55 protein-coding genes (1 of these 55 running past the window's edge) are annotated in these 57,671 nt (G+C 55.1%); 16 read left to right on the plus strand and 39 right to left on the minus strand.

Translation table 11 applies throughout. The annotated features are described in order from the left end of the window. Both folE and H8K27_RS11575 read left to right on the plus strand, forming a co-directional pair. Nucleotides 1-651 carry the 3' portion of a GTP cyclohydrolase I gene (folE, locus tag H8K27_RS11570; RefSeq protein ID WP_186863331.1) on the plus strand. Its footprint begins 57 nt before the window's first position, so 651 of the gene's 708 nt are visible here — the last part of the coding sequence; its start codon lies off the left edge, out of view; the stop codon is at nucleotides 649-651. Between the two features lie 18 nt (nucleotides 652-669). After that, nucleotides 670-1,095: a BLUF domain-containing protein gene (locus H8K27_RS11575; RefSeq protein WP_186863332.1), complete on the plus strand. Its 426-nt coding sequence runs from the start codon at nucleotides 670-672 to the stop codon at nucleotides 1,093-1,095. 52 nt (nucleotides 1,096-1,147) lie between these two features. Here the strand turns inward: H8K27_RS11575 and H8K27_RS11580 are convergent, their stop codons facing one another. The 5 genes from H8K27_RS11580 to H8K27_RS11600 are packed head-to-tail and all read right to left on the minus strand — an operon-like array spanning nucleotide 1,148 to nucleotide 5,446. Next, complete coding sequence (locus H8K27_RS11580; RefSeq protein WP_186863333.1) at nucleotides 1,148-3,115, minus strand: M48 family metallopeptidase; 1,968 nt, start codon at nucleotides 3,113-3,115, stop codon at nucleotides 1,148-1,150. Between the two features lie 26 nt (nucleotides 3,116-3,141). Continuing rightward, on the minus strand, nucleotides 3,142-3,732 hold the full coding sequence (locus tag H8K27_RS11585) for a LemA family protein (protein WP_186863334.1): 591 nt from the start codon (nucleotides 3,730-3,732) through the stop codon (nucleotides 3,142-3,144). A 53-nt stretch (nucleotides 3,733-3,785) separates the two neighbouring features. Then, a complete protein-coding gene (locus H8K27_RS11590) occupies nucleotides 3,786-4,445 on the minus strand; it encodes a BON domain-containing protein (RefSeq protein WP_408058444.1) in 660 nt (219 codons plus the stop codon). After that, nucleotides 4,438-5,034, minus strand: coding sequence for a phosphoheptose isomerase (locus H8K27_RS11595; protein WP_186863335.1), 597 nt, complete (start codon nucleotides 5,032-5,034; stop codon nucleotides 4,438-4,440). Before H8K27_RS11595 ends, H8K27_RS11590 begins: the two co-directional genes overlap by 8 nt. 25 nt (nucleotides 5,035-5,059) lie before the next feature. Beyond that, nucleotides 5,060-5,446, minus strand: a complete 387-nt coding sequence (locus tag H8K27_RS11600) for a YraN family protein (RefSeq protein ID WP_230419212.1) — start codon at nucleotides 5,444-5,446, stop codon at nucleotides 5,060-5,062. Between the two features lie 40 nt (nucleotides 5,447-5,486). On the opposite strand from H8K27_RS11600, the gene rsmI reads away from it, so the two are divergent. Then, nucleotides 5,487-6,401 (plus strand): 16S rRNA (cytidine(1402)-2'-O)-methyltransferase, encoded by a 915-nt coding sequence (gene rsmI / locus H8K27_RS11605; protein WP_186863336.1) that lies wholly within the window; start codon nucleotides 5,487-5,489, stop codon nucleotides 6,399-6,401. On the opposite strand, the gene H8K27_RS11610 is transcribed toward rsmI, so the two are convergent. From H8K27_RS11610 to H8K27_RS11635, 6 genes are all read right to left on the minus strand, one after another. Then, entirely contained in the window at nucleotides 6,402-7,577 is a 1,176-nt protein-coding gene (locus tag H8K27_RS11610) for a septal ring lytic transglycosylase RlpA family protein (RefSeq protein ID WP_186863337.1), read from the minus strand. Beyond that, nucleotides 7,574-8,686 (minus strand): rod shape-determining protein RodA, encoded by a 1,113-nt coding sequence (rodA, locus tag H8K27_RS11615; RefSeq protein WP_186863338.1) that lies wholly within the window; start codon nucleotides 8,684-8,686, stop codon nucleotides 7,574-7,576. The genes H8K27_RS11610 and rodA overlap by 4 nt, the downstream gene beginning before the upstream one ends. A gap of 2 nt (nucleotides 8,687-8,688) precedes the next feature. After that, nucleotides 8,689-10,674, minus strand: a complete 1,986-nt coding sequence (mrdA, locus tag H8K27_RS11620; RefSeq protein ID WP_186863339.1) for a penicillin-binding protein 2 — start codon at nucleotides 10,672-10,674, stop codon at nucleotides 8,689-8,691. A 78-nt stretch (nucleotides 10,675-10,752) separates the two neighbouring features. Further along, a complete protein-coding gene (gene mreD / locus H8K27_RS11625) occupies nucleotides 10,753-11,271 on the minus strand; it encodes a rod shape-determining protein MreD (RefSeq protein WP_186863340.1) in 519 nt (172 codons plus the stop codon). Then, a complete protein-coding gene (gene mreC / locus H8K27_RS11630) occupies nucleotides 11,268-12,326 on the minus strand; it encodes a rod shape-determining protein MreC (protein ID WP_186863341.1) in 1,059 nt (352 codons plus the stop codon). Before mreC ends, mreD begins: the two co-directional genes overlap by 4 nt. A 155-nt stretch (nucleotides 12,327-12,481) precedes the next feature. Then, complete coding sequence (locus H8K27_RS11635; RefSeq protein WP_176801730.1) at nucleotides 12,482-13,525, minus strand: rod shape-determining protein; 1,044 nt, start codon at nucleotides 13,523-13,525, stop codon at nucleotides 12,482-12,484. 288 nt (nucleotides 13,526-13,813) lie between these two features. Between H8K27_RS11635 and gatC the strand changes: the two genes are divergently transcribed. The 6 genes from gatC (at nucleotide 13,814) to H8K27_RS11665 (ending at nucleotide 18,545) form a co-directional block, all read left to right on the plus strand. Next, nucleotides 13,814-14,116 (plus strand): Asp-tRNA(Asn)/Glu-tRNA(Gln) amidotransferase subunit GatC, encoded by a 303-nt coding sequence (gatC, locus tag H8K27_RS11640; RefSeq protein WP_176801731.1) that lies wholly within the window; start codon nucleotides 13,814-13,816, stop codon nucleotides 14,114-14,116. A gap of 18 nt (nucleotides 14,117-14,134) precedes the next feature. Continuing rightward, a complete protein-coding gene (gatA, locus tag H8K27_RS11645; RefSeq protein ID WP_186863342.1) occupies nucleotides 14,135-15,595 on the plus strand; it encodes an Asp-tRNA(Asn)/Glu-tRNA(Gln) amidotransferase subunit GatA in 1,461 nt (486 codons plus the stop codon). 31 nt (nucleotides 15,596-15,626) lie between these two features. Further along, nucleotides 15,627-17,093: an Asp-tRNA(Asn)/Glu-tRNA(Gln) amidotransferase subunit GatB gene (gatB, locus tag H8K27_RS11650; protein WP_329604392.1), complete on the plus strand. Its 1,467-nt coding sequence runs from the start codon at nucleotides 15,627-15,629 to the stop codon at nucleotides 17,091-17,093. A gap of 12 nt (nucleotides 17,094-17,105) precedes the next feature. Then, a complete protein-coding gene (locus H8K27_RS16625; protein WP_186863344.1) occupies nucleotides 17,106-17,762 on the plus strand; it encodes an acyltransferase in 657 nt (218 codons plus the stop codon). A 105-nt stretch (nucleotides 17,763-17,867) separates the two neighbouring features. Further along, entirely contained in the window at nucleotides 17,868-18,158 is a 291-nt protein-coding gene (locus H8K27_RS11660; RefSeq protein ID WP_186863345.1) for a nucleotidyltransferase family protein, read from the plus strand. A 3-nt stretch (nucleotides 18,159-18,161) separates the two neighbouring features. Continuing rightward, nucleotides 18,162-18,545: a HepT-like ribonuclease domain-containing protein gene (locus tag H8K27_RS11665; protein WP_230419214.1), complete on the plus strand. Its 384-nt coding sequence runs from the start codon at nucleotides 18,162-18,164 to the stop codon at nucleotides 18,543-18,545. 235 nt (nucleotides 18,546-18,780) lie between these two features. Here H8K27_RS11665 and H8K27_RS11670 read toward each other — a convergent pair whose 3' ends face one another. The 14 genes from H8K27_RS11670 to H8K27_RS11735 all read right to left on the minus strand — a co-directional run bounded on the left by H8K27_RS11670 (nucleotide 18,781) and on the right by H8K27_RS11735 (nucleotide 31,800). Next, nucleotides 18,781-20,355 carry a hypothetical protein gene (locus H8K27_RS11670; protein ID WP_186863346.1) on the minus strand — a complete coding sequence of 525 codons (1,575 nt, stop codon included), beginning with the start codon at nucleotides 20,353-20,355 and terminating at the stop codon, nucleotides 18,781-18,783. A 208-nt stretch (nucleotides 20,356-20,563) separates the two neighbouring features. After that, nucleotides 20,564-22,909, minus strand: a complete 2,346-nt coding sequence (locus tag H8K27_RS11675) for a secretin N-terminal domain-containing protein (protein ID WP_186863347.1) — start codon at nucleotides 22,907-22,909, stop codon at nucleotides 20,564-20,566. A 43-nt stretch (nucleotides 22,910-22,952) separates the two neighbouring features. Beyond that, complete coding sequence (locus H8K27_RS11680) at nucleotides 22,953-23,405, minus strand: hypothetical protein (RefSeq protein WP_186863348.1); 453 nt, start codon at nucleotides 23,403-23,405, stop codon at nucleotides 22,953-22,955. Further along, nucleotides 23,405-24,076, minus strand: coding sequence for a hypothetical protein (locus H8K27_RS11685; protein WP_186863349.1), 672 nt, complete (start codon nucleotides 24,074-24,076; stop codon nucleotides 23,405-23,407). The genes H8K27_RS11680 and H8K27_RS11685 overlap by 1 nt, the downstream gene beginning before the upstream one ends. 1 nt (nucleotide 24,077) lies before the next feature. Beyond that, nucleotides 24,078-25,205 (minus strand): hypothetical protein, encoded by a 1,128-nt coding sequence (locus H8K27_RS11690; RefSeq protein WP_186863350.1) that lies wholly within the window; start codon nucleotides 25,203-25,205, stop codon nucleotides 24,078-24,080. Next, the gene (locus H8K27_RS11695) at nucleotides 25,114-26,109 is read right to left on the minus strand and encodes a type II secretion system protein GspK (protein WP_186863351.1); all 996 of its coding nucleotides are present in this window, start codon (nucleotides 26,107-26,109) and stop codon (nucleotides 25,114-25,116) included. The genes H8K27_RS11690 and H8K27_RS11695 overlap by 92 nt, the downstream gene beginning before the upstream one ends. Before the next feature lie 20 nt (nucleotides 26,110-26,129). Next, nucleotides 26,130-26,750 carry a prepilin-type N-terminal cleavage/methylation domain-containing protein gene (locus H8K27_RS11700; RefSeq protein WP_186863352.1) on the minus strand — a complete coding sequence of 207 codons (621 nt, stop codon included), beginning with the start codon at nucleotides 26,748-26,750 and terminating at the stop codon, nucleotides 26,130-26,132. After that, complete coding sequence (locus tag H8K27_RS11705) at nucleotides 26,737-27,180, minus strand: type II secretion system protein (RefSeq protein WP_186863353.1); 444 nt, start codon at nucleotides 27,178-27,180, stop codon at nucleotides 26,737-26,739. The genes H8K27_RS11700 and H8K27_RS11705 overlap by 14 nt, the downstream gene beginning before the upstream one ends. After that, the gene (locus H8K27_RS11710; RefSeq protein WP_186863354.1) at nucleotides 27,170-27,640 is read right to left on the minus strand and encodes a type II secretion system protein; all 471 of its coding nucleotides are present in this window, start codon (nucleotides 27,638-27,640) and stop codon (nucleotides 27,170-27,172) included. Before H8K27_RS11710 ends, H8K27_RS11705 begins: the two co-directional genes overlap by 11 nt. Beyond that, a complete protein-coding gene (gene gspG, locus H8K27_RS11715) occupies nucleotides 27,582-28,040 on the minus strand; it encodes a type II secretion system major pseudopilin GspG (RefSeq protein ID WP_186863355.1) in 459 nt (152 codons plus the stop codon). The genes H8K27_RS11710 and gspG overlap by 59 nt, the downstream gene beginning before the upstream one ends. Before the next feature lie 52 nt (nucleotides 28,041-28,092). Beyond that, nucleotides 28,093-29,295, minus strand: a complete 1,203-nt coding sequence (locus H8K27_RS11720) for a type II secretion system F family protein (RefSeq protein WP_186863356.1) — start codon at nucleotides 29,293-29,295, stop codon at nucleotides 28,093-28,095. Next, nucleotides 29,295-31,016, minus strand: a complete 1,722-nt coding sequence (locus tag H8K27_RS11725) for a GspE/PulE family protein (protein WP_186863357.1) — start codon at nucleotides 31,014-31,016, stop codon at nucleotides 29,295-29,297. The genes H8K27_RS11720 and H8K27_RS11725 overlap by 1 nt, the downstream gene beginning before the upstream one ends. Nucleotides 31,017-31,024: 8 nt before the next feature. Beyond that, nucleotides 31,025-31,333, minus strand: a complete 309-nt coding sequence (locus H8K27_RS11730; protein ID WP_186863358.1) for a thiosulfate oxidation carrier complex protein SoxZ — start codon at nucleotides 31,331-31,333, stop codon at nucleotides 31,025-31,027. 2 nt (nucleotides 31,334-31,335) lie between these two features. After that, entirely contained in the window at nucleotides 31,336-31,800 is a 465-nt protein-coding gene (locus tag H8K27_RS11735) for a thiosulfate oxidation carrier protein SoxY (protein WP_186863359.1), read from the minus strand. Between the two features lie 300 nt (nucleotides 31,801-32,100). Between H8K27_RS11735 and H8K27_RS11740 the strand changes: the two genes are divergently transcribed. From H8K27_RS11740 to H8K27_RS11760, 5 genes are all read left to right on the plus strand, one after another. Then, on the plus strand, nucleotides 32,101-32,943 hold the full coding sequence (locus tag H8K27_RS11740) for an ABC transporter permease (RefSeq protein WP_186863360.1): 843 nt from the start codon (nucleotides 32,101-32,103) through the stop codon (nucleotides 32,941-32,943). Then, complete coding sequence (locus H8K27_RS11745; RefSeq protein ID WP_186863361.1) at nucleotides 32,933-34,171, plus strand: ABC transporter ATP-binding protein; 1,239 nt, start codon at nucleotides 32,933-32,935, stop codon at nucleotides 34,169-34,171. Before H8K27_RS11740 ends, H8K27_RS11745 begins: the two co-directional genes overlap by 11 nt. Beyond that, nucleotides 34,168-37,392, plus strand: a complete 3,225-nt coding sequence (locus tag H8K27_RS11750) for a glycosyltransferase (protein WP_186863362.1) — start codon at nucleotides 34,168-34,170, stop codon at nucleotides 37,390-37,392. Before H8K27_RS11745 ends, H8K27_RS11750 begins: the two co-directional genes overlap by 4 nt. Nucleotides 37,393-37,493: 101 nt before the next feature. Next, nucleotides 37,494-38,600, plus strand: coding sequence for a non-hydrolyzing UDP-N-acetylglucosamine 2-epimerase (gene wecB, locus H8K27_RS11755; protein ID WP_186863363.1), 1,107 nt, complete (start codon nucleotides 37,494-37,496; stop codon nucleotides 38,598-38,600). A gap of 2 nt (nucleotides 38,601-38,602) precedes the next feature. Further along, a complete protein-coding gene (locus tag H8K27_RS11760; protein WP_186863364.1) occupies nucleotides 38,603-39,730 on the plus strand; it encodes a glycosyltransferase family protein in 1,128 nt (375 codons plus the stop codon). A 16-nt stretch (nucleotides 39,731-39,746) separates the two neighbouring features. Here the strand turns inward: H8K27_RS11760 and pyrE are convergent, their stop codons facing one another. Continuing rightward, nucleotides 39,747-40,415 (minus strand): orotate phosphoribosyltransferase, encoded by a 669-nt coding sequence (pyrE, locus tag H8K27_RS11765; protein ID WP_186863466.1) that lies wholly within the window; start codon nucleotides 40,413-40,415, stop codon nucleotides 39,747-39,749. A 338-nt stretch (nucleotides 40,416-40,753) separates the two neighbouring features. Between pyrE and H8K27_RS11770 the strand changes: the two genes are divergently transcribed. Both H8K27_RS11770 and H8K27_RS11775 read left to right on the plus strand, forming a co-directional pair. Beyond that, complete coding sequence (locus tag H8K27_RS11770; RefSeq protein ID WP_186863365.1) at nucleotides 40,754-41,551, plus strand: exodeoxyribonuclease III; 798 nt, start codon at nucleotides 40,754-40,756, stop codon at nucleotides 41,549-41,551. 24 nt (nucleotides 41,552-41,575) lie between these two features. Then, a complete protein-coding gene (locus tag H8K27_RS11775; protein ID WP_186863366.1) occupies nucleotides 41,576-42,751 on the plus strand; it encodes a YbfB/YjiJ family MFS transporter in 1,176 nt (391 codons plus the stop codon). A 4-nt stretch (nucleotides 42,752-42,755) separates the two neighbouring features. Here H8K27_RS11775 and H8K27_RS11780 read toward each other — a convergent pair whose 3' ends face one another. The 13 genes from H8K27_RS11780 to H8K27_RS11840 form a co-directional block, all read right to left on the minus strand. Further along, complete coding sequence (locus H8K27_RS11780) at nucleotides 42,756-44,447, minus strand: bifunctional metallophosphatase/5'-nucleotidase (RefSeq protein ID WP_186863367.1); 1,692 nt, start codon at nucleotides 44,445-44,447, stop codon at nucleotides 42,756-42,758. A gap of 106 nt (nucleotides 44,448-44,553) precedes the next feature. After that, complete coding sequence (locus tag H8K27_RS11785) at nucleotides 44,554-46,935, minus strand: TonB-dependent receptor (RefSeq protein WP_186863368.1); 2,382 nt, start codon at nucleotides 46,933-46,935, stop codon at nucleotides 44,554-44,556. Nucleotides 46,936-47,614: 679 nt separating this feature from the next. Next, complete coding sequence (locus H8K27_RS11790) at nucleotides 47,615-48,508, minus strand: M48 family metallopeptidase (protein ID WP_329604387.1); 894 nt, start codon at nucleotides 48,506-48,508, stop codon at nucleotides 47,615-47,617. A gap of 53 nt (nucleotides 48,509-48,561) precedes the next feature. Beyond that, on the minus strand, nucleotides 48,562-49,170 hold the full coding sequence (metW, locus tag H8K27_RS11795; protein ID WP_186863369.1) for a methionine biosynthesis protein MetW: 609 nt from the start codon (nucleotides 49,168-49,170) through the stop codon (nucleotides 48,562-48,564). Further along, complete coding sequence (metX, locus tag H8K27_RS11800; RefSeq protein WP_186863370.1) at nucleotides 49,167-50,318, minus strand: homoserine O-succinyltransferase MetX; 1,152 nt, start codon at nucleotides 50,316-50,318, stop codon at nucleotides 49,167-49,169. The genes metW and metX overlap by 4 nt, the downstream gene beginning before the upstream one ends. Nucleotides 50,319-50,547: 229 nt before the next feature. After that, complete coding sequence (gene ptsP / locus H8K27_RS11805; protein WP_186863371.1) at nucleotides 50,548-52,314, minus strand: phosphoenolpyruvate--protein phosphotransferase; 1,767 nt, start codon at nucleotides 52,312-52,314, stop codon at nucleotides 50,548-50,550. A gap of 134 nt (nucleotides 52,315-52,448) precedes the next feature. After that, nucleotides 52,449-52,718 carry an HPr family phosphocarrier protein gene (locus tag H8K27_RS11810; RefSeq protein ID WP_186863372.1) on the minus strand — a complete coding sequence of 90 codons (270 nt, stop codon included), beginning with the start codon at nucleotides 52,716-52,718 and terminating at the stop codon, nucleotides 52,449-52,451. Between the two features lie 21 nt (nucleotides 52,719-52,739). Then, nucleotides 52,740-53,147, minus strand: coding sequence for a PTS sugar transporter subunit IIA (locus tag H8K27_RS11815; protein WP_186863373.1), 408 nt, complete (start codon nucleotides 53,145-53,147; stop codon nucleotides 52,740-52,742). An 88-nt stretch (nucleotides 53,148-53,235) separates the two neighbouring features. Next, entirely contained in the window at nucleotides 53,236-54,183 is a 948-nt protein-coding gene (gene gshB / locus H8K27_RS11820) for a glutathione synthase (RefSeq protein ID WP_186863374.1), read from the minus strand. Nucleotides 54,184-54,216: 33 nt separating this feature from the next. Continuing rightward, the gene (gene gshA, locus H8K27_RS11825) at nucleotides 54,217-55,515 is read right to left on the minus strand and encodes a glutamate--cysteine ligase (RefSeq protein ID WP_186863375.1); all 1,299 of its coding nucleotides are present in this window, start codon (nucleotides 55,513-55,515) and stop codon (nucleotides 54,217-54,219) included. A 136-nt stretch (nucleotides 55,516-55,651) separates the two neighbouring features. Continuing rightward, on the minus strand, nucleotides 55,652-55,954 hold the full coding sequence (locus tag H8K27_RS11830) for an antibiotic biosynthesis monooxygenase family protein (RefSeq protein WP_186863376.1): 303 nt from the start codon (nucleotides 55,952-55,954) through the stop codon (nucleotides 55,652-55,654). Nucleotides 55,955-56,056: 102 nt separating this feature from the next. After that, complete coding sequence (locus H8K27_RS11835) at nucleotides 56,057-57,070, minus strand: AI-2E family transporter (RefSeq protein WP_186863377.1); 1,014 nt, start codon at nucleotides 57,068-57,070, stop codon at nucleotides 56,057-56,059. A 21-nt stretch (nucleotides 57,071-57,091) separates the two neighbouring features. Further along, a complete protein-coding gene (locus H8K27_RS11840) occupies nucleotides 57,092-57,481 on the minus strand; it encodes an MAPEG family protein (RefSeq protein ID WP_186863378.1) in 390 nt (129 codons plus the stop codon). Between the last annotated feature and the right edge of the window lie 190 nt (nucleotides 57,482-57,671).

Genomic DNA, 57,671 nt, shown 5'->3' on the forward strand with positions numbered 1-57,671 from the left:
ATTCGTGAGCGGATACAGGCAAGTCATACCCGCTTTCACGCGAACGATAACATTTCCCGCTTCATTGAAGCCGGTGAACTCGACGAACTGCAGGCGGAAGTCGAGGAGAAGTTGCGGGCAGTGCTGCAAAGTCTGGTGATCGATACCGACAGCGACCACAATACCCAGGATACCGGACGGCGCGTCGCCAAGATGTTTATCAATGAAGTATTTGGCGGGCGCTACGTTCCGATGCCGCAGGTCACCGAATTTCCGAATGCCTCGCATCTCAATGAGCTGATGATCATCGGTCCGATCACGGTGCGCAGCGCCTGTTCCCATCATTTGTGCCCGATCATCGGTAAAGTCTGGATCGGCGTCATGCCAAACGAACATTCCAATCTGATCGGCTTGTCCAAATACGCCCGGATTGCCGAATGGATCATGAGCCGGCCGCAGATTCAGGAAGAAGCCGTGGTGCAGCTGGCAGATGCTTTACAGGAAAAAATGCAGCCGGACGGACTCGCGGTCGTCATGGAAGCGGACCATTTCTGCATGCACTGGCGCGGTGTCAAGGATACCGAGGCTAAAATGATCAACAGCGTGATGCATGGCTCCTTTCTGAAAGACCCGAACCTGCGCCGTGAATTTCTATCCCTGATTAAACGTTAACCTGAACAGGAAAACATCATGCTAGTCCGTTTGCTGTATGCCAGTCGCGTCTCCGATGGAAACATGTGCGATACCGTGCAATCCATCATGCAACAATCCCGCCAGCATAACCCGCTGCATGGCATCACCGGCGTGCTGTGCCATACCGATGCGGTTTTCATGCAGGTGCTCGAAGGGGGGCGCAAGGCGGTCAATACGCTGTACAGCCACATCCTGCGCGACCCGCGGCATACGGATGTGATCTTGCTGGATTACGAAGAAATCGGCGAACGCCGCTATGCCGGATGGACAATGGGGCAGGCAAACATGAATAAAATCAACCCGTCCATCCTGTTGAAATATTCACCGCTGCCGGAACTCAATCCCCATGAGATGCCGGGCAAAACCCTGCTCTCGCTGATTGATGAACTGATGGCCACAGCGTCGATTGTCGGCCGCACCTGAACCTGCTGATCAGGGCGGATCACCGCCCGTCACCGTCCTGTTATCCCGGTATTCAGTGCAGGCTGGCAAGCTCCGGCACAGGCGCATCAATCGCCGCGCAAACCGCCCGCAGCAGATCAATCGTCTCATGCAGAGCCTGACCTGCATCGGGAGTAGCAGCCGCAAACAATGCCTTGATCAGAAATGGCTTTGCCAGCGGCGCCAGCTGATTGCACTTCTGCAATGCAATCCGCACATCAAAGAAATCCATATCTGCCGTGTTCTGTAAATCGCCGGGCTGCAGCTGCAGCTCTGGCAATACCCCGGCCAGTCTCAGCCATGCGGCACCGACTTCATCCTGACGCGCAAAACTATGCGCCACCAGCGATCCCAACAGGCAGACTTCACTCCGCAGCTGCCCGATCTGACCGTAACGCACAGAAATCGCCCGGTCTGCCTGGGGGCCAAGGCGGCGCTCCAGGACGCTCTGGATCACAAACTCGGCCTGCGTCATCTGCTGGTCGGCCGCAATCAGTCTGGCACTCAGCGCCAGCAATTCTCCGCGCTGGGCGGGGGACAGTAATTTCAACGCAGGCATCGCAAGATCAAGCAAAGGCAGACGCGCACTGTTTTGCAATGCTTCCAGTTGCAGTAAAAGTTGTTCCGCCTGCGTCACACTGCCGGCTGCGGATTGCGCCAGCAATTGTTGCTGGACGCGGTATGCATCCGGATTGCTCCTGTCCATCAGCATTGCCAGGACCAGCGCAAACGCGGACTGCGGTGCGCGGGCAGCCTCCAGTAAAGTGCTGCTGTAAGGATTTTGCCGGGAGAGTGCAGCGCTCCCGGCCGGCACGTCGGCCATCGCAAGTCCTGCCGCGGCCATTTCCGGTAAAGCGGCAGAATGCGCACCAAAACCGGCAAGATCCCCTGCCGTGCCGGCAGCATTAAATGGTGCGGATGCAACGGCGGATGTAGCGGCTGATTCAGCCGCCATACCTTCCTGTTCATCGACCGGCTCCAGAAATGCCACGTTCTTGCCATAAACGCGTTGCAAACGCTCTTCCAGCGGCGGATGAGTCGCGAATAATCCGGACAGCAGATTCGGCCGTGCAGCCCCCAGAAACAGGTGCGAAAGCTGTTCTGCCCGTGGGTTATCAATACGGGAGCCACATGCATTCGTCCGGGTCAGACCGCCGATTTTCCTTAACGCCCCGCCAATCCCGTCCGGATTACGGGTGAACTGCACCGAGCTGGCATCGGCTAAAAATTCTCGCTGACGCGATACGGCAGACTTAATCAGGCGACCAAAAAAAATACCAACATAGCCCACCACAAACAACATGACGCCCAGCGCCAGCAAAACCAGCTGTATCGGCGGGCCTTTTTCATCACGGCTGCGCGAACTGCCAAGACGTGATCCCCAGTACATCAGCTCCTGCCCGAGTCCGGCGATCATCTGGATGCCGAACAGGATGCCGATCAGGCGGATATTCATGCGCATGTCACCGTTCAGGATATGACTGAATTCATGCCCCACCACCCCCTGCAGCTCATCCCGGTTCAGACGCATCAGCGTGCCTCTGGTCACCGCCACTACCGCTTCGTTCTGGTGATAGCCGGCGGCAAAGGCATTGATCGCATCTTCGTTATCCAGCACATAAACCCGTGGACAGGCGATGCCGGACGCCAGTGCCATTTCCTCCACAATATTCAGCAAACGCCGTTCATGGATGTCTTCGGAAGCCGGCAATACCAGCCGGCCGCCTGCCATTTGTGCCACGGCATCACCGCCGTCGCGCAACTGATAGATTTCAAACAGCGTACCGCCGCCGATCACTGCCAGCGTCAGCAATGACGACACCAGAAAAAATCCGGGCGGATATCCCTGCGCTAATTCAGCCCGGCTTCCCTGGCTCCAGTGCCATACAAAAGCGAGAGAAAAATCCACCGTGACGACAATCGCCACCACCGCCAGGAAAAACAGAAACAACAGCTTCCTGCTCTGCCTGTGCGCCTGATCCTGCTGTTCAAAAAAATTCATGGAAGCCGGATACCGTGATCAGTTGTTCAGAATGACACTTTGACGGCCTTGCGCTCTTCTGCCGATTCGGTCGCCTGCAACAGCTCTCCGGCCTTGAATCCGAAGGTATTGGCAATCATTGAGCCGGGAAACTGCTCAATACCGATGTTGTATTGCATCACGCTGTCGTTATAGGCCTGACGTGCAAACGCAATTTTGTTTTCAGTTGCCGTCAGTTCTTCTGTCAGCTGGATCATGTTCTGATTCGCTTTCAGGTCAGGATACGCCTCAGACAGCGCAAACAGACGGCCTAATGATGCATTGAGCGTGCCTTCCGCTGCAGCGAGCTGCTGCACCGACGCCGCATCCGCCTGAGCGCTGCCGGCATTGCTGTTCGCAGTCACTGCCTGATTGCGTGCCGAAATCACCGCTTCCAGCGTTTCCCGCTCGTGCTTCATATAACCTTTGGCCACTTCGACCAGATTCGGAATCAGGTCGTAACGCCGTTTCAGCTGCACATCAATCTGTGAAAATCCGTTCCGGAAGCGGTTACGCAAGCTGACCAGACGGTTATACACACCAATGACCCAGAACACGATCAATGCAATCACGACTAACAAAATTATCATGGCTATCATAGTTACTCCGGAAAAAAACCGGTGCGGCGCACCGGTGAATTGCATGCAGTGAATCAGTTATTGACCGGTGCTTTATCTGCCTTGTTCGGCTGCACCAGCATCGCTTTCAGATCTTCTTCGCTGATATATTCCAGCACTTTGACTACCTTGCGCACACCGCTGATGCCAGCGGCGACATCCGCAGCCTGCGCGCCTTCCCGCTGCGTCACGCGTCCCATCAGATAAACAACCCCGGCTTCCGTGGTGACCTTAAATGCGCTGGCATACAGATCCTTGGTATCAACAAACGTCGCTTTGACTTTGGTGGTGATGTAAGCATCGTTCGAGCGCGCGGTGAAATTCGATGCCCCGGCAATCTGAATTTCATTCATGACCGACACCACGCCTTCGATTGCCTTCACTTCGCGCTCTGCTGCGGCTCTGGTCTGCTCATCAGGGACTTCACCCGTCAGCAAGGCGCGACGGTTGAATGCATTGACGTTGACATGCGCGCCCTCTCCCAGCGCATTGGCCAGCCTGACCTCGCCTTTCACCATGATGGCCTTGTCTTCGGTCTGCGCGCCGAGAGTGCGGCGGTCGGTAGCGGCAAACGTACCGACCACGGCACTGCCGACTGCCAGTTCAACGCAGCCCTGCAGACTCAGCAAGGCTGTGCAGCACAGACCTGCCATCAGGCAACTGCGGATAATTTTTTTCTGACCTGCTTTAAACATCTGTATCACCTCCGAATAGTGCGGCATCAATCCCGTCGCACAGACAATGGATCGTCAGCAAATGCACTTCCTGAATCCGCGCGGTGCGGTCATGCGGAACACAGATATGCACATCGGCTTCCGTCAACAACTTCCCGATTTCACCACCGCCTTTCCCCGTCAGCGCAATCACCCGCATATCACGTTCTGCTGCGGCATTGATCGCATTGATCACGCTGGAGGAATTTCCCGATGTGGAAATCGCCAGCAAGATATCGCCCGACTGACCGAACGCCTGCACCTGCTTGGAAAACACTTCCTGAAAGCTGTAGTCGTTTGCCACGGCGGTCATGATCGAGCTGTCTGTCGTCAGCGCCATGGCAGGCAAAGGCAGGCGCTCGCGTTCAAACCGGCCAACCAGTTCGGCGGCAAAATGCTGACAGTCAGCTGCCGATCCGCCATTGCCGCAGGCAAGTATCTTGTTACCATTAGACAGCGCCAGGAACATGAGTTCCACCGCTTCTGCAATTGGTTGTGCCAGCGCTTCGGCCGCGCGCATTTTTAATTCGGCACTTTCGTGGAAGTGCGCCTGAATACGTTGATTTGTCATAGTGTGTCAGATTATATGGCAGGACTCAGCCTGTCATGACGTTTTGTAACCAGTGGATTGTACCTGCTTCAATCGCAATCACGTCAAAACGGCATGGCGGCTGGCGTTGCAGGGTCTGCAGAAAAACCTGCGCAGCGTGCAGCCACTTGCGCTGTTTGGCCGCAGTAATGCTCGCCAGTGCACCGCCAAACTGCATTGAAGCACGTGCCCTGACTTCGACAAACACCAGGGTATTGCCATCGCGCATGACCAGATCGATTTCCCCGCCCCGGCATAAAAAATTTTTCTGCACCAGCGTCAGCCCTGCCTGCTGCAAATATTCCAGCGCCTGCTGTTCAGCGGCATCACCGCGACGGCGCTGGCTGGTACGGCGATCAGGTGGTTCCGGGGGCTGCATCGGTTCATGTCGCATAGCGTACAATCTGGGTTTCCTTACATTGAGATCGCCAGGCATGAGCACCAGTGAATTCACCCTGTTAAACAACAGCGCTATCATGGATGCGGTGACCCGGCAGCATTATCCTGCAGGCACATTATATGTAGTCGCCACACCGATTGGAAATATCGCCGATATTTCACTACGGGCCCTGCATGTGCTGTCGCTGGCGGATGCGATCGCCTGCGAAGACACCCGCAACACTGCGCAATTACTCGGCCGCTACGGATTAAATAAACCGCTGATTGCAGCGCATCAGCACAATGAACGGGAAGCGGCCGAAAAAATCCGGACACGGCTGCAGGCCGGTGAACGTATTGCCCTGGTGTCCGATGCCGGCACACCCGGCATTTCCGATCCCGGAGCGCGCATCGTCGATCTGCTGCGCCAGTCCGGTATTCCGGTGACGCCGTTGCCCGGTGCCTCGGCGGCAATCAGCGCCTTGTCCGCCAGCGGTTTGCTGGATGATCATTTTTATTTCATCGGCTTTCTTCCCGCTAAAAACAGCCAGCGCGAAACTGCATTGCAGGGTCTGACACACATTCCGGCCACACTGATTTTCTACGAAGCGCCGCACCGCATTACTGACACTCTGAAAACCATGGCGGAGGTATTCGGTAACAGCCGTACCGTGGTGCTAGCGCGGGAAATCAGTAAATTATTCGAGGAAATTCACCGTTGCCCTTTGCAGGAAGCGCTGACCTGGGTTCAGGCAGATGCACACCGTGAAAAAGGGGAATACGTCATCCTGGTGGATGCTGCGCCGGAGCTGGCTGAAGATGACACCGAAGCCCGCAGGGTGCTCGGTATCTTGCTGGAAGCGTGTTCGGTCAAACAGGCAGCGGCACTGGCGGCGCAGCTGACGGGGATGAAAAAAAACACTCTGTACCAGCTGGCACTCAGCATGAGAGAAGAAAAAGAAGAAGACTGATCAGCGCTGCACAATCAGCGGGCGGCCGATACCAAGATCACCAGCCTGAGACAATGCCGACATCGCATCCGAACGGCTGCCAAACGGTCCGCTGACCAGCCGGTACAGGCTGCCCTGCTGAACGATATTGAGATCAGGCAGGCGGCTTTCGGCCCGGTTTTTCAGATAAGACAGGATGGATTCGGCATTCGACCGGATCGCATAAGCGCCGAACTGCAGATAATAATTGCCGGCGCTGACTGCCGCCGCGAGCGTTGACTGCGCCTGAGCCGCTGACGGAGCCGCTGCGCTGGCAGCAGTGTCCGGAGCCAGTGAGGTCGAAGCGGGTGCGGGAACTGATGCCGCTGTCGTATTTGCTTTTACTGCCGGTTGCGCCAGATACCCCTGCGAAGTCAGCAGCTCGTCGAATGTCATGCTGGCCTGCTCCGGACGTGGTGTCGTGCTGCTTGCCGGCGGTGCCTCCGCCCTGACTGCGACCACCACCGGAACACTGACCGGAGACTGATTCTGACGGTTTTCCGCCATGCGTTCTATATCTGCCGGCAACAGGCGCTCCACCTCAATCTGGCTGCTGCCTTTGCCCAGAATATCCAGTTTCAGCGCCGCGGTATAAGACAAATCGATGATGCGATTGGAATGGAATGGCCCGCGGTCATTAATACGGACGATGATCTGTTTGCCGTTCGTCAGGTTAGTGACCCTGGCATACGAAGGAATCGGCAAAGTCGGATGAGCGGCGGTAATCTTGTACATATCGTACAGTTCGCCGGAGGAGGTTTTCTGGCCATGAAATTTCTTGCCGTACCAGCTGGCGATTCCGCGCTGAACCAGCGGTGTGGTGTTGTCGGCAATCGGCGTATAGGTTTTACCGAACACCACATAAGGTTTATTGCCAGAACGGGAAAACGCTTCCTGCACCGGAATCGGATCAACTGTGAATTCCAGGCCTTCCGGCGGGTGATCGCCCGGACCGTCATCCTGGTAATAACCGCCTTTACCGGAACTGGCTTTCGGCAAAACAGGTGCGCCGGATACGGGTTTGCTGGCAGGTACGGTTCTGACCGTATCGGCAATGATGGTGGACGGCTGCTTCTGCACCGTACCGCAAGCCACCAGCAATGCCGCAGGCAGCGGCAGCAACAGCCATTTCAGAGATGCTGAATGTTTTTTGCTCATGTTTGCACCAGTTTACGATTCCGCTGCACACTCATCATGATGCCGGTTGCCATCCCCAGCGTCACCAGTGCCGTGCCGCCATAACTTAAAAATGGCAGCGGTACACCAACCACCGGCAAAATGCCGCTGACCATCCCCATATTCACGAAGGCATAGGTAAAGAATATCATGGTCACCGACCCTGCCATCAGGCGCGCAAACAAGGTGGGGGCGTTCGCGGCAATCATCAGGCAACGGATAATCAACAGGAAATATAGACTGACCAGCAGCAGATTACCAATAAATCCGAATTCTTCCGAAAATACGGCAAAGATAAAATCCGTGGTGCGCTCCGGAATAAACTCCAGATGCGCCTGCGTTCCCTTGAGCCAGCCCTTGCCATGCAGACCGCCGGAACCGACCGCGATCGTTGACTGAATGATGTGAAAACCTTTACCCAGCGGATCGCGGGTCGGGTCCAGCATGGTCAGCACCCGGTCGCGCTGATAATCATGCAGCATGTACGGCCAGATCAGCGTCGGCGTGACAATCGCGACAAAAGAAATCAGGGTCAGCAATACCCTCCACGACAAACCCGCCAGAAAAATCACCGTAAAACCGGCTGCCACCACCAGCAAAGCCGTTCCCAGATCCGGCTGTTTGGCGATCAGTCCGACCGGAATGGCGAGAATCACCGTCGCGATCACAAAATCCTTGACCCGCAAGGCGCCTTCCCGCTTCTGGAAATACCAGGCCAGCATCAGCGGCGTCGCAATTTTCATAATTTCAGACGGCTGAATCGGGGTACCGACATTCAGCCAGCGACGGGCACCTTTTTTCACCATGCCGAAAGCCGCCACCGCAATCAGCAGCGCCACGCCGAAACTGTAGATAGGGATCGCAAAACGCATCAGCGTCTGCGGCGGGATATTGGCAAAAATCCACATAATGACAAAAGACACCAGGATATTGCGCAGCTGGTCTTCGACACGTCCCGGAAAATCAATGCCTGCCGAATACAGCGTCACAATTCCCAGCGACAAAATCAGGAAAATCAGTATCGCCAGCGGTGCGTCAAACACCATGATGTGAGAGCGGATTGCACGCCAGTTGAACGATCGGTTTTGCATGATTAATCCTTATTCCCTTTGGTCTGCTCACCGGGCTTGGGACCGCCTTCTGAATCGGCATCGGCGCGGACTTCGGATTCAGCTTTGGTTGCCAGCACATCGCTTTTCGGTGCCGGGCTCTTATCCTTTTCGGCAGGTCGCTTGCCGAGCAAATAGTAATCTAGCGCTTTTCTGGCGATCGGTGCGGCGAACTCAGCACCGAAACCCACGTTTTCCACCACCAGCGCCAGCGCAATTTTCGGCTTGTCTGCCGGCGCAAAAGCGATATACAACGCGTTATCACGATGTTTTTCCAGGGTATGCTTGGCATCATATTTACCGCCATTCAGGCCGACCACCTGCGCGGTTCCGGTCTTGCCTCCAGAAGCATATTCGGCTCCGGCGAAAGCGCGCACACCGGTGCCGCCCGCCACCGAAGTCACACCCACCATCGCATTTTTGATGAAATCTATATTTTCCTGTTTCAGCGGAATACGGTAACTCTCTTTCGGCACCGTCAGCGTGCGGGCTCTGGTCTGCGGGTCTTCGGTCGATTTGACCAGATGCGGCTTCATCACGATGCCGTTATTCGCCAGTGTCGCCATGGCATGCGCCATCTGCAGCGGCGTGAAGGTGTTATAGCCTTGTCCGATACCCAGGGAAATGGTTTCACCGGCATACCATTTCTGCTGTGCCGCTTTTTTATACACGCTGCGTTTCCAGGCAGTGGAAGGCAGCACGCCCTGTTTCTCATGCTCCAGATCAATCCCGGTTTTTTGCCCAAAGCCAAACGGCTTCATAAAGTCATGGATCGCATCGACACCCAGATCGTTGGCCAGAATGTAGTAGTAAGGATCACAGGACACCACGATCGACTTGTACATATCAACCATGCCATGTCCGCCGGGTTTATCATCGTTAAAACGGTGACCGCCAAACATAAAGAAACCCTGATCGGCAATGGCCTGTTGCGGCGTGCGCTTGCCCAGCTCCAGCGCTGCCAGCGCCATGTAAGGTTTGTAGGTCGAGCCCGGCGGGTAGCTGCCGGACAAAGGACGGTTCAGCAGGGGGCGGTCTTCCGAAGTATTGAGTTCGGTCCAGCTTTGCTGGTCAATGCCCTCCACAAACAGATTCGGATCGTAGGTCGGCTTGGAGACAAACGCCAGCACGTCGCCGGTATCCGGCTCAATCGCCACCAGGGCGCCCCGGCGTTCGCCAAACGCTTCTTCAATCACTTTCTGCAATTCGATGTCGATGGACAGGATCAGGTTTTTACCGGAAGTCGGAGGCGTTCTCGACAATGTACGCACGGCACGGCCGCCGGCTGACACTTCCACCTCTTCAAACCCGGTATTGCCGTGCAATACTTTTTCGTAACTCTTTTCCAGTCCTTCCTTACCGATATAGTCAGTGCCGTTGTAATTGGCGGCGTCTTCCATGTCGTCAATCATTTCTGCGTCTTTCTGACTGATACGGCCGATATAGCCAATCACATGGGAAGCGATATCCCCTTGCGGATACTGGCGGAATAAGCGCGCCTGAATATCGACGCCGGGAAAACGGAAACGCTGCGCCGTAAAACGCGCCACTTCCTCATCGGTCAGGCGGGTACGGATCGGCAGGCTTTCAAAGCTCTTGGAGTCTTCCAGCAGCTTACGAAAACGCTTGCGGTGCTTGGGCTGAATATCCACCAGTTCGGCCAGCTGATCGATCAGCACATCCATATCCTGCGTAATTTTGGATGGTGTGATTTCGAGTGTGTAGGCAGAATAATTTCTCGCCAGAATCACACCATGACGATCCAGAATCAGGCCGCGGTTAGGCACCACGGGAACGATATCAATCCGGTTTTCATCTGCCAGCAGGACATAGTCATCATGTTTCACAATCTGCAGCCAGACGAAGCGGGAGACCAGCGCGAAAAAACAGGCGAACACAAAAATGCCGATGAAAATCAGCCGCATACGGAAAAAATATAATTCGCGTTCCGTGTTCTTCAGTTCATTCATGATGAGGTCAGTCGGTTCGGGCAGATATCACGACGCGCATAATACGTAAGAGTTTGCATGTCGGTTTGCTTCAGCAATTCAGATCGGACGGGTATGGTCTTTATCGATCGCCCGTTTTTGCGGCGCCAGTAAAACCACTGTCGCCACTGGCCATAGCAGAGTCGTCACCACACTCTCGGAAAAATACAGCCAGCCGGGAAAATGCGCGTCCGGCGCGACCAGCAGGCGCACCACGATCTGCAGACCCTGCACAAACAAAAACAGGGGAAATACATGCAGCGACTGCGTCAGCGGATGAAACCACAATACCCGGCGGTGAATGGTGATCGCAAAGTACGACAGCAGGGTATATGCCAGCGCATTCTCGCCCAGATGAATCGCATCATGCACGTCCATCAGTAATCCCATTGCAAAGGCAATACCGATGCCGACTTTGCGCGGCTGGTGGATACTCCAGAAAACAATCACCAGTGCCACAAAATCAGGCACGATCACAAAGCCACCCCAGGGCAGGAAATTGAGCAGGAACGCCACCGCAAAACTCAGCGCGATAAACAGCGGATTGACCGGTAGTAAGATGTAATGTGGCTGGTTCATTTCGCTGGCTCCTTCACCGCCGGACTTGGGCTGTCTTTTCCGGGCTCTTTGATACCCTGTTTTTGTTCGGCGTTGCTGCCTACTGCTTTCGGATCAGCAGGCGGTACGGCAGGCGGCTCCGCCGGTCTGACTTCAGCCGATGGCAATGCCGCATCACGGGTGACTTTCCGGTTGATCTTTTCTTTTTTAGCGCGGATGTCTTCGGTATCAGGACGCGGCAGATTGGCCGTCGAAACCTGCAGGATCAGCACCTGACGGTTTTTATCGATACCGGCAGCGGGAACGCAGAGAATATTTTCAAATGTGGTGGTGGCTTTGTTTTCCACCTGCACGACTTTCGCAACCGCCAGCCCCGGCGGATAAATGCCGTCAATTCCCGACGTCACCAGCTGATCGCCAGCCTGCACATCGGCATTGCTGGTCATGCGCATGTCCAGATAAGCGGACTGGCCCCGTCCATACGCCACACTGCGCAGGCCATTGCGCAAAATCTGCACCGGAATCGCCTGACTCTTATCGGTCAGCAAAGTCACTTCCGCGGTCAGCGGAAACACCCGCGTGACCTGGCCTGTCACACCAAAATCGTCAATCACCGGCTGTCCTTGGACGATGCCGTCTTTCAGTCCGCGGTCAACGATGACTTTCCGCGTTGAAGGATCGCGTGCATCGTAAATAATTTCTGCCAGCACCGACTTCACCGGCAAGCGTTCGCGGGCATTCAGCAGATTGCGCAGATGGGTATTTTCCGACTGCAGCTGTCCGGTCTGCTGCAACAAGTTGGCGTTTTGCGTCTGCTGCCGCTTTAAGCGGATATTTTCTTTTTCCAGATCGGACAAGGCCACAAAATAGTGCGACGCCTGCCGGACTGCATCCCCAGGCATCACGGCCAGCATCTGCACCGGATACAACACGGTTCCCAGTACCTGACGCACCAAAGTCAGCGATTTCAGGCGGGCATCCACAACCAGCAGGAAGATCGCCAGAATAGTGAAAAAGATCGCCCTGGCACGTGCTGAAGCGCCTTGCTTGAAGAGTGGTGGCGGACTGTAATCCATATCAATTTATCGTCAGAAACGGCTGCTGATCCGTCATCAGGACAGCTCGCCCGGTCGCCCGAAAAGCAAAAAGCCGACAGCAGCCGGCTCTCCAACAAGCACATGCAAAACCGGCGGGAATCGTGACATACCTGCCCCCGCCTTTTCAGCCAGTTTTATTCGTAAGAGAAAATCGAACCCAGTTTGTCCATGCGTTCCAGCGCCATGCCGGAACCACGTACGACGCAGGTCAGCGGGTCTTCCGCCACGATGACCGGCAAACCGGTTTCTTCCATCAGCAAACGATCCAGATCGCGCAGCAATGCGCCACCGCCGGTCAGCATCATGCCTTTTTCGGCGATGTCGGCACCAAGCTCAGGCGGCGTCTGTTCCAGCGCATTTTTCACTGCAGAAACGATGTTGTTCAGCGGATCAGTCAGCGCTTCCAGAATTTCATTGCTGGAGATCGTGAAGGAGCGCGGGATGCCTTCCGACAGATTACGTCCCTTGACTTCCATTTCTTTCACTTCGGAGCCAGGGAAAGCCGAGCCGATGGCTTTCTTGATCGCTTCGGCGGTCTGCTCGCCGATCAGCATGCCGTAGTTGCGACGGATGTAGTTGACGATGGCTTCATCGAATTTATCGCCGCCGACGCGCACCGAACCTTTGTACACCATGCCGCCCAGTGAAATGATGCCAACTTCAGTGGTACCGCCACCGATATCGACCACCATCGAACCGGTTGCATCAGACACCGGCAAACCGGCACCGATGGCTGCTGCCATCGGTTCTTCGATCAGGTACACCTGCGAGGCACCGGCACCCAGCGCCGATTCACGGATCGCGCGGCGCTCCACCTGCGTCGAGCCGCAAGGCACGCAGATGATGATGCGCGGAGAAGGTTTGAAGAACTTGGTGTCATGCACCATACGGATGAACTGCTTGAGCATCTGCTCGGTCACGGTGAAATCGGCAATCACGCCGTCTTTCATCGGACGGATCGCTTCGATATTGCCGGGAACCTTGCCCAGCATCTGCTTGGCTTCCTTACCGACTGCCTGAATGGTTTTCTTGCCGTTCGGGCCGCCTTCCTGGCGGATTGCCACGACCGAAGGCTCATCCAGCACGATTCCCTGACTGCGGACATAAATCAGCGTATTTGCTGTACCCAGATCAATGGCGAGATCATTTGAAAAATAACTGCGTAAAAAACCAAACATGTATTGTCCTGTATCTGTCTTATAAATGTGTACAGCGGCCCAACTGTCGGCCGGCCGCTGTGTCACCGAATTTTTTCGCCTTGCCAGCACAGTGCTGAACTTCGCCAGCAAATCCCTACTGAAGGGATTTACTACCGTATTTAGGGCATTAACCCGTCATTCTACCTTATAATCTTCTTAAATTTATTTGATACCGATACCTAAAAGTGTCGTGCTGGTTATTCGGTATTTTCATATTCTTTTTGACACATTTTTGCTTTCACTTTTGCGTTTCCACGCACCTTCACTATGTCACTGACTCTCAACGACGTTAATCGCATTGCCAACCTGGCAAAGCTGAATATTTCCGCTGCCGAGGCTGATTCCACGCTGGATAAGCTCAATGGCATTTTCGCACTGGCCGAGCAACTGAAAGCGGTCGATACGACTGGCGTCGCACCACTCAGCCATCCTATCGCGGCACTGTTGCCGGAGCTGGCATTGCGCCTGCGCGAAGACATCGTGACAGAAACCAATCAGCGTGATGCCTACCAGCAGCCTGCTCCCGCCACTCAGGACGGTCTGTATCTGGTCCCTAAGGTCATCGAATAAGCCATCCGGAATTTGATTATGCATACAAAAACTCTCGCCCAATTATCTGCCATGCTGCAAAGCAAGCAGGTTTCCGCCACGGAACTCGCACAGCACTTTCTGAGCCGCATTCAGGGCAGTGATCTGAATGCCTTTCTGCATGTCGATCCCGCCCTGACGCTGGAACAGGCTGCAGCTGCCGATGCCCGCATCGCTGCAGGCACAGCGACCGCCCTGACCGGCATTCCGGTGGCGCACAAGGATATTTTCGTGACCCGCCGCCTGCGTTCCACTGCCGGTTCCCACATGCTGGAAAATTATGTCAGCCCATTCGATGCCACCGTGGTCGAAAAACTGGCGCAGGCAGGCATGGTGACACTGGGCAAACTCAATTGCGATGAATTCGCCATGGGTTCCTCCAATGAAAACTCGTATTTCGGCGCTGTGAAAAATCCGTGGGATAAAACGGCGGTTCCCGGCGGCTCCTCCGGTGGCTCGGCAGCTGCGATTGCCGCCCGTCTGGCACCGGCCGTGACCGGAACCGATACCGGCGGCTCGATCCGCCAGCCTGCCTCTTTCTGCGGCGTGACCGGCATCAAGCCGACCTATGGCAGCGTATCCCGTTACGGCATGATTGCCTTTGCCTCTTCGCTGGATCAGGGTGGACCAATGGCGCAAACAGCACAAGACTGCGGCCTGCTGCTCAATGCCATGGTCGGCTTTGACGCAAAAGATTCCACCTCGCTGGAACGTCAGCCTGAAGATTTCAACCGCGACCTGAACCAGTCGCTGCAAGGCTTGCGCATTGGCGTGCCGAAAGAATTTTTTGGTGACGGACTGGCGAAGGATGTGGAGCAGGCGGTGCGTGCCGCGCTGGACCAGTATGTAAAACTGGGCGCAACGCTGGTGGAGATTTCTCTGCCGAAAACCGAATTATCGATCCCCGTGTATTACGTGATCGCTCCTGCCGAAGCCTCGTCCAACCTGTCCCGCTTCGACGGCGTGCGCTACGGACACCGTGCAGCCAGCTATACCGATCTGAACGACATGTACCGCCAGTCCCGTACAGAAGGCTTCGGCGCGGAAGTGAAACGTCGCATCCTGGTCGGCGCTTACGTCCTGTCGCACGGTTACTATGACGCTTACTATCTGCAAGCCCAGAAAATCCGCCGCCTGATCGCTCAGGATTTCGCCGCTGCATTCGAGAAATGCGACGTCATCATGGGGCCGGTCGCGCCGACCGTGGCCTGGGATCTCGGTGCGCAATCGGATGACCCGGTTGCCAACTACCTGGCCGATATTTTCACACTGTCCACCAGCCTTGCAGGATTGCCGGGAATGTCGATTCCCTGCGGCTTTGGTCAGGGCGACAAAAATGCCAAGCGCCCTGTGGGTTTGCAGCTGATCGGTAATTATTTCACTGAAGCCAGATTGCTCAATATTGCGCATCAGTATCAGCAGGTGACCGACTGGCACCAGCGCACGCCGGATGCTATCTGAACCCGGGCCAGCGACAGTCAATCACAAAGGAATAACTATGCAATGGGAAGTCGTTATCGGTTTTGAGACGCATGTGCAGCTTAAAACACACTCCAAAATTTTCAGTGGTTCATCCACCCAGTTCGGCGCAGAGCCAAACACCCAGGCCAGCCCGGTCGATCTGGCGTTGCCCGGCGTGCTGCCGGTCATGAACAAAGGCGCCGTTGAAAAAGCGATTCAGTTCGGTCTCGCCGTTGGCGCGAAGATTGCCCCTGAATCGATCTTTGCCCGTAAAAATTATTTTTATCCCGATTTGCCGAAAGGCTATCAGATCAGCCAGTTTGAAATTCCTGTGGTGCAGGGTGGTCAAGTTTCCTGCGTCGTCGAACGCGACGGCAAGCAGGAAGTCAAACACATTGAACTGACCCGCGCCCATCTCGAAGAAGATGCCGGCAAATCGCTGCACGAAGATTATCAGGGTATGACCGGCATCGACCTGAACCGCGCCGGCACACCTTTGCTGGAAATCGTCACCGAACCTGTGATGCGCAGCGCTGCTGAAGCAGTAGCCTACGCGAAGGCGCTGCACTCGCTGGTCATGTGGCTCGATATCTGCGACGGCAATATGCAGGAAGGCTCATTCCGCTGCGACGCCAACGTTTCTGTGCGCCCTGTCGGGCAACAGGAATTCGGCACACGCTGCGAAATCAAAAACCTGAACTCTTTCCGCTTCCTCGAAGAAGCGATTAACTACGAAGTACGCCGCCAGATCGAGCTGATCGAAGATGGCGGCAAAGTCGTGCAGGAAACCCGGCTGTACGATCCGGATAAAAAAGTCACCCGCTCCATGCGCAGCAAGGAAGATTCACAGGATTACCGCTATTTTCCCGACCCTGACCTGCCACCGCTGCGTATCTCGCAGGAGTGGGTGGAACAGGTACGCGGCACGATGCCCGAGCTGCCAGCCGCCATGCGCAGCCGTTTCGTCGAGCAGTTTGGCCTGCCGGAATACGATGCCGCTGTGCTGACGCAGTCCAAAGGCATGGCGACTTATTATGAAGCCGTGGTCAATGCTGCCGGCCCGGCACTGGCGAAATCTGCCGCCAACTTCATGATGGGCGATGTTGCCTCCACGCTGAACCGCGAAGGGATCGACATCAGCGCCGTTCCTGTCACTGCGGCTCAGCTGGCATTGCTGTTGCAGCGGATTGCCGATGGCACCATTTCCAACAAAATCGCGAAAGAAGTCTTCGCCGGTATGTGGGAAGCACCTGCCGCTGCCGACAACCTCGCCGATCAGGTGATTGAAGCCAAAGGTCTGAAGCAGATTTCCGATGTGGGTGCGCTGGAAAAAATCATCGACGAAGTCATGGCTGCCAACCAGCAATCCGTGGACGAATACCGTTCCGGCAAAGAAAAAGCATTCAACGCGCTGGTCGGTCAGGCAATGAAAGCCACCAAAGGCAAAGGCAATCCGGCGCAGGTCAATGAATTGCTGAAGAAAAAACTGGCCGGCTAACGGATCGCACTGATGCACGCTGATTCCCCTTCTGTATTTGGCCTGCCGCCGCTAGTCGACACCATCGACGGCATTGATCAGCTCGGCAGCGACTGCAGAGTGTCGCCGAGCGTGACCCTGCTGCGGCATGGCAGCCGCGCCGGCTGCCTGATCCGGCTGGGGGATGGCGTGAGCCTGTTTGACCATAACCGCCTGGTCGTGGGCGATGTCTCGATCAACACCGGTGCCTGCATCACGATCGGCGACCGCAGCATCGTCAATGTGGGCGGTTATCTGTCCGGCGAAGGTGGCCTACTCATTGGCAAGGAAGTGCTGATCGGCCCGCATGTACGCATCTTCAGCGCCGGCCATGCTATTCATGGTGGCGAGGAATCGATCTACCGCAATCCATTGACGTACAACAGTGTCCGGATTGAAGATGGCGCCTGGATCGGCGGTGGCGCCACCATCCTGCCCGGCGTGACCGTCGGTCGCGGTGCCGTTGTGGGCGCTGGCAGCATCGTCACCGAAAACGTGCCCGACTTCGGCATTGCCGTCGGTAACCCGGCGCGGCTGATACGCTACCGGGAGCAGCATGCCCCGGCAGGCTGGCAGGATACCGGCAACATTGCCACAACATCTGCCTGGGGAACCTTGGTGCGCTGGTGGAAGAGCATATCATCGGGTTGAATCAACACAGAAGATGAAGTGGGAAGAACAGACTGGCTTTGCATCCACCGCATGTTCGCGTAGCATGGCCCCTGTTTTCAACGGACTTAATTGAGGGAGCAGCACTTGAAACCTTCTGAAGCACTGCAACGTAACCGGGTAGCCATTCGCTTTGTGGTTGAGTCTCATCGCGCCCGGAATGCCCGCGTGTTTGGTTCCGTCTTGCATCAACAGGACACCGACAGCAGCGATCTTGACATTCTCATTGATCCGACGCCAGAAACGACACTGTTTGATATAGGCGCAATTCGCCACGAACTCATCCAGCTATTAGGCGTGCCGGTTGATGTGCTGACACCGAACGCCTTGCCTGACAAATTCCGTGCTGCAGTGATTGCAGAGGCGCTACCGATATGAGCCTTGATCAGCCAACGGTTTGCCGATTATCTGCAGCACATTCTCGAAGCCATCAAGCGCATCACTGACTATACCGAGGGCATGGACGAACTGATGTTTCTGGAGAATCTGCTGGTACAGGATGCCGTCATCCGCAATATCGAAATCATCGGAGAAGCCAGCAACAACATTGGAAAACACTTTACAGAATTTGCTGCGAACCATCCCGAGTTACCGCTGGCCTTCGCATACCAGATGCGCAATGTCGTAGCACATGGCTACTTTAAAGTTGATTATGAAATCGTATGGAAAACAATCCACAGTGACTTACCGTTGTTTTACGATGCCATTCGTCAGATATGCATCACACTCAATACTGACAATGATGAAAAACAAGGCTCCCGCTAAGGATCAGCAACACCTAGGCACCGATCAGTCAATCTTGGTGCGCTGGTGGCGCAGCAAACGGTCGCCATAACATTCAGCAATACACCATATTTAACTCAAGGCGGCGCAAGCCGCTTTTTTATTGCCGGATGTGAGATGCGTCTGTGCATATCACCCCATCAGAAATCCCATATCAAAAGACCGTAAAAAAAGGCGGCTTGCGCCGCCTTTTTTCATCAACAATTAACTAATCAGATTAGTTAGCAGTTGCTGCGTTGTTGCCACCGTTCACCGCGGACAGGTTAGTGATCACGCCAGCTGGGTTAACCAGCAGAGGCTGAACAGCCAACTTGGATGTGTTACCTGTTACCAACAATGTGTTCCAGCTGTTCGCTGTCAGACCCAGTGCTGTAGACACTGTGTTTGTATCCAACATTGCAGAACCACCAGATGGCAATTGAGATACCAGCTTGGACGCTGTACCAACAACACCTGTTGTGGAGTTGTAAGCAGCAACGTAGATGTCAGAAGTCAGGTTACCAGTGTTGATCACGCGCAGGTATGTGTTGTAACCATTACCAGCTGTACCAGTCGATGGAACGAATGCTGGAACAACAACGGATGCACCGTTAGATGTCAACAGGTAAACGTTACCGGCTGTACCAGTAGAAGCGATTGTATTAGGTGCAGCTGCGGTCTGAGCAGCAACAGATGCTGCGCCGATTGCGTACTGAACATTGTAAGGAATCACTTTAGTGCCTGGAACAGAGTAGCACAGGTAGTTCACTGCAGTCGCAACTGCTGGAGTTACTGCTGCGAAACTGACAGATTTACCATCTGTAGAGATAGTACCAGCTGCAGTTGTGTTTGCAGCCAAGCAGTCAGATGTAGAAGCCAGGTATGCAGTTGCAGTAGCAACAGAGAAATCACCAGTTGCAGCAAATGTTACGTTACCGAAGTCAGCAGCAGCAGCAGTACCGCCAGCTGGGCGTGCCAAGGCTGTGTTCACAGCCAGTTTAGTTGCACCCAAGTTGATCAGTGTTGTGCTGCCAGTTGCAGCAGTTGCAGCACTTGCTGCTGTAGTTGCAGTCAAAGACTTCAGGGAAGTATTGACGTTAACTTGGGATGTTTCAGCCGCTGTATAGTAACCAGTTGCTGTTGCACCGGAAGATTTCACTGCTTGCGACAATGCTTTTGCGGAAGTCAGGATAGTAGCAGTTGTAGGAGCTTCAACCCATGTAGAAACACCGGAGAAATCACCAGCTGTTGTTGTGTAACCAACGGAACCAGTCACTGTACCACCAGCACCCAGAGCGGATGTCAGGCTAGCGATTTTTGCATTGCCTGTGAGGATGTTTACAACTGTATTAGCAGGGATACCGCCTGTGCCAGCAACAGAAGAAACTGTGAAATAGTAACCCAGACCATCTGTGTCTGCTGTAGAAGCAGATACAGAGTAGTTAGCAACTGCAGTTGCTGTGCCATTCAGATACAGAACTACGTCAGCAGCAGCAGCACCAGCAGCTTTTGCAGATGTTGGAACTACACCACCGTCAGCTGCTTTCATGGAACCAGCAGAGAAGCGTACGTGATATACAACAGATGCACCGTCATTGATCAGGTTAGCTGTTTGGAAAGTGATAGTTGGCTGGTTAACAACTACTGCAGAAGTAATGTATTCAGCAGCCAGTGTCGCGCCAACGTTCACACCGATTTGACCAGCGTTTGCAGCCAACGCCGACAAACCCAGCGTAGCAGCAACAGCAACACGCATCATAGAATGTTTCATATTTTTATTTCCTTGTATACAAAAGTTAATTTGCAATTGCAATTGCGTCTTTCTTTAAAGACCGACGTAGCATATCAAAAAATATTGTTATGTCAAAGTAATTCATTATGACGGAACGATGACAAACAGGTTCTCACTAAGAATTACCCCCTTTGGCGATGGCGTACTGCTGCCTTCAAAGCGGAATTTAACTCAGTTTCCAGATAAAAATCAATGTATACCTGTGTGTCTGCGTCAAACATTTCACAAATTATTGTTTCACCCCTTTCTGTAAAGCACGTATTTGCTCAATAATCTTCGGATCGGTCACAATATTGACCTGTTTTTGTTCGGTTACCGGCGGTTTTTCTGAAGTTGTTTTTATCGCAATATAAGATTCATTTTCGGATACTTGTTTTTGCTGATCCACCTCGTCAATAGCAGAAGAGTAATCCTTCTGTTTTTCGCCGGTTTGTGTCTCTTTTTTGCCACTCAGCTTGCTGACCGATGCTTTTTTAGCTGGCAATACAACCTGATTCACCGGGGCAGCCGCTGCCCAGCTGCCTAACTGACTGCGGAAAGCCTGGGTGACTGACTGGGCGGTCTGGTCGTCATCCACAATATAAGGGGTGATCAGGACGATCAGCTCGGTCTTGTCATTGGTATCGGTCTGGGAGCGAAATAATGAGCCGAGGATGGGAATATCTTTTGCCAGCGGCACGCCCGTGTTATTGCGCTGATTGTTACCGGAAATCAACCCGGCCAGCATGACGGTGGCGCCATCCTGAATCGAGAGCTTGGTTTCAATCTTGCGGTTGCTGAAAGTGGGGGAGCTGCTGACGCCGGTATCGGTCACACCGGCAGAGCTGACCTCCTGAGAGACATCGACATCGATCCTGCCGCCGGCATGAATCACGGGCTTTACCTTCAGGATGATGCCGGTATCTTTATACTGAATGGTCTGGGTGATGCCGCTGGCGCCCGGCGTAATCGACGCGGTGGTCTGCTGACTGGTCAGGATCGGTACCTGTTGTCCGACGGAGATCGTGGCGCTTTCGCCATTGCGCGCCATGATGCGCGGACTGGACAGGATCTGGGCCCGCTTGTTGCCTGCCAGCGCATTAATGGCGGCCTTGATATTGCCATTGACGAGACTGAAGGTCATACCGCCGGATTTGAGTCCCAGATTGCCGAGCGTGCCGCCGACGACATTCGAGGTCGTGCTGCCATTGTTCAGCGCCCATTCGACGCCGAGATTCATGCTGTCGGTCAGAGCGACTTCTGCGACCGTCATTTCGATCAGCGCCGAACGCGCAGGCTTGTCGAGTTCGCGCAGCAGGCCTATCCATTGCGAATACTGGTCTGCGGTTCCCTGAATGATCAGGGTATTGGTTGCCTTGTGCACCACCACACGCGCATTTTTCGCTGTGCTGGCAGTGGTATTACCCACTGCCGCCGTGGCCGGTGCGGTGCCGCCGATCAGGTCACTGACGGTTTTGGCGAGGTCTTCTGCATCGAGATTCAGTACGGCATAGGTGAAATAACCGTTATTACCGCGTGCCTTGGTCGGCTGGTCGAGGTCGTTTACCCATTCTGTCACGTGCTTCAGGATGCTGTCATCGCCGGCAAAAACAATCAGGCTGTTATTGGCAGAAATCGGCAGCAGCATGATCGGCATGCTGACAGCGCCCGGCCCCATGCCAACCTGTGAAGTGTAGCCTTCGGCGGCAAGAATTTCGGTGAGTTTTTTCGCCAGATCATCGACCGTCCAGTACACCGGATTGACACGCTGGCTGGTGCGGCCGCGCATGGTCGGCTGATCCAGTATGCGCACCACTTCCAGCGCTGCGCGGACATCTTCTGTTTCACCGGAGATCATCAGGGCGTTGTATTGCGCGCTTTCGGTCAGTTGCAGGCGGTTGGCAAACATCTGGGACAGCCACTGCCGCATTTCAGATGAACGCAAAGCATTCATTTCCACATACTGATAAATAGGGCGCAATGCGATCGGCACCTCGGGCAAGGCGCGGCCACGGCGGATTTCCGGTGAATAACCCAGCTGGGCATTGTCAGGCACGATACGGTAAAAACCACCGACATCATTCACGGTAACGCCATAGCTTTTCAGCAGCATCTGCGCTGCACGCAATACTTCGGAAGGTGTCTGTGGTCTGGAGGTGCGCAGGGTCACGAGGTCTTTGCGCTCCAGCACACGCGGATCAACGCTGAAGTTCGCTTTCAGGACCACGCCATACACGGTGTTAATGAATGCAGGCAGGGCAATCTGGTCAAACACCAGCGAAATATCGGCTTTTTCATTGGCGGGCAATTCTTGCGGCTTGCTGACGCTGGCAGTGGCCGCCGCTGGCGGACGCGGCGTTTTTCTGACCGTCATGCGGGGTTCGTCGCTGGTTGCGGTCTCGGTGGCGGCACTGCCGGCAGTGCCTGCGGCAGTATCATCGCTGGCGGTGGTCAGCTGCAGGGTGGTCGGCAAGGGACCCGGCTTGTTCAGATTCAGCAGCGGATCATATTGCGCGCAGCCGGACAACAGCAGAGCGATCATCAGCGGCAACGTCTGCAGGGCAAAAGGCGGCTTGCGGGCATTCAGTGTGTGCATAGGAGAATGGATGTTTCCTGAGTTTTTTTGCATAGCATTCATATTAGTTACGCCCGACTGCGAGCATGGCCTTTTTGCCGTTGACAGAAATAACGACCCAGTTCTGTTCTATCCGCATCACCGGAAAACCGCCGGGCAACTTATCCCCGACGCTGAGTGTCTGCAGGTTGGCGGGATTATCTTTAAAACTGATCACCAACTGATTGCTGCCGCCTGTCTTCACCACCGCCACGATGCGCCAGTCTGGCGGCGTCAGCGGTTTATCTTCGGTCAGCCGGAGTTCTGCGGCTGGTTCCTTCCATAAAGTCCGGCTGCTGAGCTGCTCCACTTTCATTTTGGGATCAGCTTGATAGACTGCCGGAATTTCCCATTCAGAAGCACCGCTGGCTGCGAGCTTTACGACGGGCAAAGGCGGCATGACAATTGCCATGATGCCGATTCCGGATATTGCCAGCAGGCTGGTGACCATGACGGTCAGGCGGATCCGGGGCCACATCAGGATTGTCCTTTCGCAGGTGATGCCGCATTGGCGCTGTCTGTGGTGCTGTCTGCGGCACCGGCTGCGCCCTGAGCGCCGGGCTGTCCGGACAAATGGGTTAATGCTTTCAGATTCATTTCAGCCCGCCCTGTGGTGCCGATCCAGTTATACGTCAGGCTGTCCACGACCATCGTTTGCTTGTTGGTGTCGATGATCTGCAACAGGCGGTACAGCGTGCGTGGCAGTGCCTCGAAACGCAGCTTGGCGCGCATGATGCTGACACCCGGCACCGCACCGGCTTCGTCCTCTTTTGTCTTCGTCGCGCCGTCTGCAAAGGCCTCTGACAACGCCACGGTTGCATTGACTGCTTTTTCCTGCAACAACAGGTTTTGCAGATAATCATTCCACTTGGACTGGATCAGGCCGTGATTGCTGTCGGTCCAGTCTTTGTCGCGTAATTCGCTCAGCACTTTACCAGCTTCCTTGCTGCGTGCCAGCCACGACGTATCGGTTGCCTGCTGCCGCGCCTGCGCCAGCTGCACGCTGAGACGGCGGTATTCCTTCTGTTTTTTGACTACCCGTTCGGATTGATCCAGGGTCAGGTAAGTTCCCAGCGTTGCCACAATCAGTGCCAGGCCGACACGCAGCCGGACGTTGTTGCTGAGTTGTGAACGGAGACTGTCAGCCATTTTATTCTTTTCCTCCTGCCGGATTGTCTGTCGTCATGGTCACACCTTTGCGCGGCAGCACCGTCATGCGGAATGACAGCGCTTTCGTGTCGCGTGCCAGCAGGTTCTGCACTTCAGCAAAATAGCCGCTGGCGATGAGGTTTTTGGTAATGTCGGCGCGGGACGGCGTTTCCAGCCCGCCGGCAATCACGATGCGCAGTTTGTTTTCCTGAAACTCCCATTCGCGGATGGTGGAATCGGACGGCAGGGCTTCTGCGACTGCGGTCATCAGGTCAAGCTGGCCCGGATAGGGGTCAAGACGCTGGCGCGCCGCAATTTCATCCACGGCATGCAATGCGGTTTCTCTGGCCTGCACCAGGCTGTTCGCCTGCCCGGTCAGCTGTGCCATGTCGGTGCGGATCTGGTTCAGGCCACGATTGAGTTGCTGCTCGCGCAGGCTGTACCAGCCATAAGGCAACACCAGGCACAAAAACAGCAAGGCATAAAACCACTGCTCCAGCCGGTGATAGGATTGCGACAAACCGGCACTGGTGATGACGGGCAGCCACGGCTGTATGCTGACAACGGGTTGCTGCACTGCCGGCAATTGCGCAGAGACAGGCAGCGGGCTGCCGGCTTCACGGCAAAATCCGATGTAATCCTGCAGCTCCGGCGTTTGCGGCCACCAGCGGCTGCCGTGCAATTCGCCCTGTTTCCAGTATTGGGCTTCGACGCCGTCCAGACAGGCAAGCAGGCGCATGCCATCGGTATGCGGCGCTTGCAGCACGGTCTCCGGAATGGCCTCGGCGTTTTGCCATGCTGCGGGTAATTCTGCACGGCGCGCGCTCAGCCAGGCGGCATCCCAGCACCAGACCAGCGCTGCATCGGATTCCAGCACAATCGCAAATTCCGGCTGCGCAAAAGGCGACCATTGCCGCAGCTGCAATTGCAGCGCCTGCAGCCTGCGTTTGACCGGAATATTTTTCAGGTCAAAGCGGGAAAAACGGCAAAATCCGCGGGCGATCACCAGTTGCGCCGGCAGCAGCGCGGCACCGGGCTTACTGAGGGGCGCCCTGGAGGATAAAAGGAGCCGTCGCGGCGCTGGCAGGCGTTGCCGTAAGGTCGAAAGGAATTGACGGAATGGCGTCATTATTTTTTTGTATTATTCGTTGAGGAATACGGTAGTAGTAGTCGATACGCCAGGGTGCCTCGGGAGCGATCGGAGTAAGCGCCACATTATATCTGATAGATGTCTGCTGACTGTCTGAGCCCAGACTGACCCGGATCGTATCTGCCGGGAAAGCAATCACTTTAAAATACAGCTGTTGCACGTCAATGCCAAGCAGATTTGCCAGTTGCCCTTCATTCAGAATCGGTTCGATATTTCTGTATTGCAAAATTTTCGGTACGGCTTCTGCGGTAATGCCCGGCAAAGTCATCAAAACCGCCGGTATGGCGGTATTCGGATTCACGGCGATGACCCTGGCAGTGGTCACCCAGTCCGTGATCGGCTCGCTGCCCGACCAGAGGCTGTCCTGTTCTTTCCAGCCGTAAACCTGACGCAGCTGATCTGGCGTCACCAGCAGTTGCCCGGTCGGGGCGGGCAGGCCGTGCGTTTTGTAATCTTCTTTCTGGACGCCATTCAGACGGTGCATATTCGGCGTCGGGTCCATGTAATCCATCAGGGTATCAAACAGCCGGTCATGCTCGGCTTCCGGGACACCTTTGCGGCTCAGCAGGACACCCAGCGTATCCCGGCTGGCGCCATTGATGGCATACAAACCGCGGGTATCCTGAAACCGGGCGATGCAATCGCCTTCCATGCGGTAAGGCTGATTATTGAGCTTGATATGCGTCGCCGGGTCGCCCAGACCATACATGCTGAATCCCTGGGTCGCCAGCAGATAGGCGATTTCCGCCTTACTGTCGCTGCAGGCAATCTGTGTCTGGATGTGGGCGTCATATTGCTTTGCCAGTTCGATCGAGGCGGCAATCCGCTGGGCGAAATACGTGGCGGCAATCGTAATGCCGGCCAGTATCCAAAGCGTTGCCACCAAAATGAATCCCCGCGACTTCACCGCATCACCTCGTTAAATTTCTTCCGGATATCCGGCAAGGGATTGACTGGCCCGGCCGGTTTGAACGCCAGCATCCAGGGCTGGCCGTCGCGCTCGGTCTCGATACGGATACTTTCGGGTATCTGGCGGCTGCGGTCGAATTCCGGCGGCCAGCTTTCATGCTCCTGCTGCTTGATGTCGAGATAGACAAACCGGCCGCGCCGCCCTTCCCAGCTCAGCAAACGCAAGGGTTTCTCCTGATACTGCGCATCACTGTACTCCAGCACCATGCGTTTTTCAGCCGCATCAAACCGCAGGCGCAATTGAAATGCGGTCGGCACGCCAAACTGGCCGGTAAAGACAGAGGTGCTGATGGCGCTGATCTGCAATGGCTGACCTTTGAATTGCTGTTTGCCGTCTTCATCGTCCGGCTGCAGGCCTTCGAGCAGCTGAGTCAGCCACGACTGCGCCATCGCCTGATTGCTGTTACGGTCCAGCTCGGTGCCGAAACGCTGGTGCAGGCTCATGGTGTGTTGCAATGCCTGCAGCAGGATCATGACGATCATGCCGGACATGGCAATCACGACCAGCATTTCAAGAATCGTGAATCCTTTGGAAGATTTGTCAGAAGATGCCATTGAGCGCACGCACTTTCTTAAAACCTGCCAGTTTCAGATGCAGGGTAAACCAGGCCGGGTCTTCCACCGTCCGTCCGGTCACCTCCACCTCATACAAACCGACCTGATACAGGCCGATGCCGGACGGATAGGCACGGTTATCCGCCACCGGACCGGAGACTCTGGATTTCCATTCGATACGGTAAGCACCGAATTCCGCCTTGCCATCCGGATTCTGCATGGGATTGACTGCCTGCATATAGCCGATCACGTTGGCAATCGCATCGTTACGCGCATTGACGGTCTGCACTTTCCCCAATGAGATGATGCTGGTGTTAATCCAGGCAAACAGGGTCATGCCGATGGTGCCGATGAGCGCAAATGCAACGATCGCTTCGAGCAGGGTAAAGCCGCGCTGACGACGGCCGGAATTCCGGTATTTATTGCGCATCACTGACCCCGCATCGTGGCGCAGACAGGCGTATCACTTCCGGCGGATGTTCAGGCGTCCGGAGCTCCATCACGCCGCCATCACAATAGCCGTTAAACTGGTAGTGCAGCGGCACCGGTATGCGTACCGACCATCCCGGGGGTAAATCGAGCGCAGGCTTGTCGTCTTTCAGCGCATCGGCCAGGTTATCCGTTTTCAGCACAGAGTCCTGTGCCAGCAGGTAATGGCGGTAACTGAGCGCATTGATCTGCGCCAGCACACCGGACCGTTCGCTGTGATAGCGCAGGCTGTCAATCAGCTTGCCCAGCGCCGGCATCGCCAGCGAACCCAGCAGGCCTAACATCGCCAGGACAATCAATAACTCCAGCAAGGTGAAACCGTACTGCCCGGAATGCTTTTTTTTACGGCTGCTTGTTGGCATGATCGCCAGCAGGAACGATGCCGATGGCACCTTCGCCATTCTGATTACCATCCGGACCCAGCGAGTACAGGGCAAACGGCTTGCCTGCCGGTCCCGGTACGGCATAGACGTAAGGAGCGCCCCACGGATCGGCCGGCAGCTCTTCATCCAGATACGGGCCTTTCCATTTGTTTTTGATTTTTTCATCCGCAGGCGGCGTATTCAGGATTGCCAGACCTTCTGACTGCGTCGGGAAACGGCCAATGTCGAGCCGCATGGTTTCTAACGCACCCTTGAGCATCTTGACCTGGGTTTGCGCAGTCTGGACTTTGGATGAGTCGAGCTTGCCAAACAGCTTAGGGCCGACCAGACTTGCCAGCAAGCCGATAATCACCAGCGTAACCAGCATTTCGATCAGCGTAAAGCCGGCCTGACGGAGTAATTGAGGTGTGTTTTTCATTTCGGTTCCGGATTTCTGAAAGTACGTGATTCCATTATTTAATGCATTGCACCTAGACTGCGATATCGCTCAGGCTGGTGATCGCCATCATGATAGCAGCCATGATCAGACCGATGACGGAACCAATCAGCAAAATCGTGATGGGTTCGAGCATGATCAGGAATTTTTTCATCCTCTCCTGCCCTGCATTGGTGTGCAGCACGGACAGGGTTTTCAGGGTTGTGGGCAATTCGCCGGTGCGCTCTCCCACTCTGACCAGATTCAGGCCCATCGGGTTCAGTGTGCGGTGCACGCCCAGCGACTCGGCCAGCGAGGTGCCGCCCTTGAGGTCGCGTACTGCCAGCGCCAGCTGCTGTTTCAACAGGCTGATCTGCACGCCACCCTGCGCCAGTTCCATCGCCTTCACGATGGGCACGCGGTTTTCCAGCAGGGTGGACAGCATGCCGGCCCAGCGGCCGATTTCCGTTTCGATCAGCCATGCGCCAATCAGGGGCATGTGCGCCAGCGCATCCCAGAATTTCTGCCTGACCTGAGGGCGGGAAAATATCCCTGCCAGGAAAAACACTGCCAATCCGGCGCCGACGCCCAGAATCAGCAGATGTTCCTTCACAAACATGCCGGTCTGCAGCACCCAGACGGAGATATCGGGCAGCTTGCCTTTGTTGTTTTTCAGCAGTCCGGCAAATTTCGGAACCACGACGATAAAAATCAGCAGGGTCGCGAGCACTCCGGAGACCGCCAGCACCGCCGGATAGGTCAGCGCATTGCGCATATCCTGACGGACTTTGTCTTCGTACTCCATCTGATTCGCCGCATGGTGCAGGGAATGGGCGAGTTTGCCGGTCATTTCACCAGCGGCAACCAGCTGCATCAGATAGTCAGGAAAATCAATGCCGCAGCTGCCCAGGGCGTCTGTCAGCTTGCCGCCGCCACGCAGGGTCTGGGCAATCTGCTGAGCAGCCTTGCCGACAGGCGTGGCGCCGGACGCTTCGCTCATGGACTGGATGGCTTCCACCAACGACACGCCCGCCGCCAGCAACGTTGCCAGTTCCCGCACCATCAGCATTTTGTCCTGCGCACTGACAGTCCGTCTGCTGACCGGCTGGCTGCCGGACTGCAAGCTGATCTGACGCAGTGAGACAGGCGTCAGTCCCTGCTGCCGCAGCAGGCGTATCGCATCTGCCTCATTGCCCGCTTCGATCTGACCTTTCACTATACGCCCATCTGCGGTACTGGCTTCGTATTGATATGCCATCAGCTTGCTACCTGATTACTTAAACCGGTGACCCGCATGACTTCATCGATCGTTGTCATGCCATTTCTTGCCTTGATCAGTCCGTCTTCGCGCAAATTGCGATAGCCGTCGCGCCTTGCCAGCTGAGTCAACTCATGCGCGGGCATGCGCTGCACAATCGCCGCCTGCAATGCGGTCGTGACTTCAACGAATTCATAAATGCCGACCCGGCCACGATAACCGGTCTGCTGGCATTGCGGACAGCCGACCGCATGATGCCATTGCCCCGGAGCCGCCAGCAAGGCCGGAAAGCGCTGTTGCAAGTCCTGCATCTGGCGGCTGAATTCTGCCGGGGCCGACTGCATCATGTCGTCTTCTGTCATTGGTCTGGCGCAGTGCTGGCACAGACGGCGCACCAGCCGCTGCGCCTGCACCGCACGCAATGAAGAAGCTACCAGGAAGGGCTCCAGCCCCATGTCGATCAGACGGTTGAACGCACCCAGCGCATCATTGGTATGCAGGGTGGAAAACACCATGTGCCCGGTCAGCGCCGACTGCACCGCGATCTCCGCAGTTTCCAGATCGCGGATTTCACCAATCATGATGATATCGGGGTCATGCCGCAGAATCGCCCTGAGCGCGCGGGCAAAGGTGTATTCGATTTCTGCATGGGTCTGGATCTGGGTGATGCCATCCATCTTGTATTCCACCGGATCTTCGACCGTGATGATTTTCTTTTCGCGGTCGTTCGCTTCTGCCAGCGCAGCATATAAGCTGGTGCTTTTTCCGGAGCCGGTCGGCCCGGTCACCAGCACGATGCCGTGCGGCTCCTTGATCCATTGCCGGAATTTTTCCAGATGATCGGCTTCCATGCCGAGTTTTTTGAGGCTGAAATCCTTACGTTCCTTGGGCAGCAGGCGCAGCACGATCGATTCGCCATGCACGCCGGGAATCACCGATACCCGGATGTCGATGTCGATGCCGCTGGCACGGATGCTGATGCGGCCATCCTGCGGTAACCGGCGTTCGGCAATATCCAGCCCCGAAATCAGCTTGATGCGCGACACCACGGCGTCAAAGCGGTCTCTGCCAAAACGCATTTTGGTGGTCAGGATGCCATCAACCCGGAACCGGATTTCAAACCCATGCTCTTCCGGTTCGATGTGAATATCCGATGCACCCAGATCAATCGCCTGTGCCCAGGTGTTATTGACCAGCTCGATGACCGGCGCTTCTTCAGCCAGCTCGCGCAAATGCGCAACTTCATCGGAAAAGGCGCTGGCCAGACCATCGGCGCGCAGCAGATTCAGCATCCGCTCCACGTCGCGGGAACGGATGAAATGCCAGTGCAGCCGGTGTTGGGTAAAACTGCTGCTCAGGGTTTCATTCACAAAACTGTTAAGCGGATTGACGGAAGCACATTCGATGGCGCCTTCTGCCCCTTCCCAGATCACGACACCCTGCTCGGCCAGCCAGCCCGTGCTGATCCCGCCGAGCTGTGCAGCCTGCTCGATCACTGCCGCTGAAGTGGGCAGCAATGTTTCATCCAGCACAGGTATTCCCAGCTGCCCGGCCAGCACCGGCAGCAGATTGTCTTCGGAAATAGCACCGATACGGATCAGTATCTGCCCCAGTCGCGCACCCAGCTGAGGTTGCAGCTGCAGCGCACGCTCTACGTCAGCTCCGGAAACCAGTTGCTTCTGAATTAATAACTCACCGATCGGTGTCAGATTCATGGACATGCGGTTCTCTATACGGTGACGCGGAAAGTTTCGACAGCGGTTTTGCCCAGATTATCCAGCCATTCCACTTTGACGATATCGTTTTTCAGCAGATGCTTGGCACGACATACCAGTTTGGGATGTGCCGCCATGGCCGGATTGAACTGTGCTGTCAGCAACACGCGGTCATTGCTGGTAATGCTGAGTTCCTGAATGAAATTGCGGTAACTGACTTTGCCGGATTTGGCCTGCACAGCGCTGTCATCGCGGAAGGGGTTATCAATCAGCAAAGTCATTTCCACGAAATCATTCTGACGTTTGCATGTCAATGCGATCATAATTATTCGGATAAAAATTTGTTATCAAACGGAACCGCAATTTTGACTTCTTTTTGCGCCGTGTAAAGCTTGCCACCGGCCCGCACAATCAGTTGCACCGTGGTCGTTCCTTTCAGACGGATCTGCGTCTGGATCTCGGCTTCGGTACCGACGGGTATAGTAAATTGTGCAATTGCCGGCGGCACCGCCGTTGCTGCCATCAACAGCATCATCTCTGTTCCGGGCAGCTCACTGCGGATACGAACCGGGATGCGTTCTGGGTCCAGGCTGACTTCCGGTACTTCAATCAGCAACCGGTTACTCGGCTCCGGCGCTTCTTTCTCGGGCAAGTTTCTGAGCGCTTCAGGCACGGTATTGGCTTCAAACAGCTTACGGCTCAAGGCTGCCAATACCGTCTGTGGCAGCATTGCCGCTGCCATCATGGTCAGTCCGGACACCAGGGATAAGCGTCGCAACTTATTCAGCATATACAACTGTCTTTCAATAAATATAATTTACACACTTCTGCTCACGACCTGCCGCTGACCGGCGAAATACCGGGATTTTACCTGTTATTCAGTCGTTAATAAGGGAAATTCAGGGAATCACGCTCACCGCGCCTGATAAGGTTTTGTTTAAATTCCTGTATTTGTGCAACAATTTGTTTTACTGGTCAATCGCACAGTCCCATATAGTAGAATGCGGGCTGCGATTATAAAATCAAATATTTGTCGCTGTTCCGATCAATTACCTCTCTACAACCAGCCTCGTGCCCCCCTGCCCCAGCAATGCGTATATTTAAATCTCTCCTGTGCTTTTTGCGGGCGCCATGGGTCAGTTTGTGGATCAACCGGGAATTGCTGTACCAGCTTTGCAAACGCGATATCAGTGCCAAATATAAGGCGTCGGCACTGGGACTGGCCTGGTCTGTGCTGCTGCCGCTGACAATGCTGGCGATTTACGCCTTCGTTTTTGGTGAAGTATTCAAATCACGCTGGGGCAATGCGCCGCCGCCGCAAACCTGGTCCGAAAGACTGAGTTTTGCCCTGATTCTGTATGCCGGCCTGATGACGTTTAACTGGTTTGCAGAATGTCTGTCCAAAGCACCAACCACGATCCTGCATCACGTGAATTTCGTCAAGCGCGTGATTTTCCCTCTGGATATTCTGCCGGTCATTCCGGTCGTCATCGGAGGATTTCATTTCCTCATCAGCGGTCTGGTGCTGGCGGGGTTCACTGTGGCGTCGCCCGTACCCGTTACCTGGCACTGGCTGCTAACGCCGGTGTTGCTGCTGCCGTTTATTTTTTGCCTCACAGGCATCAGCTGGCTGCTCAGCGCCATCGGCGTGTATTTCCGCGATATGGAGCAGATGATGCCGGCACTGACCAGTGCGCTGATGTTTCTGAGTCCGGTGTTTTATTCAGTGCAGGTACTGCCGGAATTTATCCGTCCCTGGCTGATGGCGAATCCAATGACACTGATAATTGAAACCTTGCGCAATCTGCTGTTCTGGCAGCAGCTGCCTGAGTCTGCCGCACTGGCCGGCCTGTATGGTTTTTCCCTGTTGCTGTTTTATCTGGGTTATTCGTGCTTCACTGTCTTGCGACGGGGGTTCAGCGATGTCCTCTGATGTCATGATTTCCGCCCACGGCATCGGCAAAGCCTATGCCTTGAACGCCAGCCCCTTGCGTCAGATGCTGGCGCAATTCCGGCCATCCCGGCAAATACATGATTTCTGGGCGCTCAGGCCGTTAGACCTGACCGTGCGGCGGGGTGAAGTGATCGGCGTGATCGGACAGAATGGCTCGGGAAAATCAACCTTGTTGCAGCTTTTATGCAATACGCTGAGCCCCAGTTGCGGTACTGTGCAGGTCAATGGCCGGCTGGCGGCATTGCTGGAGCTTGGCGCCGGATTCAACCTGGATTTTACCGGCTGGGAAAATATCCGTTTAAGTGCCGCCCTGTATGGCCTGAGTCTCGCGGAAACCGAACAAAAAATCGAAGCGATCGCGGCTTTTGCGGATATCGGGGATTTTATTGACAAGCCAGTCAAGACTTATTCCAGCGGCATGTTTGTGCGGCTGGCGTTTGCCGTGATTGCCAATATTGATGCGGATATTCTGGTGATTGACGAGGCACTGGCAGTCGGTGATGTCTTTTTTACCCAGAAATGCATGCGTTTTCTGCAGTCTTTTGCGGAAAAAGGCACCATTCTGTTTGTCAGCCATGACAGTGCCAGCGTCGTCAGCCTGTGCAACCGCGCGATTTTGCTGGAGCACGGAACACTGCTGGCCGATGGCGACCCAAAGACCATCACCGAATATTACTTACAAAAACAATATTCCCATCAGCAACCGCAAACGGATCAGACACCGGTAAAAACTGGCGATTCTGCAGTAAATCATGGAGAATTCGGGCTGAAGGGATTATCCGTGCAGGCAGTCAGCGTTCTGGACAGCGGGAGACAGCCGGTGTTTCAGCTGCACGGTGCGACGTCTTTATGTCTGAACATACAGATTACGGCGCATCAGGACACTGCTCATCCGCTGGTCGGTTTCTCCCTGAAAGACAGACTCGGGCAGGTCATGTTTGGCGGCAACTCCGCCGATGCACAAGGTCATTTACCTGCTCTCCAGGCCGGGCAATCATTGCAGGTGGAATTTGATCTGACCGTCCCCGGTCTGACGCTCGGCGATTACATGATCAGCGTTGCCGTCGGGGAAGGGAATGCCAGAAATCATCTGATGCATCACTGGATCCATGATGCCTACGCCCTGCGTTCGACGCTGGCGGTTCAGAGCGGCATGCTGGAAATTCCTGTCGACAGAATGCGTCACCATTTGTTGTCCACATTATGAATACATCAAAAAATAATACGGCGATTCCGGTTGCTGAACGCTATCAGTACGAGATTGATCTTTCTGCCAATACGGCGGCGGCGCAGGTTGTCCGGCTGACCGGTGAGCAGAAGTCGGTGCTGGAGCTCGGCCCCGGGCCAGGCACGATCCTGCGTTATCTGGCGCGGCATCAGCAATGCACCGTCAGTGCGGTAGAGCTGGATCAGGCCTGTGCCGACGCATTGCGGGATGTTTGCCAGACCGTGGTGCAAGGCAATCTCGATCAGTCAGACTGGCTGCAGGCATTTGCCGGACAGCGCTTCGATGTCATCATTGCCGCCGATGTGCTGGAGCATCTGCAGAATCCGTGGCAATGCCTGCGCGATATGCGCAGCCTGTTGACGGCGGATGGTTATGCGGTGATTTCGATCCCGAACGTCGGTCACAATTCGGTACTGGCGTCGCTGATGACAGGGCGTTTTCCTTATCAGTCCCGCGGATTACTGGATCAAACGCATCTGCGTTTTTTTACACGCCATGATTTTGAGCAGGTATTGTTTGAATGCGGCCTGCTGCCCAGCCACTGGTTTGCCATCCAGAAACCCGCTGCCGAAGCCGAGCTGGGACATCACTGGACGACCCTGAATCCAATGCAGCAGCAAATGCTGAATGCCAACCCTTACGGCAACGACTACCAGTATGTCGTGCGGGCGTATGCCAGCACCGAAGCGGGACATATCGCCAAAACGCAAGCGCTGATGGACGACACACATGCCATCAATGTCCGGCAGCAACAGGAAAATGAACGCTTGTCGGGGTTGCTCGAAAATCGTCAGCAATCTTTGGAAAATGCGCATCAAAAAATTGCCGATCTGGTTCGACAGTTTGAATTGCAGGATCACCACTACCTGCAACTGCTGAGTGAAAAAGACCAGTCCTATGCGGCGCTGACAAAGGAATTCCATACGGGGATTGAGCAGCAGCATGCCTTATCTGCGCAAATCGGACTTGAAAAAAACCAGCAACTGGTGCTGCAGCAAGAAATCGAAAAAACCGGTCAGGTGGTGATGGATCTTCAGCAGCAACTGCGGCAGGCCGATGCCAGGATTGAAGAACTCTGGAATTCAACCTCCTGGAAAATCACCAAACCAATCCGTGTGTTGCGAAGGCTGTTTGGCGGTATCTCCGTCCGCGCGCAGTTACGCAATGCTTACCGTGTGATGCCTGCGCCGGTTCAGTCTGTGCTGAATCAGACCGGGATTACGGCTACGCTCAGAAATAATCTGCCGGCAGCGGAATCCGGCCAGAGCTGGGTCTGTGCCGTCGGTACAGCTGCCGGCACCAACCCGTTTGACGGTCTGCTCAATGGCAGCGCTCCGGATGGGGTAGAAGATGTATTTTTCTGGGGCGTGATTGACTGGCATTTCCGCTTCCAGCGCCCGCAACAGCTGGCGATCGGCTTCCATCATCGTCGCCACCGGGTTTTCTACATCAGTTCCGAACTGGTTAACCGGACTGAACCCGGCTACCAGGTTGAAGCGATTGCGGGCATGCACAATGTGTTCCAGATTCGCCTGTACGCAAATTCAGCGCCGCCGATCTATCACCATAGCGCGGACAGCAACCTGCTGCGTCAGTTACAGACCAGCTTTGCAATGCTGTTGCAGGATGCAGGAATCAAAGATCTGATTTCCATCGTTCAGCACCCGTTCTGGCTGCCGATGGCGCGCAGCGCGCCGTCCAGCCGCCTGGTGTACGACTGTATGGATCATCACGAAGGATTTGGGAATTGTCCACCGGACGTGATTGCCGGTGAACGGGCACTGATGGCAGAAGCAGATACCCTGATCGTCACATCGGACTGGCTGTACAACATTGCCAAAGATAAAAATCCGAATACATTTATCGTCAGGAATGCCTGTGAATTCAGGCATTTCAGCCAGCGTCCGGCAGATGTGTATCACGATCCGAAACAAAGAAAAATCCTCGGCTATTTCGGCGCGATTTCAGACTGGTTTGACTGCAGCATCGTGGCAAAACTGGCCGAACACTTTCCGGAATGCCTGATTCTGTTGGTCGGGGCGGATACTTGCGGTGCCGCTAAAAAACTGGCGAAATACGGCAACGTCAAGCTGACAGGCGAAGTTCCGTATCAGCAGCTGCCGCACTATCTGTACGCATTTGATGTCTGCATCCTGCCGTTCCAGATTATTGATCTGACACTGGCAACCAATCCGGTCAAGGTATATGAATACATGTGCTCAGGCAAACCGGTGGTCAGTGTGCAACTGCCGGAACTCGCCAGCATGAAACAGATGGTTTATCTGGCCGACGACAGCCGTCAGTTTATCGCGCATTGCGAACAGGCCTTGCAGGAAGCACCTGATGCGCCGCAACGTCAGCAGCGCATCACTTACGCCAGTGAACAGACCTGGGTACACCGCGCGGAAGAACTGGAAAGCGCCCTGGAGCAAAGCCGCTCACCGCTGGTCAGCATCGTCGTGGTCACCTATAACAACCTGAACCTGACCCAGCTGTGCCTCGCCAGCATTGAAGCAGAAACGACGCACATCCGTTATGAAATCATTATCGTTGACAATGCTTCCAGTGACGGTACCCAGGATTACCTGCAACAATTCGCGGCAGGCAAAGCGCATGTGTCGCTGATTCTGAACGACGACAACACCGGTTTTTCCAAAGCAAACAATCAGGGTCTGGCGCAGGCAAAAGGTGATTATCTGGTCGTCCTGAATAACGACACAGTCGTCACGCGTGGCTGGGCCAGCAGCCTGATTCGTCATTGCCGGAAAAATCCGGAGATCGGTCTGATCGGGCCGGTCACCAACAATATCGGCAATGAGGCAAAAATCGATATTCAGTACGACTCTCTGAACGAGATGCCAACCAAAGCGCGGGAATATACGTTAACCCACCTGGGACAGTCGTTTGATATCCGCACCCTGGCATTTTTCTGCGTCATGATTACCCGCCAAGCCTATGATCAGATCGGCGGACTGGATGAAGCATTTGGGCTGGGATTCTTTGAGGATGATGATTATTGCCGCCGTGCGGAAGCAGCGAAATTCCGTGTTGTCTGCGCTGACGATGTCTTTGTGCATCACAATCTTTCCGCTTCTTTCAACAAGCTGGGGCAAGAGCGCAAACAGGAATTGTTCCTGAAAAATAAAGCAATTTATGAAGCGAAATGGGGAAAGTGGATTCCTCATAGCTACCGTACCTGAAACACTGCCAGATGCGCTGTAAAACAGCGTCAGGCTTTGCGGCAGGCAATTAACGTATCATCTGGCATCCGGCAACCTGCCGGTTCGTTGATTTTGTATATATGAAAAAAAAGATTATCTGTGTTGTGGGAACCCGGCCGGAAGCCATCAAAATGGCGCCGGTCATCCAGCGTCTGCGCCAGGAATCGTGGGCAGACATTCAGGTTCTGGCTACAGCACAACATCGTCAGATGATGGATCAGGTGCTGACGCTGTTCGGCATTACACCCGACCGCGATCTGAATATCATGCAACCGAATCAGACGCTGTCATCGCTGACGGCAAAACTGATTTCCGAACTCGATACCGTGTTTCAGCAGGAACGTCCGGACGCCGTGCTGGCACAGGGAGACACCACGACCGTCATGAGTGTGGCGCTCAGCTGTTTTTATCACCGCATTCCTTTCGGTCATGTAGAAGCCGGTCTGCGTACCGGTGATATCTGGAATCCGTTTCCGGAAGAAATGAACCGGGTGGTTGCCAGCCGGCTGGCGAAGTGGCACTTTGCGCCGACCGGCAGCGCCAAAGCCAATCTGCTGCGCGAAGGTATTCCGGAATCCGACATTGTCGTCACCGGCAACACGGTGATTGATGCACTGCTCGATACAGTGAAGAAAAATCCACAGCCACCTGCTGATCAGGATACCAGCGGCCGCCGCATGATACTGGTGACTTCGCACCGGCGTGAGAATTTTGGCCAGCCGTTTGAAGAAATCTGCAGAGCCATTCTGCATCTGGTCCGGCATAATCCGGATGTGGATGTCCTGTATCCGGTGCACCCGAATCCCAACGTCAAAGACAAAGCCTATGAATTGCTGGGCCAGCATCCGCAGATACGGCTGTGCGAGCCGCTGGAGTATCTGCCGTTTGTAAATGCCATGCAGCAGGCTTATCTGATTCTGAGCGATTCCGGCGGTGTGCAGGAAGAAGCGCCAGCGCTTGCCAAACCGGTGCTGGTCCTGCGCAGCGAAACCGAAAGACCGGAAGCCGTGACTGAAGGCGTCGTCAAGCTGGTGGGTACGGATTTCGATACCATCGTCCGGGAAGCGCAACAGTTACTGGATGATCCGCTGTATTACCGCCAGATCGCACGCGGCGTCTCTCCTTATGGCGATGGCCTCGCCAGCGACCGGATTGCCCGGACACTGAAAGACAGTTTGCTGAGCTAGTCATGCGTTTAATTTATTTTGCCCCGGTTCCCTACATGAGTTACTGGCAGCGACCGCACTTTATGATCCGGTCACTGCTGGGCAGGACTTATCGGGAAATATACTGGATTGATCCGACAATCACCCGTCTTCCCAGATGGTCGGATCTGCGCCGTCCGGAAGCAAAAAAAGAACATCTGACAGCAGAACCGCTGCTCAAAGGGCTGCATGTCCTGAAGCCCGGCGGATTACCGGTGGAGCCCTTACCCGGCATCAATCTGGTCAACGATTATTTTTCCTGGCGGCAGATCAAATCCCAGCTCCGGGCGCTGAACGTCGATCAGACATGGGATATCGGCATCGGGCGGCCCAGCCGGCTTGCACTGTGGGCGGTTCGCTCGCTGCCGGTGCGCGCCGCCTTTATGGATGTGATGGATGATTTTCCTGCCTTTTATCAGGGCCTGTCCCGTGCTTCGATGAAGCGTACCGAAAATGCCTTGCTGGAGCAGTGCGATTATTTTTTTTGCAGTGAACAATCCCTGATCGGCAAACTGCAGCAATCCGGCTTACGCAAACCGGTCAATCTGGTTCCCAACGGTTATGACATGCAAAGACTGCCGGCCATCAGCAGCAGCCCGAAAAGCAATACCATCGGCTTTGTCGGCACCATCGCCGGCTGGTTTGACTGGAAGATCGTGATTGAAATGGCAAAGGCATTGCCGCACGTGAATATCCGGCTGATCGGCCCGCGTGTCGGCCATGTCCCCCTGCATTTGCCCACGAACATTGAGTTGCTGCCGCCCTGCCTGGTAGCCGATGCAATCCGGCACAGCCAGGAATTCAAGGTCGGCCTGATTCCGTTCCTGAACAACCAGCTGACCGAATCCGTTGATCCGATCAAATATTATGAATTACGGGCGCTCGGTGTGCCGGTCTGGTCCACCGCGTTTGGCAGCATGAAAAACCGTCTGCAGGAGCAGGGGGTCAGCCATATTCACAGCGGCGCCGACTGGCAGAAACTCTGGGCGTCCTTGCCGACTACCAATCCGGATATGCAGCACATCCAGTCATTCCGGGACAGTCATGACTGGGAACAGCGTTTCAGGGATATTCCGGCCTGGCTGGGACTGGCGTCAGCCAGCCGGGACTGATCCGCTGCAGTGTTACTTACGCTGAAATGCCGTAACGTGTGCGGTAGGCGGCCACTGCAGCTTTGTATTCTTCCAGTTTCCGGTCTCCGCTGCCAGCCGACAGGTAATCGAACAAATCATCCAGATTGCCGATGGAAATCACCGGAATCCCATATTCCTGCACCACCTCCTGCACCGCAGACAAAGGCGACAAGACGCCGTCTTTACCGGCACGTTCCATGCGGTCAAGTGCAATCAGCACCGCTGCCGGAGTTGCGCCAGCGGCGCGGATCATCTCGACCGATTCGCGCACCGAGGTGCCAGCGGAAATCACGTCATCAATAATGACCACTTTACCTTTTAACGGACCGCCGACAATCGTGCCGCCCTCGCCGTGGTCTTTTTTCTCTTTGCGGTTGTAAGCAAATGGAACGTTTCTGCCCCGCGCCGCCAATGCAACCGCTGTGGCGGATGCGAGGGTGATGCCTTTGTATGCAGGACCGAACAGCATGTCAAACCCGACACCGGAATTGAGCAGTGTCTGCGCATAAAAATCAGCCAGTCTGCCAAGATGGGCGCCATCCGTAAATAAGCCGGCATTAAAAAAATAAGGCGAATCGCGCCCGGCTTTGGTAATAAAACTGCCAAAACGGATCACGCCGGCATTGACCGAAAACTCAATAAATTCCTGCCTTAAATTTTTCAACATATACTGTACTCATGATAAAGGTGAACGCTGCACTGACCTGCCCCGGTCTGATCACGGGGAATCGGCGTTTTTTTGGATGGACGTCATTTTACCTGATCACCTCTGGCAGCGGCCTGAATTGCGTGCCAAAGTCCCGCCATAAGACCAGTCCGCCCAGGCAAACCGGGCAATGCAGGACAAATGCCGCGATCAGGCGGCACATCTCCGCAATTTTCATTACAATCAGGAATCCATTGACCTGGCACGCCGCCTGTTGTTCATCATTGATTGCTGACACGCCGGTATGCCGCCATTCCGGTTATTTTTGATCACCTGATAAATCTGCCCCGATTCCCATGACTAAAATTATCTCTGCCAATCTGAACGGTATCCGCTCCGCCGCCAAAAAAGGTTTTTTTGAATGGATGGGGCAGGAGCAGCCTGACTTTGTCTGTGTACAGGAACTGAAAGCGCAGGCACCGGATATGACGGAAGATTTTTTGCGTCCGCACGGCTATCACGGTCATTTTCATTATGCAGAAAAGAAAGGCTATTCAGGTGCTGGCGTGTACAGCAAACGTAAGCCAGATGCGGTGCAGACCGGTTTTGGCAGCGCAGAATTCGATGCTGAAGGGCGTTATGTGCGCTGCGATTTCGGCAACCTGTCCATCATTTCGGTGTACTGTCCGTCCGGTTCTTCATCACCGGAAAGACAGGAAGCCAAATTCCGGTTCATGGATGTTTTTTTCCCTCACCTTGCTGCCTTAATGGCAGAAGGCAGAGAGCTGGTGATTTGCGGGGACTGGAATATCGCGCATCAGGAAATCGATCTGAAAAACTGGAAAAGCAATCAGAAAAATTCCGGCTTTTTGCCAGAGGAACGTCAATGGATGGGGCGTTTATTTGAAGAACTTGGCTGGGTGGATGTGTACCGCCGCCTGCACCCGGATACGACAGGAGATGCTTACACCTGGTGGAGCAACCGCGGACAGGCCTGGGCTAACAATGTGGGGTGGCGGATTGATTACCATGTCGCAACCCCCGGCATTGCCGCCAAAGCACAGTCTGCCGCAATCCATAAAAGCTCGCGCTTCAGCGATCATGCACCTCTGACGATTATCTACGATCACAGCGTATCCATACCGGACGCATGAAACGGTCATCAAGGAACGGATGAAATGACAGTCGGGCAGCATACGGATTTACCGGCAGACCTGCATGTGACACGGCATGGTGCTGCGCTGACGGCGGCACTGGTGCTGGTGACCGGCATGGGCTTTGGCCGTTTTGCATTCACCGGCATTTATCCGGTGATGGTGCAGGATGGTGTTCTGAGCATCGCCGATGGCACGCTGGCTGCCTCGGCCAATTATGCAGGCTATCTGCTCGGTGCACTGGCAGCCATGCGTTCCCGCCCGGTGCATGCACGTCAGTTATGCCTGTGGGCGGTGATATCGACGGTAGTCTGCCTGCTGTTGCTCGCTTTCGTCCGCGCACCGTGGCTGATCATCGGTATCCGCGGTGCCGCAGGCATTGCCAGTGCGCTGGCAATGGTGGGCGCATCTCAGTGGCTGTTGCAGCACCGCGGCCATGTACGCGGCGCACCGGTACTGTATGCCGGTGTCGGTACGGGAATCGCGTTGTCGGCGGAGATTCTCGCGATGGGTCAGTTCTCAGGATGGCACAGCGGGCAATTGTGGGCGCTGCTGGCAGGAACTGCCGGCATATTGTGCATTCTGATCTGGCGCGGCATGGGTACCGCGCATGACAGCACACCGTTACCGGCAACGGCGTCCGGCACAGCGGCGGCACAACAGATCCCGACGCCTGCCAGACTGATTCTGCTGTATGGCCTGGCGGGTTTTGGTTACATCATCACGGCAACTTATCTGCCGCTCTTGGTGCACGACGCGCTGAAGCAGCTCAGCCCTCTGCAGGTATGGGCGCTGTTCGGACTGGGTGCCGCGCCGTCCTGCTTTCTGTGGCATGCAGTGCATGTGCGGCTGGGCACACGTCAGGCGCTATTCCTGAATCTGCTGGTGCAGGCAATGGGAGTCGTCCTGCCCGTCATTTATCCGTCGCCGGCCGGCTATATTGCCAGTGCGTTGCTGGTAGGCGGTACGTTTATGGGCACCGTCACCATCGCGATGCCCGCAGCGCGCCATGTCGCGCATACGGTGCAGATGCCGATGCTTGCCATCATGACGGCAGTCTATGGGCTGGGACAGATTGCCGGGCCGCTGGTCGCCAATGCGCTGTACCAGTACCAGCATTCTTTTTCTGGCTCCCTGCTGGTGGCTGGCGCCGGCTTGCTGGCAGGCGCTGCCTTGTGTCTCCGGATCAGGCCATCCTGAACATTTATCGCTGAACCTTCACCCGCTCCAGATCAATGTCGCTGACGTTCTGGCCACGTTCGCGGATATAGGATTCAAAGGCATCCAGATCACGCCCGACCAACTGACGCTCCGTCCCCTGTTTCAGGATGCTGAAACCATCGCCGCCGTCAGCCAGAAAACTGTTCATGACCACGGTATAGCGCTGTTCCAAATCGAGCGCTTTTCCCGCAATTCTGACTTCCGTGATACGTTGCGTCACCGGCTGCGTCAGCCGCACGGTGTATGTCACGCCATGGGAAACATAGAGTTTCTTCGGGTCTTCCGCCAGACGACCGCCAGCCCATTGCTGCTGCAACACCTGCATGATCTGCGCGCCGGTCAGCTGCATGCTGACAATCTGGTTACCGAAAGGCTGCACCGCATAAATGTCGCCGAAACTGATATGAAAGGGCGCCGCCTGCTGGCCCGATGGCAGGTCGCTGCGGATTCCGCCTTCATTCATCAAAGACAGGTCTGCATGACCCTGATGCCGTGCCGCATGCAACTGCGCGTCCGCAATCAGATTACCAAGCTCACTGTCAAAACGGGTCGCCTCCGAAGAACGCCTTAACGGCCTGGACATGATGACCACCTCGCGCTGCCGTAATGCCGCAGTCTGTGTATTGACCTGACTGACCAGTCTTTGCGCGGCAGCATCGGGGACGATCTGCTGCTGATTAATCAGGTGGTTGACCGCTTCCGCACGCACTACTGCGCCGCTGCGACGATCCAGCGTCAGCGTGGACTCTGTCAGGAACGCGCCATAACTGCGTCCCTGCACCACCAGACGACCGTCAATCTTGCAGGTATAACCCTGATGAGAATGTCCTGAAATTACCAGACTGACCGCTTTGTCCAGTTTTTTGACAATCGGGATAATCGGTCCCTGTAAACCGTCACAACGGTAAGTCGGATCATTTTCCGGTCCCTTGTAAACAGCGCCTTCGTGAATCAGCGCCACAATCGCCTGAACCCCCTGTTGTTTCAGTTCTGGCACATAACGGTTGATCGACTCTGCTTCATCCGCGAAACGCAACCGCCTGACCGCATCGCCGGCAACCAGGTTCGGTACATCCGAGGTGACCGCACCGACAAAGCCAACCTTGATATCGCCTATCTGACGAATCACATACGGTGTCAGCCACGGCACAGACTTGCCTTGTTCAAATACATTGGCACCCAGATATGCATAATCCGCCCCGTGAAAGCCGGCATAAGCGCAACCCGTTGCCGGACATCCGCCCTGCATTTTCCGCATCAGGTCTGCCGTACCGGAATCGAATTCATGGTTACCCACTGCGGTCACCGATAGCTGCATCTGGTTCAGTGCCTCAATCACCGGTTCATCTTTCAGCAAAGCGGATCCCATCGGTGAGGCGCCGATCAGGTCGCCGCCGCCGACCAGGATGCTGGAGGACACCGCCGCTCTGCGCTCTTTGAGTTTCGCAGCCAGATAAGCGTAACCTCCGGCAGGAATTTTCCGCAGCTGACCCGGATTAACCGGATCCGGCTCGCTGGCAAAATAAGGAACCGGCTGCTCGGCCTGAAGATTGCCGTGAAAATCGTTGATGCTGAATATCGTGATCGCCGTTGTCGGCTGCTGATTGGCAGGCGTCGTGCAGGCAGCCAAGATACTCAGGGTCAGCAGCCCGGCAAATTTAAATGAACGTTGCATTTCAAGGTATCCAAAGAAAAAGGTCTGCAACAGCATGTGTTGCAGACCCGAATTAGTACTCCTGCGTTGCTGTGCAGAACATCACACAGCAACATCAGACTGCCGATTAGAAATCTGCAGAGAAGGTCACAGAAGTAAAGCGTGGTGCGCCGAGGTAATAGAACACACCCTTTCCTGCTGCTGTTCCATACGGCTGCGCATTAGTCACATTAAAGCTGGACGGATTCCGGTATTTTTCGTTTGTCAGATTGCTGATGCTCAGACGAACCGTCGGCTTTTTAAACCAGGTGGTATTTGGGAACTGGTAACCCGCATCCAGACCCAGCAGGGTGTAGCCCGGAACCAGTTCGTCATTGGTCATCGTTGCCCACTGGCTGCCAGTGTACTTTGCTTTCAGACGTGTATACCAGACCGCTGTTTCATACTGGGCGCTGAGACCAGCCTTCCAGGTCGGTGTCAGTGTCATCTGCTTGCCGGCAGTTGGCAGAGTTGCTGTCTTGCTGACGACCAGATCGTCCTGGATTTCGCTCTTGGCATAGCCGACCGAGCTGTAGAACGACCAGCCATTGACCGGGGTATTACCCAGTTCGATTTCAAAGCCTTTGGTTTTAACTTTGCCGACACTGGTCAGGCTGCTGGTGTTGCTGACCGGATCGTAAGCAGTTGCCTGACGATCGCGGAAATCCACTGCATAGACCGTGAACTGGCCGGTCAGCTGATCACTCTGGTGACGATAACCAACGTCGAGGTTGTACGATGTTTCTGCTTTCACATCGACGGGCATGCTTGCCTGACCATTCACGATCACGACGTTGCTTGTCGTGGCATAAACGAAGTTAGGCGGTGCCTTCATGTTTTTCGCCAGACTGGCAAACAACTGGTTGTTGTTGTCGATCTGGTAGCGGGCACCCAGTTGCGGCAGCAATTCAGAGTAAGATTTGCTGATGTTGTAGCCGATACCGGCACCTTCGTTCGGCTTGTTGGTGAAGTCACGCTTCATGGTTGGCGCGCGCAGGCCAACGTTCAGTGTGAACTTGTCGTTCAACATGCTGATCGTATCCTGCAAGAAGAACTGATAGCCTGTGCTGATCGTTTTCCAGTCGCGGGACTGATACGGTGTGCCGTCAGGACGCAGGACGCGGCCCTCTTTCAGCCAGATGTCTGCAGCGTTGCCGTTAGCATCGACCAGAACCATCGGGCCAAATTGCTCGTGTGTTGCACGCTCGTACCAGAAACCAGCCAGAACCTGATGGTTTTCAAAGTTGTGGGTAACAGAAGCAGTCACACCAGGACGGTTGGTGCGCGTCACGCTGGCATTCGCAACAATCACTTTATCCAGTGTGTCGCCGTCACCATTCAGATCAACGGTGGCAGTGTTCTTGCCGGTTGCCTGATTCAGGAAACCGCTTTCGGAAACCAGTTTTTGCTGTACGCCGCCATTGCCGTAGCCATACCAGTAGTAAGGAATGATCTTGACGTCGGTGTCCTGACCGATGCGGAATTTCGCGGTGGCAGAAGCAATCACGTTTTCAAACGGATTTTGTGTCAGCTTGTAGAAAGAATCCGCAAACGCCTGGCTAGGATCATTGCCTGCTTTGCCTGGTGTCGGCGCTGCATGGCCGATGAATGTCGTGGAATAGTCGTAGTAGTAACCGTTTTTGTTCAGGTCAGCCAGGTTGAATGTGCTGATGTTCTGATTGATTGCGCGGTTATACAAAATGGTGCCGTTGATCGAATTGAATTTGTCAAAATCCGTACGGAAACCGATATCAACGTGATCACGCTTTGCGCCGCCTTCGCCTTTCCACTTGTCTGCCTGAGCATGCGATGCGGAAATGAAGAAACGGGATTTGCCATCAGACCACAGACCTGTGTCGTAGCGCATGTAAGTCTTGGACAGGTTCAGGCCGCCCAGAGTCTGCATCACGCGGAAACGTTTTTCTTTGGATGGATCGCAGGTAGTGATACCGAAGTTACCGCCGGTTGCGCCGATCTGAGGGGAGTCAACGTCCGTTGAACCCTGTGTCACAAACTGGGTGCAGGTGTTTTCCTGATCGACGAATTCTTGCGGATAAACAGCGAAGTTACCGGAGTCATTGACTGGTACGCCGTTGATCGTGGCGCCGATCTGGTCGCTGTTAAAGCCGCGCAAAGTCAGGCCGCCACCGAACAGGCCGGTTGCGTCGTAGTTGTAGCTATTAACCGCAGGCATCAGTTCCAGCGCTTCATACGCATTGCCGGTAGGACGCTGTTTTGCCAGCTCTTCGGCAGTGATCGTGCTGCGTGCTTTTGGTGCGTTTTCCTGCACCATCAGACCCATACCGACTTTCTTGCCGGTGATGGTGACCTGCTTGGAATCTACCGGATCATTGCTGATCGCGGCTTGTTGTGCGTAAGCGGAAGACATGCCCAGGCAGGCGATCTGGCACGCTACAGCGACCATCGACAAACGCGATGGAAACGCGGACGATTGCTTAGTTTGTTTCATTGACTGCTCCTGATCAGATTACAGAAAAATAAAAATTGCATTAAACCTTGTTGATCATCTCAAGCCTTCAACACGGCTTGATGACATCTCCATCAACACACTTTGTCCGCCAGCTGATCCGGCGCTTCATCGTATTTTCAAAATCACTATTCACAGTGCGTGATGCAGAGCGTTTTCTTTCCTGATCTGGCAGCGCAATCGTTTGCCATACAGAAAGTAAGAAAAACTTACACTGCGCAAACGATTGCTAATGAATGCAAAAAAATGAAGACTGACTTTTTGCGCTTATTTTTTTGGGTGACGCCACCAGTTCAAGGTATTTGTAAAAAAATACTAAACTCAGTGAAGCAATTCTGTGATGTCGTGCTATTAATATACGAAAATAGTCTATCACAGAAAAATTTTTTACATTACAAAGTGTTACAGCCATTTATGAAAGCATGATGACATTAGCCTGAAAATGGCTAAAAACTGTCACAAACAAACCACATAAATAGTTTTTTAATCATTATTTATGCTGTTTTTTTGTTCTTTAAACCATAAATTCTGTTCACTGAGATCGTAATGGAAAAAACGTTCAATGAAAGAAAAGCTGTTTTTTTGCAATCAATCAGCGATTGATATGAAAATTAAACTGTCATTTTTCTTGTCCGCCCATCACCGCGCTGGGCATGCGGGATCAGGGATAAGTGACGGGGGCAATATTACCTGCATTCGTCCGGTAAGCAGGCAGACTGGCCAGATCGGCGCCTTTTGCTCTGGCATACAAAGGCATGACTTCCGGCAGATGCCGGCGTATTTCTGCAATCCGGCTGTTGCCCGCAGGGTGGGTGGACAACCACTGTGGCGGTGAATTTTTATTCACCATCCCCATTTTCTGCCACAAGGCAATACCGGCACGCGGATCGTAACCGGCACGTGCCGCAATATCGAGGCCGACGATGTCCGCCTCAGTTTCATCTTCGCGGGAAAATGCCAGCATACTGACATTCGCCACCCCGCCCGCCACGGTACCCGCCAGATTCGGGTCGTACCCTTTGGCGCCAGCGATAATTTCTGCCAGCTTTACCCCAAAATTAGCGACGGCCGCCTTGCCGGCACGCTCGGCGCCGTGTTCGCGCAAGGCATGGGCAATTTCATGCCCCATGACGATTGCCACTTCATCATCGGTCAGTTTCAGCGTATCCAGTATGCCGGTATAAAACGCGATTTTGCCGCCCGGCATGCAATACGCATTGATCTGTTTTGATCCCAGCAAGTTGATTTCCCATTTCCAGCTGCGCGAACGCTCGTTCCAGCGGTAAGTGTAAGGAATCAGGCGGTTGGCGATCGCGCGCAGGCGGATGACCTGCGGATGATTGTCCGGTCCGAGCGCATGCTGGTTTTCTGCCTGCTGAAGGGTTTGTGAATATTGCAGCGCAGCCTGTTTTTCCAGTGCGCCGGTAGGGGCAAAAATCCGCATCGGCGACATGGCACCGACTTTCACACCATCCTGCTGCGGACTTTGCGCCAATGCGGGCATTCCGCCGAACAGGCCGGCGACGATCAATACGATGATGGAATGTTTCATCATTTCACTCTGACAGTAACGAGACAAAATGCCGGAAAACAAATCACGGCGTCCAATCAGGCAACGCGCTTACGCAGGCGGAATACCGCCAGACTGCCACGCCAGTTCGGCAATACATGGACCGGTTGTCCTTCATGCAGGGCGACGCATTCCATGACCTCCAGACCGACTTCATGCGCCAGATCGGAAAAATCATAGATCGTTGCACAGCGCACGTTGGGCGTATCGTACCACTGGTAAGGCAGCGATTTGGAGACCGGCATTTTCCCGCGCAACAAGGCCGTGCGGTGTGGCCAGTAACCAAAATTCGGGAAAGAGACGATGGCTTCGCGCCCGACCCGGGCAATATCCCGCAGCAAGGGCTCGACATGCTTCATCATCTGCAGCGATGACAGGCACAGTACGGTGTCGAAAGAGTTATTTTCAAACATGCCCAGACCGTTTTCCATGTCCTGCTGAATGACGCTGATATGGCGTTTTGCGCAGGCCAGCACCTTGTCGTCGGCAATTTCGATGCCGTAACCATGACACTGCTTGTCGGTCTGCAGGTAATCCAGCATCACGCCGTCGCCGCAACCGACATCCAGCACCTGGGACTGTGGCCGGATCCAGTCGGCGATGAAAGCGAGGTCCGGACGGAGCTGATTCAATTCGGCGAAATTCATGCTGCTTCTCCCTGCAGTCCGGCATCAATACGGTTGAAATAGGCCGCGACCAGATTCAGGTAGCGGGCATCGTCGAGCAAGAAAGCGTCATGCCCGTGCGGCGCATCGATTTCGGCATAGGACACGGTGCGCCGGTTGCTGACCAGCGCCCGCACAATTTCCCGGCTGCGCTCTGGCGAAAAGCGCCAGTCGGTCGTGAACGATGCCAGCAGAAAACTGGCTTTGGTCTGCGCCAGCGCAGCCGCCAGATCGCCACCGGTATGACGTGCCGGATCAAAATAATCCAGTGCCTTGGTGATCAGCAAATAAGTATTGGCGTCGAAATAATCGGAAAATTTATCGCCCTGGTAGCGCAGGTAGGATTCGATTTCAAAATCGACCCCGTAGCCGAACTGATAATCTCCCGACTTCAGATCGCGGCCGAATTTTTCTGCCATATCGTCATCGGACAGATAAGTGATGTGGCCGATCATGCGCGCCACCCGCAAGCCGCGCCGCGGCACCACGCCATGCGCATAAAAATCACCGCCATGAAAATCCGGATCGGTCAGAATCGCCTGTCTGGCAACGTCGTTAAACGCAATATTCTGCGCCGATAACCTGGGGGTCGAGGCAATCACGACGCAGTGCTGCAGCCGGTCCGGATACAGGATGCTCCATGCCAGTGCCTGCATGCCGCCCAGCGAACCACCCATCACGGCGGCAAACTGGCGGATGACGAGCCGGTCAGCCACGCGCGCCTGGGCATTCACCCAGTCTTCCACCGTCACCACCGGAAAATCCGCGCCATACGGTTTACCGGTAGCCGGATTGGGATGCATCGGTCCGGTGGAACCAAAACAAGAGCCGAGATTATTGATCCCAATGACGAAAAAACGGTTAGTGTCGACCGGTTTACCCGGCCCGACCATGTTGTCCCACCAGCCGATATTTTTAGGCTGATCCGCATAATAGCCGGCGACGTGATGCGAGGCATTCAGCGCGTGGCAGATCAGGACGGCGTTCGATTTATCCGCATTCAGGGTGCCGTAGGTTTCTATCATCAAGGTGTAGCCGGCGATGCTGGCACCGCTCTGCAGCGCCAGCGGCTCATCGAAACGGAGGGCTTGCGGCGTGACAGCGCCGACGGATCCTGCTGAAGTAGACATACACTCTTCCATCGAGAAAACTCTCGTTCAAAAAACTCGGGAAGGCTAAAAGATGGGCTGAATGGGGAAAGGGAAAGCTGCATTCAAGCTCGCTTTAGCCGTATTTATTGCCTGGAGATTCCAGACCGCGCCCGCAAGCTGATTATTCAAATCGGCGCCACAGAGTAAGCATAACCAAGTCCGGCGCAGACGTCAAACCAGCCGCCGGACTTGCTACCGGCACAATGCGCTAATGCAGGGTCTGTCCGGCGGACTCCATCGCCGCCAGCGTCTCGCGGATGACGACAGGATCATAACTGCGCAGAATTTTTTTGACGTGGGGCTGCAAGGCATCAATCCGGGTATTCAGAATGGCCTGCTTCACCTCCGGCAACAAGGCTGCCGGCATCGACAGCTCGCGGAATCCCATTCCGGCCAGCAGGCGGGTCAGGCGCAGGTCGCCAGCCATGCCGCCGCAGATCGAGACCGGGATCTCCGCCTTCTCAGCAGCATTGATGATCATCTGCAACAACTGCAAAATCGCCGGATGCAGGTCGTCGTACAGATGCGCGACTTCATGGTCAGCCCGGTCAATCGCCAGTGTGTACTGGATCAGGTCGTTGGTGCCAATCGAGAGGAAATCCAGTTTTTTCACGAACATCGGCAATGCCAGCGCGGCGGCCGGTACTTCGATCATGGCGCCGACCGGCACTTCCGGATCAAATTCCTTGCCTTCGGCGCTCAGTTCCTGCTTGGCCTGTGCAATCATCGCCAGCGTCTGATCAATTTCAAAATTATGCGCCATCATCGGCACCAGAATCTTGACCGGGCCAAAGGCAGAAGCACGCAACATGGCGCGCAGCTGGGTCAGGAACAACTGCGGCTCGGACAGACAGTAACGGATTGCCCGCAAACCCAGCGCCGGATTGAGGATATTGTGCTCGGTGATGTCGAGCGGCTTATCGGCACCGACATCGAGGGTGCGGATAGTGACGGGACGCCCCTTCATCCCCTGCACGGCGGCGCGGTAAGCGAGGAACTGTTCTTCCTCGCTCGGCAATTTATGCTCCTGACCGCTTCTTTCCATGAACAGGAATTCGGAACGGAATAAGCCGACGCCGCTGGCACCGGCTTCCATCGCCTGCGTGGTATCGGCGGGCAATTCGATATTCGCCAGCAGGGTGATCTCCACGCCGTCTTGCGTGACGGCTGGCGTTTTTTTCAGTTTGCCGAGTTTTTTGCGCTGTTTCTGCAGCAGCGACTGGCGTTCACGGTATTGTTCCAGCACCAGTGTCGGCGGCGCCACGATCACGACGCCGGCGTCGCTGTCGATAATCAGCCAGTCGTCCTGTTCGATCAGCTGGGACGCATTCCCCATGCCGACCACTGCAGGAATCCCGAGACTGCGCGACACAATCGCGGTATGCGAGTTCTGTCCGCCTTCATCGGTGACAAATCCGGAAAAAGCGACGTCGCGGAACTGCATCATGTCCGCCGGAGAGATGTCGCGCGCCACCACGATCATGTTGGCGCTGCGTTCGTCGATGCTGTCGGAGCGGGGCACGGTATCGGCGCTGTCAGTCAGCACCTTCAGCACCCGTTCGGCAACCTGCTGGATATCGGCCTTGCGTTCGCGCAGATAGTCGTCCTCGATTTCATCGAACTGGGCGGATAATTCGTCGACCTGGGTCACCAGCGCCCATTCGGCGTTGTAATGGCGTGTGCGGATGATATCCAGCGGCGCTTCCGACACCATGGGATCGGACAGGATCAGGGCATGCACATCCAGAAATGCGCCCAGCTCAGTCGGTGCATCCTGCGGTAGATCGGCCCAGATAGTCTGCAGCTCTTTATGCACCTGGGCAATCGCATTTTGCAATCGCAGTACTTCGGCCTCGACCAGTTCCTGCGCGACCAGGTAATGCTTCACGTCCAGCGCGGCAGGCCGCAGCAGATGCGCTCTGCCGATGGCAATGCCACGGGATACCGGAATGCCCTGCAATGTGAATGATGCCATGCCTTGTCTCCCAAAAAGCGGGACTATTCCCGGTTCTCCGGTATCGTTGCCGGAGACTGCCATACAGCGCACCGGCGGTTGATGATGACAGCGCGCAGTTTGCGGCTGTCGGGGCAACGCCTGTAGCGGGAGGCTTATTCGCCTTCGCCGAATTTATCGTTGATCAGCGCCACGATGGCGTTGAAACAATCCTGTTCATCAGCTCCTTCGGTTTCCAGTATGATCTTGCTGCCTTTGCCCGCCGCCAGCATCATCACGCCCATAATCGATTTTCCGTTCACCCGGCGGCCATTACGCGCAACCCAGACTTCGCTTTTGTATTTACTCGCCAGTTGTGTGAACTTGGCGGAAGCGCGTGCATGCAAACCCAGTTTGTTAACAATTTCAATTTCTTGTTGAATCATGCTGAACTTTCAGATCTCGGATTAATTGGGTGACAGGCGAATACGGTTATCAATACGCAAGGCGCCGTTCTGACCGCCCGCCAGCGCCATTTCCACCACCACATCCAGCGCGTCGTTGCGGTAAGTGATGGCGCGCAGCAGCATCGGCAGGCTGATACCGGCAATCGTGGCCACCTGATCTGCCTCGCCCAGCTGGCGGCAGCAGTTCGATGGCGTGCCGCCCATGATGTCGGTCATGACCAGCACTCCGGAACCGTCGTTCAGGCGCTGCACGGCGGCGCGCGCCAGATGGTTCACCTCTTCCGGATTCTGGTCGGCAACCACATCAATCGCCTCCAGACGCTCAGGCATACCGCGGAAGACATGCGCTGCCGCCTGGACGAAAGCCGATCCGAGCGGTGCATGTGTCAATAACAGTATTCCAACCATAATTTTTCAAAAATTGGGGGAGTATGTGTCAATTTCTATTGATCGCCCAGATAAAACAAGGCTCTTTAAATATACTCCCCGGAGTATATTAATTTTCCGCCAGCGCCGATTCGAGCGCATCAATAAACATCGCCGCCACATCAAATCCGGTCTGCTGGGTGATTTCCTGAAAACAGGTCGGGCTGGTGACATTCACTTCGGTCAGGCAACTGCCGATGACGTCTAATCCTACCAGCAACAGGCCTCTTTGATAAAGCTGCGGCGCCAAAGTCTGTGCAATCTCAAGATCTCTTTCCGACAAGGCTTGCGCCACACCGACGCCGCCCGCCGCCAGATTACCGCGCACTTCGCCGTGCTGAGGAATCCGCGCCAGCGCGAACGGCACCACCTTGCCGCCGATCAGCAGTATGCGCTTGTCGCCCTGAACAATCTCGGGAATATAACGCTGGACCATGATGGTGCGGCTGCCGTTGTCGGTCAGGGTTTCGATGACGGAACCCAGATTCATGCCGTCGGCACCGATGCGGAAAATGCCCATGCCGCCCATGCCGTCCAGCGGTTTCAGAATCACATCCCGGTGCTCGCGGTGAAACGCACGGATGCGCTCCGCGTCGCGCGTCACCAGCGTCGGCGCGGTGAACTGGCTGAATTGCGCAATGCTGAGTTTTTCATTGTGATTGCGGATCGCCGCCGGTTTGTTGAACACCCGCGCGCCCTGCTGTTCCGCCAGCTCCAGCAGATAGGTGGCGTAAATGTACTCCATGTCGAAAGGCGGGTCCTTGCGCTGCAAGACCACGTCAAACGCCTTCAGCGCCACTTCGGCCGGCACGTCGGCGCGATACCAGTCGTCCGCCGCGCCAGTCAGATGGATCTGGCGGGCCGCTGCCGTCACCACGCCATTTTCCAGCGCAATATCCTGCGGCTCCATCGCATAGATGCTGTGGCCGCGCCTGACCGCTTCGCGCATCATCGCGAAGGTCGAGTCTTTGTAGGTTTTGAACTGCGATAAAGGATCAGTCAGGAAAGCAATTTTCATAGCCCTACTTTCGCACCGGGAATACCGGTCAGATTAATAAATTTCCGGATTGGGATCGGTTTTTTCCAGTTCCAGCGAAGCTGCCAGCAAAGCCAGCCTTGCGACCACGCCGTACAGATAAAAACGGTTCGGCGCCGCGGTACCCGGCTTGGCTTTCATATCCGGCACCGCATGCTGCTGCGCAAAAGCCAGCGGCACGAAATGCATGCCCGGCGTGTTGAGATTTTCATCCACGCCGCGGCCTTCGTGGACGCGGTAGAAACCACCGACCACGTAACGGTCGATCATATACACCACCGGCTCGGCCACCGATTCGTTGATCTGCTCGAAGGTATACACCCCTTCCTGCACGATCACATCCGATACTTCCAGACCGTCTTTCACGACCGCCATCTTGTTGCGCTGCTTGCGGTTCAGGTCGCGGACTTCATCGGAACTGTGTACGGTCATGATGCCCATGCCATAGGTGCCGGCATCGGCCTTGACGACGACAAACGGTTTATCCTTAATGCCGTATTCCTTGTATTTTTTGCGGATTTTCGCCAGCACGGTATCGACTGCGGCCGCCAGCGCATCTTCGCCGGTGCCATCCTGAAAATTGATGTTATTCACCCGGGCGAAATACGGGTTCAGCATCCACGGGTCGATATCGACCAGCTTGGCAAATTTTTTGACCACGTCATCGTAAGAGGCGAAGTGATTGCTCTTGCGCCGCATCGCCCAGCCGGCATGTACCGGCGGCAACAGCGTCTGTTCATTGATATCTTCCAGGATAGCCGGGATGCCCGCCGACAAATCATTGTTCAGTAGGATGGTGCAAGGGTCAAAATTTTTCAGCCCCAGCCGGCGTCCGTTGGCTGAACGCTCCAGCGGCTCCAGAATCAGCTCGCTGCCGTCCGGCAGCGTCAGCGGTGTCGGTGCGGTGATCTCCGGCGACAGCGAACCCAGCCGCACATTCAGACCGGTCTGGCGGAAAATCTGCATCATGCGCGCCACGTTTTGCAGATAGAAAGTATTGCGGGTATGGCCTTCCGGAATCAGCAACAGATTCTTTGCATCAGGACAATATTTTTCGATGGCCGCCATCGCCGCCTGCACTGCCAGCGGCAGCATTTCAGACGCCAGATTATTAAATCCCCCGGGAAACAGGTTGGTATCGACCGGGGCGAGCTTGAAGCCTGCGTTACGCAAATCCACCGAACAGTAGAAGGGCGGCGTATGTTCCTGCCATTCCAGCCGGAACCAGCGCTCAATCGCCGGTGTGGCTTCGAGTATTTTCTTTTCTAAATCGAGCAGGGGGCCGTTTAAGGCCGTGACGAGGTGCGGAACCATAGTAACCTTTGTTGAAGTGCTTGCTGCCCGCCGGTCTGGCACAGTGATCGCTGCGATACGCCGGGGGCATGGTGACTTTGCTAGCTTGGGGTGAAATGACAGGAATCAAGTCATCTCCGCAATACCCCTACAAACTTCAGGACGATTTGGCCAGCAGGCTGAAATGCTCCACCACCGGCGGTGCCGCGAAATACGGGCCGACGATCGCACGCCACTGCGCAAATGCCGGGGATTCGCGGAAATCAATGGTGTGGTTTTCCAGCGTTTCCCAGAAAATCATCAGGACATAGCGTTCCGGCGATTCGATGCCTTTGTTGACTTTAAAGCCGCAAAATCCCCTGGCCTGGGAAATCACTTCTGCCAGGCCGCGCTGGATGGCGGCGTCGAATTCGGTCTGCTGACCGGGATGAATACGGATATCGGCAAGTTCGAGAATCATGATGGGCTCTTTGACAGAAAATGGTGTTGGAACAGATTGCGGATCAGTCTCACATTATGGCATTAATTGGCGCTCCGATTATCGGCGGCGCGCCAATCGGCCTCAGACCAGCCCCTGATCGGCCAGCTCCTTTTTGAGATAGGCGTAAAACACCGGCGCCGCCACCACACCGGGAATGCCAAACAGGGTTTCCATCACCAGAATCGCGGTCAGCAGCTCCCAGGCGCGCGCATTGATCTGAGCCCCGATGATACGGGCATTCAGGAAATATTCGGCTTTATGAATCACCACCATGAAAACCAGCGACGCCAGGGCAATATTCAGGGAGTGTGACAAAGCGACAATGACCAGCACCGAATTGGAAATAATGTTGCCCGCCACCGGAATCAGCCCGGCAATAAACGTAATCGCAATCATGGTTTTGGTCAGCGGCAGATGCACCCCGGCCAGTGGCAGGATCAGCACCAGATAAACCGCCGCCAGCAAGGTATTGATCAGTGAGATCTGCACCTGGGCAAACACGATCTTGCGGAAAATCCTGGCAAACTGTCTGGCGCGCTGCTGCAAAGCGGCGGCGAAGGGTTTGCGGTTTGCCGCTGCCGCCGTGCTGCGCAAGGCCACCAGGCTGCCGATCACCATCCCCAGCAGCAGATGCACGATCAGGTGCCCCGCTTCCGGCACCAGCAATTTCGCTTCACCGGCATGCTCACGCAACCAGTGAGCAATCATTGTCTGCAGTGCGTCGACATCTTCCGGGATGTTAGTGCTCACCCATTCCGGCATCTGACTGCGTGAGGCTTCCAGAATATCGGCCAGCCGCTGCAGCAAATTATGCAGGTTGCCGGCATCGCTGCGCAAAAAAACATGCCCGCCCCAGATCCCCAGTACCAGCACCAGCATCAGCACTGTCGACAGCAATGCCACCGCAATCAGGCGCGACTGGCGATGGCGGAACCGTCTTGCAATCGCCGGCGCCAGCATGTGCACCAGCGAATACACCAGCAGACCGGAAAACAGTGCGACCAGTAATCCGGCTTTCAGCACCAGCAGCAAGCTGATACCGGCAACAAGATAGGAAGCGTAAGCCGAGGCTTTCTGACGGAAATCTGTTTGCATGTGTATCTGCATTGTCTTTTCTCAGTGAATCAGGCCGGACAGTCCCGCCACAGCCAGCAACAACAGGATAAAAACACTGGTTACAGACAAGACAAAGCCAGGTGCACGCTTGGCCGGATCCCGGAAATAGGCAAGTGCATACCAGATCCGGCTCGCGAGCCAGACTGTCCCGGTCAGCGCCGCCCAGCGGTCACTGAACCAGAATGCGCAGAGCCATAAAGAAGGCAGGAAAAAAACCAGCTGCTCCAGCGTATTCATCTGCACCCGTAAAGCGCGCAGGAATTCGGGCGGCCCATCCACCGCCGGTGCTTTTACCTGATAACGTCCACGCGCCCTGCCCACTTCCGCGGCAGTCCAGAAATAAACGAGCAAAGCAGCAATACTGACCCAGGAAGTCCAGAAAAAAGGCATAAACACACTCCGGCTGAATACATCAGAAAGAAACATCGATTGAATTACCCACAATCACCAGCATCTATATGTGAGTGACTATCGTGATAACAAGATACAAACAAGGTGCAACTTACATAGTTCATCCATCATTGAAACATAGATTTACATCTCTTCTGTCCACGGAATCAGAACTTCCGGCGTTAAACAG

The organism is Cognatundibacterium griseum (assembly GCF_014284195.1).
GTDB classification, from domain to species: domain Bacteria; phylum Pseudomonadota; class Gammaproteobacteria; order Burkholderiales; family Burkholderiaceae_D; genus Undibacterium; species Undibacterium griseum.

Excerpts from the sequence above, each read along its gene's own strand:
- H8K27_RS11575 (WP_186863332.1), top strand. The coding sequence starts at position 670 with ATGCTAGTCCGTTTGCTGTATGCCAGTCGCGTCTCCGATGGAAACATG.
- H8K27_RS11580 (WP_186863333.1), bottom strand. The coding sequence starts at position 3,115 with ATGAATTTTTTTGAACAGCAGGATCAGGCGCACAGGCAGAGCAGGAAG.
- H8K27_RS11585 (WP_186863334.1), bottom strand. The coding sequence starts at position 3,732 with ATGATAGCCATGATAATTTTGTTAGTCGTGATTGCATTGATCGTGTTC.
- H8K27_RS11590 (WP_408058444.1), bottom strand. The coding sequence starts at position 4,445 with ATGTTTAAAGCAGGTCAGAAAAAAATTATCCGCAGTTGCCTGATGGCA.
- H8K27_RS11595 (WP_186863335.1), bottom strand. The coding sequence starts at position 5,034 with ATGACAAATCAACGTATTCAGGCGCACTTCCACGAAAGTGCCGAATTA.
- H8K27_RS11600 (WP_230419212.1), bottom strand. The coding sequence starts at position 5,446 with ATGCGACATGAACCGATGCAGCCCCCGGAACCACCTGATCGCCGTACC.
- rsmI (WP_186863336.1), top strand. The coding sequence starts at position 5,487 with ATGAGCACCAGTGAATTCACCCTGTTAAACAACAGCGCTATCATGGAT.
- H8K27_RS11610 (WP_186863337.1), bottom strand. The coding sequence starts at position 7,577 with ATGAGCAAAAAACATTCAGCATCTCTGAAATGGCTGTTGCTGCCGCTG.
- rodA (WP_186863338.1), bottom strand. The coding sequence starts at position 8,686 with ATGCAAAACCGATCGTTCAACTGGCGTGCAATCCGCTCTCACATCATG.
- mrdA (WP_186863339.1), bottom strand. The coding sequence starts at position 10,674 with ATGAATGAACTGAAGAACACGGAACGCGAATTATATTTTTTCCGTATG.
- mreD (WP_186863340.1), bottom strand. The coding sequence starts at position 11,271 with ATGAACCAGCCACATTACATCTTACTACCGGTCAATCCGCTGTTTATC.
- mreC (WP_186863341.1), bottom strand. The coding sequence starts at position 12,326 with ATGGATTACAGTCCGCCACCACTCTTCAAGCAAGGCGCTTCAGCACGT.
- H8K27_RS11635 (WP_176801730.1), bottom strand. The coding sequence starts at position 13,525 with ATGTTTGGTTTTTTACGCAGTTATTTTTCAAATGATCTCGCCATTGAT.
- gatC (WP_176801731.1), top strand. The coding sequence starts at position 13,814 with ATGTCACTGACTCTCAACGACGTTAATCGCATTGCCAACCTGGCAAAG.
- gatA (WP_186863342.1), top strand. The coding sequence starts at position 14,135 with ATGCATACAAAAACTCTCGCCCAATTATCTGCCATGCTGCAAAGCAAG.
- H8K27_RS16625 (WP_186863344.1), top strand. The coding sequence starts at position 17,106 with ATGCACGCTGATTCCCCTTCTGTATTTGGCCTGCCGCCGCTAGTCGAC.
- H8K27_RS11675 (WP_186863347.1), bottom strand. The coding sequence starts at position 22,909 with ATGCACACACTGAATGCCCGCAAGCCGCCTTTTGCCCTGCAGACGTTG.
- H8K27_RS11680 (WP_186863348.1), bottom strand. The coding sequence starts at position 23,405 with ATGTGGCCCCGGATCCGCCTGACCGTCATGGTCACCAGCCTGCTGGCA.
- H8K27_RS11685 (WP_186863349.1), bottom strand. The coding sequence starts at position 24,076 with ATGGCTGACAGTCTCCGTTCACAACTCAGCAACAACGTCCGGCTGCGT.
- H8K27_RS11690 (WP_186863350.1), bottom strand. The coding sequence starts at position 25,205 with ATGACGCCATTCCGTCAATTCCTTTCGACCTTACGGCAACGCCTGCCA.
- H8K27_RS11700 (WP_186863352.1), bottom strand. The coding sequence starts at position 26,750 with ATGGCATCTTCTGACAAATCTTCCAAAGGATTCACGATTCTTGAAATG.
- H8K27_RS11705 (WP_186863353.1), bottom strand. The coding sequence starts at position 27,180 with ATGCGCAATAAATACCGGAATTCCGGCCGTCGTCAGCGCGGCTTTACC.
- H8K27_RS11710 (WP_186863354.1), bottom strand. The coding sequence starts at position 27,640 with ATGGCGAAGGTGCCATCGGCATCGTTCCTGCTGGCGATCATGCCAACA.
- gspG (WP_186863355.1), bottom strand. The coding sequence starts at position 28,040 with ATGAAAAACACACCTCAATTACTCCGTCAGGCCGGCTTTACGCTGATC.
- H8K27_RS11720 (WP_186863356.1), bottom strand. The coding sequence starts at position 29,295 with ATGGCATATCAATACGAAGCCAGTACCGCAGATGGGCGTATAGTGAAA.
- H8K27_RS11725 (WP_186863357.1), bottom strand. The coding sequence starts at position 31,016 with ATGTCCATGAATCTGACACCGATCGGTGAGTTATTAATTCAGAAGCAA.
- H8K27_RS11730 (WP_186863358.1), bottom strand. The coding sequence starts at position 31,333 with ATGATCGCATTGACATGCAAACGTCAGAATGATTTCGTGGAAATGACT.
- H8K27_RS11735 (WP_186863359.1), bottom strand. The coding sequence starts at position 31,800 with ATGCTGAATAAGTTGCGACGCTTATCCCTGGTGTCCGGACTGACCATG.
- H8K27_RS11740 (WP_186863360.1), top strand. The coding sequence starts at position 32,101 with ATGCGTATATTTAAATCTCTCCTGTGCTTTTTGCGGGCGCCATGGGTC.
- H8K27_RS11745 (WP_186863361.1), top strand. The coding sequence starts at position 32,933 with ATGTCCTCTGATGTCATGATTTCCGCCCACGGCATCGGCAAAGCCTAT.
- H8K27_RS11750 (WP_186863362.1), top strand. The coding sequence starts at position 34,168 with ATGAATACATCAAAAAATAATACGGCGATTCCGGTTGCTGAACGCTAT.
- wecB (WP_186863363.1), top strand. The coding sequence starts at position 37,494 with ATGAAAAAAAAGATTATCTGTGTTGTGGGAACCCGGCCGGAAGCCATC.
- H8K27_RS11760 (WP_186863364.1), top strand. The coding sequence starts at position 38,603 with ATGCGTTTAATTTATTTTGCCCCGGTTCCCTACATGAGTTACTGGCAG.
- H8K27_RS11770 (WP_186863365.1), top strand. The coding sequence starts at position 40,754 with ATGACTAAAATTATCTCTGCCAATCTGAACGGTATCCGCTCCGCCGCC.
- H8K27_RS11775 (WP_186863366.1), top strand. The coding sequence starts at position 41,576 with ATGACAGTCGGGCAGCATACGGATTTACCGGCAGACCTGCATGTGACA.
- H8K27_RS11780 (WP_186863367.1), bottom strand. The coding sequence starts at position 44,447 with ATGCAACGTTCATTTAAATTTGCCGGGCTGCTGACCCTGAGTATCTTG.
- H8K27_RS11785 (WP_186863368.1), bottom strand. The coding sequence starts at position 46,935 with ATGAAACAAACTAAGCAATCGTCCGCGTTTCCATCGCGTTTGTCGATG.
- H8K27_RS11790 (WP_329604387.1), bottom strand. The coding sequence starts at position 48,508 with ATGATGAAACATTCCATCATCGTATTGATCGTCGCCGGCCTGTTCGGC.
- metW (WP_186863369.1), bottom strand. The coding sequence starts at position 49,170 with ATGAATTTCGCCGAATTGAATCAGCTCCGTCCGGACCTCGCTTTCATC.
- metX (WP_186863370.1), bottom strand. The coding sequence starts at position 50,318 with ATGTCTACTTCAGCAGGATCCGTCGGCGCTGTCACGCCGCAAGCCCTC.
- ptsP (WP_186863371.1), bottom strand. The coding sequence starts at position 52,314 with ATGGCATCATTCACATTGCAGGGCATTCCGGTATCCCGTGGCATTGCC.
- H8K27_RS11810 (WP_186863372.1), bottom strand. The coding sequence starts at position 52,718 with ATGATTCAACAAGAAATTGAAATTGTTAACAAACTGGGTTTGCATGCA.
- H8K27_RS11815 (WP_186863373.1), bottom strand. The coding sequence starts at position 53,147 with ATGGTTGGAATACTGTTATTGACACATGCACCGCTCGGATCGGCTTTC.
- gshB (WP_186863374.1), bottom strand. The coding sequence starts at position 54,183 with ATGAAAATTGCTTTCCTGACTGATCCTTTATCGCAGTTCAAAACCTAC.
- gshA (WP_186863375.1), bottom strand. The coding sequence starts at position 55,515 with ATGGTTCCGCACCTCGTCACGGCCTTAAACGGCCCCCTGCTCGATTTA.
- H8K27_RS11830 (WP_186863376.1), bottom strand. The coding sequence starts at position 55,954 with ATGATTCTCGAACTTGCCGATATCCGTATTCATCCCGGTCAGCAGACC.
- H8K27_RS11835 (WP_186863377.1), bottom strand. The coding sequence starts at position 57,070 with ATGCAAACAGATTTCCGTCAGAAAGCCTCGGCTTACGCTTCCTATCTT.
- H8K27_RS11840 (WP_186863378.1), bottom strand. The coding sequence starts at position 57,481 with ATGCCTTTTTTCTGGACTTCCTGGGTCAGTATTGCTGCTTTGCTCGTT.